General features: G+C 36.4%; 59 protein-coding genes and 1 riboswitch (1 of these 60 running past the window's edge). Of the genes, 38 read left to right on the plus strand and 21 right to left on the minus strand.

The window, feature by feature from the left end; translation table 11 throughout:
• Positions 1-319: 319 nt before the first annotated feature.
• From ABES03_RS12625 to ABES03_RS12665, 9 genes are all read left to right on the plus strand, one after another.
• The gene (locus tag ABES03_RS12625; RefSeq protein ID WP_430117625.1) at positions 320-1,318 is read left to right on the plus strand and encodes an ABC transporter substrate binding protein; all 999 of its coding nucleotides are present in this window, start codon (positions 320-322) and stop codon (positions 1,316-1,318) included.
• A 118-nt stretch (positions 1,319-1,436) separates the two neighbouring features.
• A complete protein-coding gene (locus tag ABES03_RS12630) occupies positions 1,437-2,468 on the plus strand; it encodes an ABC transporter permease (protein ID WP_430117680.1) in 1,032 nt (343 codons plus the stop codon).
• Positions 2,443-3,237: an ABC transporter ATP-binding protein gene (locus ABES03_RS12635; protein WP_430117626.1), complete on the plus strand. Its 795-nt coding sequence runs from the start codon at positions 2,443-2,445 to the stop codon at positions 3,235-3,237. Before ABES03_RS12630 ends, ABES03_RS12635 begins: the two co-directional genes overlap by 26 nt.
• A gap of 247 nt (positions 3,238-3,484) precedes the next feature.
• Positions 3,485-4,600 (plus strand): 4-hydroxyphenylpyruvate dioxygenase, encoded by a 1,116-nt coding sequence (hppD, locus tag ABES03_RS12640; RefSeq protein WP_430117627.1) that lies wholly within the window; start codon positions 3,485-3,487, stop codon positions 4,598-4,600.
• 74 nt (positions 4,601-4,674) lie between these two features.
• Positions 4,675-5,283: a flavin reductase family protein gene (locus ABES03_RS12645; RefSeq protein ID WP_430117628.1), complete on the plus strand. Its 609-nt coding sequence runs from the start codon at positions 4,675-4,677 to the stop codon at positions 5,281-5,283.
• 16 nt (positions 5,284-5,299) lie between these two features.
• Positions 5,300-6,232 (plus strand): fumarylacetoacetate hydrolase family protein, encoded by a 933-nt coding sequence (locus ABES03_RS12650; protein WP_430117629.1) that lies wholly within the window; start codon positions 5,300-5,302, stop codon positions 6,230-6,232.
• Positions 6,232-7,389, plus strand: a complete 1,158-nt coding sequence (locus ABES03_RS12655; protein ID WP_430117630.1) for a homogentisate 1,2-dioxygenase — start codon at positions 6,232-6,234, stop codon at positions 7,387-7,389. Before ABES03_RS12650 ends, ABES03_RS12655 begins: the two co-directional genes overlap by 1 nt.
• Positions 7,390-7,522: 133 nt before the next feature.
• Positions 7,523-8,137, plus strand: a complete 615-nt coding sequence (locus ABES03_RS12660) for an NUDIX hydrolase (RefSeq protein ID WP_430117631.1) — start codon at positions 7,523-7,525, stop codon at positions 8,135-8,137.
• Positions 8,138-8,313: 176 nt separating this feature from the next.
• Positions 8,314-9,675 (plus strand): aspartate kinase, encoded by a 1,362-nt coding sequence (locus ABES03_RS12665; RefSeq protein WP_430117632.1) that lies wholly within the window; start codon positions 8,314-8,316, stop codon positions 9,673-9,675.
• A gap of 33 nt (positions 9,676-9,708) precedes the next feature.
• Here ABES03_RS12665 and ABES03_RS12670 read toward each other — a convergent pair whose 3' ends face one another.
• Positions 9,709-10,299, minus strand: coding sequence for a hypothetical protein (locus tag ABES03_RS12670; protein ID WP_430117633.1), 591 nt, complete (start codon positions 10,297-10,299; stop codon positions 9,709-9,711).
• Positions 10,300-10,313: 14 nt separating this feature from the next.
• The gene (locus ABES03_RS12675; RefSeq protein WP_430117634.1) at positions 10,314-10,883 is read right to left on the minus strand and encodes a membrane-spanning protein; all 570 of its coding nucleotides are present in this window, start codon (positions 10,881-10,883) and stop codon (positions 10,314-10,316) included.
• Positions 10,884-11,034: 151 nt separating this feature from the next.
• On the opposite strand from ABES03_RS12675, the gene ABES03_RS12680 reads away from it, so the two are divergent.
• The gene (locus ABES03_RS12680) at positions 11,035-11,652 is read left to right on the plus strand and encodes a TrkA C-terminal domain-containing protein (RefSeq protein ID WP_430117635.1); all 618 of its coding nucleotides are present in this window, start codon (positions 11,035-11,037) and stop codon (positions 11,650-11,652) included.
• Positions 11,653-11,711: 59 nt separating this feature from the next.
• On the opposite strand, the gene ABES03_RS12685 is transcribed toward ABES03_RS12680, so the two are convergent.
• Positions 11,712-13,277, minus strand: coding sequence for a glycine betaine ABC transporter substrate-binding protein (locus ABES03_RS12685; protein ID WP_430117636.1), 1,566 nt, complete (start codon positions 13,275-13,277; stop codon positions 11,712-11,714).
• Positions 13,277-14,401: an ABC transporter ATP-binding protein gene (locus ABES03_RS12690; protein ID WP_430117637.1), complete on the minus strand. Its 1,125-nt coding sequence runs from the start codon at positions 14,399-14,401 to the stop codon at positions 13,277-13,279. Before ABES03_RS12690 ends, ABES03_RS12685 begins: the two co-directional genes overlap by 1 nt.
• A gap of 182 nt (positions 14,402-14,583) precedes the next feature.
• Between ABES03_RS12690 and ABES03_RS12695 the strand changes: the two genes are divergently transcribed.
• Complete coding sequence (locus tag ABES03_RS12695) at positions 14,584-15,267, plus strand: M50 family metallopeptidase (protein ID WP_430117638.1); 684 nt, start codon at positions 14,584-14,586, stop codon at positions 15,265-15,267.
• Between the two features lie 61 nt (positions 15,268-15,328).
• Here ABES03_RS12695 and ABES03_RS12700 read toward each other — a convergent pair whose 3' ends face one another.
• Together ABES03_RS12700 and ABES03_RS12705 are read right to left on the minus strand one after the other, a co-directional pair.
• The gene (locus tag ABES03_RS12700) at positions 15,329-15,454 is read right to left on the minus strand and encodes a hypothetical protein (RefSeq protein ID WP_430117639.1); all 126 of its coding nucleotides are present in this window, start codon (positions 15,452-15,454) and stop codon (positions 15,329-15,331) included.
• A gap of 127 nt (positions 15,455-15,581) precedes the next feature.
• Complete coding sequence (locus tag ABES03_RS12705; RefSeq protein ID WP_430117681.1) at positions 15,582-16,529, minus strand: NAD(P)H-dependent flavin oxidoreductase; 948 nt, start codon at positions 16,527-16,529, stop codon at positions 15,582-15,584.
• Between the two features lie 215 nt (positions 16,530-16,744).
• Here ABES03_RS12705 and ABES03_RS12710 point away from each other — a divergent pair, with 215 nt between their 5' ends.
• A complete protein-coding gene (locus ABES03_RS12710) occupies positions 16,745-17,998 on the plus strand; it encodes a DHH family phosphoesterase (RefSeq protein ID WP_430117640.1) in 1,254 nt (417 codons plus the stop codon).
• Positions 17,999-18,246: 248 nt separating this feature from the next.
• The gene (locus ABES03_RS12715) at positions 18,247-19,254 is read left to right on the plus strand and encodes an acyltransferase family protein (RefSeq protein ID WP_430117641.1); all 1,008 of its coding nucleotides are present in this window, start codon (positions 18,247-18,249) and stop codon (positions 19,252-19,254) included.
• Positions 19,255-19,310: 56 nt separating this feature from the next.
• Here the strand turns inward: ABES03_RS12715 and ABES03_RS12720 are convergent, their stop codons facing one another.
• Together ABES03_RS12720 and ABES03_RS12725 are read right to left on the minus strand one after the other, a co-directional pair.
• On the minus strand, positions 19,311-19,835 hold the full coding sequence (locus ABES03_RS12720) for a MerR family transcriptional regulator (RefSeq protein ID WP_430117642.1): 525 nt from the start codon (positions 19,833-19,835) through the stop codon (positions 19,311-19,313).
• A 102-nt stretch (positions 19,836-19,937) separates the two neighbouring features.
• Entirely contained in the window at positions 19,938-20,879 is a 942-nt protein-coding gene (locus tag ABES03_RS12725) for a MerR family transcriptional regulator (protein ID WP_430117643.1), read from the minus strand.
• Positions 20,880-21,119: 240 nt separating this feature from the next.
• Between ABES03_RS12725 and ABES03_RS12730 the strand changes: the two genes are divergently transcribed.
• Positions 21,120-21,956, plus strand: coding sequence for an EamA family transporter (locus tag ABES03_RS12730; protein WP_430117644.1), 837 nt, complete (start codon positions 21,120-21,122; stop codon positions 21,954-21,956).
• Between the two features lie 72 nt (positions 21,957-22,028).
• Here the strand turns inward: ABES03_RS12730 and ABES03_RS12735 are convergent, their stop codons facing one another.
• The gene (locus ABES03_RS12735) at positions 22,029-22,817 is read right to left on the minus strand and encodes an HAD family hydrolase (protein WP_430117645.1); all 789 of its coding nucleotides are present in this window, start codon (positions 22,815-22,817) and stop codon (positions 22,029-22,031) included.
• 256 nt (positions 22,818-23,073) lie between these two features.
• Between ABES03_RS12735 and queC the strand changes: the two genes are divergently transcribed.
• The 10 genes from queC (at position 23,074) to ABES03_RS12785 (ending at position 32,308) form a co-directional block, all read left to right on the plus strand.
• The gene (gene queC / locus ABES03_RS12740) at positions 23,074-23,733 is read left to right on the plus strand and encodes a 7-cyano-7-deazaguanine synthase QueC (protein ID WP_430117646.1); all 660 of its coding nucleotides are present in this window, start codon (positions 23,074-23,076) and stop codon (positions 23,731-23,733) included.
• Positions 23,734-23,737: 4 nt separating this feature from the next.
• Positions 23,738-24,220, plus strand: a complete 483-nt coding sequence (queD, locus tag ABES03_RS12745; RefSeq protein ID WP_430117647.1) for a 6-carboxytetrahydropterin synthase QueD — start codon at positions 23,738-23,740, stop codon at positions 24,218-24,220.
• Positions 24,213-24,941 (plus strand): 7-carboxy-7-deazaguanine synthase QueE, encoded by a 729-nt coding sequence (queE, locus tag ABES03_RS12750; protein ID WP_430117648.1) that lies wholly within the window; start codon positions 24,213-24,215, stop codon positions 24,939-24,941. Before queD ends, queE begins: the two co-directional genes overlap by 8 nt.
• Before the next feature lie 87 nt (positions 24,942-25,028).
• A complete protein-coding gene (locus ABES03_RS12755; RefSeq protein WP_430117649.1) occupies positions 25,029-25,757 on the plus strand; it encodes a polysaccharide deacetylase family protein in 729 nt (242 codons plus the stop codon).
• A gap of 53 nt (positions 25,758-25,810) precedes the next feature.
• A complete protein-coding gene (locus ABES03_RS12760; protein ID WP_430117650.1) occupies positions 25,811-26,632 on the plus strand; it encodes a DUF2935 domain-containing protein in 822 nt (273 codons plus the stop codon).
• A gap of 190 nt (positions 26,633-26,822) precedes the next feature.
• Positions 26,823-27,170 carry a hypothetical protein gene (locus ABES03_RS12765; RefSeq protein ID WP_413309629.1) on the plus strand — a complete coding sequence of 116 codons (348 nt, stop codon included), beginning with the start codon at positions 26,823-26,825 and terminating at the stop codon, positions 27,168-27,170.
• A 114-nt stretch (positions 27,171-27,284) separates the two neighbouring features.
• Positions 27,285-28,787 (plus strand): aminotransferase class V-fold PLP-dependent enzyme, encoded by a 1,503-nt coding sequence (locus tag ABES03_RS12770; RefSeq protein ID WP_430117651.1) that lies wholly within the window; start codon positions 27,285-27,287, stop codon positions 28,785-28,787.
• A gap of 131 nt (positions 28,788-28,918) precedes the next feature.
• Positions 28,919-31,387, plus strand: a complete 2,469-nt coding sequence (locus ABES03_RS12775) for a CoA-disulfide reductase (RefSeq protein ID WP_430117652.1) — start codon at positions 28,919-28,921, stop codon at positions 31,385-31,387.
• Positions 31,388-31,450: 63 nt separating this feature from the next.
• On the plus strand, positions 31,451-31,714 hold the full coding sequence (locus ABES03_RS12780) for a metal-sensitive transcriptional regulator (RefSeq protein ID WP_335531566.1): 264 nt from the start codon (positions 31,451-31,453) through the stop codon (positions 31,712-31,714).
• A 105-nt stretch (positions 31,715-31,819) separates the two neighbouring features.
• A complete protein-coding gene (locus ABES03_RS12785) occupies positions 31,820-32,308 on the plus strand; it encodes a L,D-transpeptidase family protein (RefSeq protein WP_430117653.1) in 489 nt (162 codons plus the stop codon).
• 29 nt (positions 32,309-32,337) lie between these two features.
• Here ABES03_RS12785 and ABES03_RS12790 read toward each other — a convergent pair whose 3' ends face one another.
• Positions 32,338-33,564 carry an MFS transporter gene (locus tag ABES03_RS12790; RefSeq protein ID WP_430117654.1) on the minus strand — a complete coding sequence of 409 codons (1,227 nt, stop codon included), beginning with the start codon at positions 33,562-33,564 and terminating at the stop codon, positions 32,338-32,340.
• 146 nt (positions 33,565-33,710) lie between these two features.
• Entirely contained in the window at positions 33,711-36,074 is a 2,364-nt protein-coding gene (locus ABES03_RS12795; protein ID WP_430117655.1) for an immune inhibitor A domain-containing protein, read from the minus strand.
• Between the two features lie 411 nt (positions 36,075-36,485).
• Between ABES03_RS12795 and ABES03_RS12800 the strand changes: the two genes are divergently transcribed.
• A complete protein-coding gene (locus ABES03_RS12800) occupies positions 36,486-37,412 on the plus strand; it encodes an ATP-grasp domain-containing protein (protein ID WP_430117656.1) in 927 nt (308 codons plus the stop codon).
• A 67-nt stretch (positions 37,413-37,479) separates the two neighbouring features.
• Here the strand turns inward: ABES03_RS12800 and ABES03_RS12805 are convergent, their stop codons facing one another.
• The gene (locus tag ABES03_RS12805) at positions 37,480-38,013 is read right to left on the minus strand and encodes a YceI family protein (protein ID WP_430117657.1); all 534 of its coding nucleotides are present in this window, start codon (positions 38,011-38,013) and stop codon (positions 37,480-37,482) included.
• Positions 38,014-39,222: 1,209 nt separating this feature from the next.
• Between ABES03_RS12805 and helD the strand changes: the two genes are divergently transcribed.
• The gene (helD, locus tag ABES03_RS12810) at positions 39,223-41,547 is read left to right on the plus strand and encodes an RNA polymerase recycling motor HelD (protein ID WP_430117658.1); all 2,325 of its coding nucleotides are present in this window, start codon (positions 39,223-39,225) and stop codon (positions 41,545-41,547) included.
• Between the two features lie 92 nt (positions 41,548-41,639).
• Entirely contained in the window at positions 41,640-42,254 is a 615-nt protein-coding gene (locus ABES03_RS12815) for a DUF2238 domain-containing protein (protein ID WP_430117659.1), read from the plus strand.
• A gap of 19 nt (positions 42,255-42,273) precedes the next feature.
• Here ABES03_RS12815 and ABES03_RS12820 read toward each other — a convergent pair whose 3' ends face one another.
• Positions 42,274-42,408 (minus strand): BA3454 family stress response protein, encoded by a 135-nt coding sequence (locus tag ABES03_RS12820; RefSeq protein ID WP_309861825.1) that lies wholly within the window; start codon positions 42,406-42,408, stop codon positions 42,274-42,276.
• Positions 42,409-42,574: 166 nt separating this feature from the next.
• On the opposite strand from ABES03_RS12820, the gene ABES03_RS12825 reads away from it, so the two are divergent.
• Positions 42,575-43,042, plus strand: a complete 468-nt coding sequence (locus tag ABES03_RS12825; protein ID WP_430117660.1) for a GNAT family N-acetyltransferase — start codon at positions 42,575-42,577, stop codon at positions 43,040-43,042.
• Positions 43,043-43,063: 21 nt separating this feature from the next.
• On the opposite strand, the gene ABES03_RS12830 is transcribed toward ABES03_RS12825, so the two are convergent.
• The gene (locus ABES03_RS12830) at positions 43,064-43,294 is read right to left on the minus strand and encodes a hypothetical protein (protein WP_430117661.1); all 231 of its coding nucleotides are present in this window, start codon (positions 43,292-43,294) and stop codon (positions 43,064-43,066) included.
• A gap of 230 nt (positions 43,295-43,524) precedes the next feature.
• Here ABES03_RS12830 and ABES03_RS12835 point away from each other — a divergent pair, with 230 nt between their 5' ends.
• From ABES03_RS12835 to asnS, 4 genes are all read left to right on the plus strand, one after another.
• Positions 43,525-44,253 (plus strand): SDR family oxidoreductase, encoded by a 729-nt coding sequence (locus ABES03_RS12835; protein ID WP_430117662.1) that lies wholly within the window; start codon positions 43,525-43,527, stop codon positions 44,251-44,253.
• Positions 44,254-44,255: 2 nt separating this feature from the next.
• Positions 44,256-45,284, plus strand: coding sequence for an S-adenosylmethionine:tRNA ribosyltransferase-isomerase (locus ABES03_RS12840; RefSeq protein WP_430117663.1), 1,029 nt, complete (start codon positions 44,256-44,258; stop codon positions 45,282-45,284).
• A 227-nt stretch (positions 45,285-45,511) separates the two neighbouring features.
• On the plus strand, positions 45,512-46,378 hold the full coding sequence (locus ABES03_RS12845; protein ID WP_430117664.1) for an alpha/beta hydrolase: 867 nt from the start codon (positions 45,512-45,514) through the stop codon (positions 46,376-46,378).
• A gap of 235 nt (positions 46,379-46,613) precedes the next feature.
• Positions 46,614-48,005 carry an asparagine--tRNA ligase gene (gene asnS / locus ABES03_RS12850; RefSeq protein WP_430117665.1) on the plus strand — a complete coding sequence of 464 codons (1,392 nt, stop codon included), beginning with the start codon at positions 46,614-46,616 and terminating at the stop codon, positions 48,003-48,005.
• Positions 48,006-48,064: 59 nt separating this feature from the next.
• Here asnS and ABES03_RS12855 read toward each other — a convergent pair whose 3' ends face one another.
• The gene (locus ABES03_RS12855; RefSeq protein ID WP_430117666.1) at positions 48,065-48,238 is read right to left on the minus strand and encodes a hypothetical protein; all 174 of its coding nucleotides are present in this window, start codon (positions 48,236-48,238) and stop codon (positions 48,065-48,067) included.
• A 163-nt stretch (positions 48,239-48,401) separates the two neighbouring features.
• Here ABES03_RS12855 and ABES03_RS12860 point away from each other — a divergent pair, with 163 nt between their 5' ends.
• Positions 48,402-48,620 carry a helix-turn-helix domain-containing protein gene (locus ABES03_RS12860; RefSeq protein ID WP_430117667.1) on the plus strand — a complete coding sequence of 73 codons (219 nt, stop codon included), beginning with the start codon at positions 48,402-48,404 and terminating at the stop codon, positions 48,618-48,620.
• 98 nt (positions 48,621-48,718) lie between these two features.
• Here the strand turns inward: ABES03_RS12860 and ABES03_RS12865 are convergent, their stop codons facing one another.
• Positions 48,719-50,200 (minus strand): amino acid permease, encoded by a 1,482-nt coding sequence (locus ABES03_RS12865; RefSeq protein WP_430117668.1) that lies wholly within the window; start codon positions 50,198-50,200, stop codon positions 48,719-48,721.
• 107 nt (positions 50,201-50,307) lie between these two features.
• Positions 50,308-50,497: riboswitch (Lysine riboswitch) on the minus strand.
• A 221-nt stretch (positions 50,498-50,718) separates the two neighbouring features.
• On the opposite strand from ABES03_RS12865, the gene ABES03_RS12870 reads away from it, so the two are divergent.
• Positions 50,719-51,534 (plus strand): YitT family protein, encoded by an 816-nt coding sequence (locus ABES03_RS12870; RefSeq protein WP_430117669.1) that lies wholly within the window; start codon positions 50,719-50,721, stop codon positions 51,532-51,534.
• Positions 51,535-51,579: 45 nt separating this feature from the next.
• On the opposite strand, the gene ABES03_RS12875 is transcribed toward ABES03_RS12870, so the two are convergent.
• Complete coding sequence (locus ABES03_RS12875; RefSeq protein ID WP_430117670.1) at positions 51,580-52,194, minus strand: PH domain-containing protein; 615 nt, start codon at positions 52,192-52,194, stop codon at positions 51,580-51,582.
• Positions 52,195-52,447: 253 nt separating this feature from the next.
• On the opposite strand from ABES03_RS12875, the gene ABES03_RS12880 reads away from it, so the two are divergent.
• On the plus strand, positions 52,448-53,677 hold the full coding sequence (locus tag ABES03_RS12880; RefSeq protein WP_430117671.1) for an MFS transporter: 1,230 nt from the start codon (positions 52,448-52,450) through the stop codon (positions 53,675-53,677).
• A 117-nt stretch (positions 53,678-53,794) separates the two neighbouring features.
• Entirely contained in the window at positions 53,795-54,763 is a 969-nt protein-coding gene (locus ABES03_RS12885; protein WP_430117672.1) for a DMT family transporter, read from the plus strand.
• 62 nt (positions 54,764-54,825) lie between these two features.
• On the opposite strand, the gene ABES03_RS12890 is transcribed toward ABES03_RS12885, so the two are convergent.
• From ABES03_RS12890 to ABES03_RS12900, 3 genes are all read right to left on the minus strand, one after another.
• A complete protein-coding gene (locus ABES03_RS12890) occupies positions 54,826-55,686 on the minus strand; it encodes a DUF421 domain-containing protein (protein ID WP_430117673.1) in 861 nt (286 codons plus the stop codon).
• 16 nt (positions 55,687-55,702) lie between these two features.
• Entirely contained in the window at positions 55,703-55,909 is a 207-nt protein-coding gene (locus ABES03_RS12895; RefSeq protein ID WP_430117674.1) for a DUF1657 domain-containing protein, read from the minus strand.
• Positions 55,910-55,977: 68 nt separating this feature from the next.
• Positions 55,978-56,181, minus strand: coding sequence for a DUF1657 domain-containing protein (locus ABES03_RS12900; protein ID WP_335531612.1), 204 nt, complete (start codon positions 56,179-56,181; stop codon positions 55,978-55,980).
• Between the two features lie 180 nt (positions 56,182-56,361).
• Here ABES03_RS12900 and ABES03_RS12905 point away from each other — a divergent pair, with 180 nt between their 5' ends.
• A complete protein-coding gene (locus tag ABES03_RS12905) occupies positions 56,362-56,700 on the plus strand; it encodes a YmaF family protein (RefSeq protein WP_430117675.1) in 339 nt (112 codons plus the stop codon).
• A 128-nt stretch (positions 56,701-56,828) separates the two neighbouring features.
• A complete protein-coding gene (locus ABES03_RS12910; protein ID WP_430117676.1) occupies positions 56,829-57,434 on the plus strand; it encodes a hypothetical protein in 606 nt (201 codons plus the stop codon).
• Between the two features lie 44 nt (positions 57,435-57,478).
• Here ABES03_RS12910 and ABES03_RS12915 read toward each other — a convergent pair whose 3' ends face one another.
• On the minus strand, positions 57,479-57,671 hold the final stretch of the coding sequence (locus tag ABES03_RS12915; protein WP_430117677.1) for an erythromycin esterase family protein. Its footprint extends 1,061 nt past the window's final position; only the last 193 of its 1,254 coding nucleotides appear in the window; its start codon lies beyond the right edge, outside the window — the gene reads right to left on this strand; the stop codon is at positions 57,479-57,481.

The following is a 57,671-nucleotide window of genomic DNA, read 5'->3' on the forward strand; positions in this document are numbered from 1 at the left end:
TTTCCGCTCCAGGCACTTCGCTTTCCGTGGGTGTTTCGGCGAGCCTCCTCGGCGCATGCGCCTGCGGGGTCTCCCCTGAACCATACTCCCACAGGAGTCTTCGTGCCTTCCGCTCCAATCAACAGGGTGTAAAAATCAAATCAACACTGTTCTTTAACACAGCCTTAAATTAAAATTTTCTACTAACTTGGTATGCCGCTTTAAAGTGAAAAAATATTTTTCGTATATCTATTGCTTTTGTCCAAAAAAAATACTAGAATAATTTCTAATATAAAAAATTTTTAGAAAATTAATTTTAATGATATTAAGGGGGATCTAAATGAAGAAAACAGCTCGAGCATTATCCTTTGCATTAGCAGGTATGCTGATGCTAGCAGGTTGTGGCAGTAAGGAATCTTCAGGAGAAACAGGAAAGGGTGGGGCAGAGAAAGAATTTAAAATTGGCATTACCCAATTTGCGCCTCATCCATCTTTAGATGCTGCGACAGAAGGCTTTAAAAAAGCATTAAAGGACAAGGGGATAAAAGCTACATTCGATGAACAAAATGCACAAGCAGATATGAATAACACCCAAACCATTGCCAATAACTTTGTTGGAGATAAAGTGGATTTAATTTTTGCAAATGCTACTCCAAGTGCGACAGCAGCATTGAATGCGACCAAGGAAATTCCTATCATTTTCACTTCTGTTACAGACCCTGTAGGAGCGGGATTAGTAGAAGCATTTGATAAACCGGGTAAAAATATTACCGGTACTACTGATAACCATCCTGATGCAACGAAAAAAACAATTAACTTTATTACAGAAGAAGTGAAAGCCAAAAAGGTAGGAGTCATCTACAACTCTGGAGAACAAAATTCTGTTGTTCAGGTTAAAGAAGTGAAGAAGCTGGCAGAAGAGAAGGGAGCAAAACTTGTAGAAGTTTCCGTGGCTACAACTGCAGAAGTAAAACAGGCAGCTGAATCTCTTGTAGGGCGAGTGGATGCAATCTACATACCAACAGATAATACAGTTGTTACTGCTCTTGATTCTGTTATATCGATTGCCAATAGTAAAAAGATTCCATTGTTCGTAGGTGAACTGGATTCGATGAAAAAAGGTGCGGTTGCTGCAAGTGGTTTTAGTTACTTTGATCTTGGCTATCAATCTGGTTTAATGGCCGCTGAAATTTTATCTGGAAAGAAAAAGCCATCAGAAATCCCAGTTGAACTTCCAAGCAGCTTAAAACTTGTCATTAATAAGTCTGCTGCAGAAGCGCAAGGATTAAAGGTTAATGATGATTGGAAGAAGCTAGGAGAGTTTTACGACGGAAAATAAGATTGAAACTAAATCAAGGAGGAGAACACTTGTGGTTCTCTCCTTGATTTATACATAGGATGGTTAAGAAATGGTGTTTTTTTATGTAAAAAAAGGCCATAAAGAAGGGATGATTTCAATGTTTACAGCCATATTTGGATCTTTTGAGGCAGGTATCATCTATGCGATTATGGCGCTGGGCGTCTATCTTTCCTTTCGCATTTTAGATTTTCCTGATTTAACAGTGGATGGAAGTTTTGTGACAGGAGCAGCCATTTCGGCTGTCATGATTGCAAATGGAACAAATCCTTTTTTAGCAACAATCATGGCTTTGTTTGCCGGATTTGCAGCAGGCTGTATGACAGGCCTGCTACATACCTTTGGAAGAATTAATAACCTGCTTTCAGGTATCCTTATGATGATCGCTCTTTACTCTATTAACCTTAGAATTATGGGTCGTTCAAATATACCTTTATTAAATACGGATACTGCCTTTACAAAAATAAGTAATTTATTTGAAAAAACAGGGATTGATTCTTTTTTTAATAGTATTCTTTCACTGATAGGTCTAGGTGACAGTCTTCCAGAAACATGGGGGATATTGATTTTTATGGTTATTGTTACCTTGTTGATTAAGTTCTTAACCGATGTATTCTTGCAAACAGAAATTGGGCTTGCTGTAAGGGCGACAGGTGATAATAAACGAATGATTCGCAGCCTTTCGGCCAATACCAACCTTCTTGTTGTTCTTGGATTAGGCTTATCGAATGCTTTAGTTGCATTTTCAGGTGCACTTATTGCGCAACAAGGAGGATTTGCGGATGTTGGAATGGGAATAGGAATGATTGTCATTGGATTGGCATCGGTAATAATCGGTGAAGCTTTGTTTGGTACAAAGACGATTGCGAGAACTACACTCGCAGTTATTGGGGGATCCATTATTTATCGTATTGTCGTTACATTAGCTTTACGAGTTGAATTCTTAGATCCTGGCGATATGAAACTAATTACTGCACTCATTGTTATTATTGCATTAACTACACCGAAAATCATTGATGGTTCTAGAGAGAGAAAGCGGAAAGCGAAGAGACGAAGCGAAAGAATAAACATGGTACAGGCTTCCGCAGTGGCAAAGGGGGAAAATCATGCTGCACTTAAGTCAGATTCATAAAATCTTTAATGAGGGTACACCAGATGAAAAAATTGCCATTGATCATATTAACCTTACTCTCGAACCTGGAGATTTTGTCACAGTGATTGGCAGTAATGGGGCAGGTAAGTCAACACTAATGAATATTATTTCGGGTGTACTTTTTCCGGATATCGGGGAAGTTCATATTGGTGGTAAAAATGTGACACATATGTCTGAATTCAATCGTTCAAAAATGATTGGTCGAGTTTTTCAGGACCCTATGGCCGGAACAGCTCCTAGTATGACCATTGAAGAAAACTTGGCTATGGCTTATTCAAGAAATAAAACTAGAACACTTAAGTGGGGCGTAACCAAAAAAAGACGTGAATATTTCCGTGACGTCCTGGAATCTTTGCACCTAGGCTTAGAAAATCGTCTCAATGCAAAGGTGGGTTTATTGTCGGGTGGGGAACGGCAGGCTTTATCCTTATTGATGGCCACATTTACAGAGCCTTCAATCCTGTTATTAGATGAACATACAGCAGCTCTTGACCCATCTAGGGCAGAGCTTATAACCGAACTGACAAAGGAAATTGTTGATAAATACAAACTAACCACACTTATGGTCACGCATAATATGCAGCAAGCTATTGACCTGGGAAACCGTTTAATCATGATGGATAAGGGTCAAGTTATCCTTGAGGTCAACGAAGAAAATAAGAAGCATCTTACAATCGAAAGCTTATTAAGTGAGTTTAAGAGAATTCGTGGGTCACAAATGGCAAATGATCGGGCTATTTTGTCATAGAAAAAATTTTAAAAAATTAAATTTAGATAGACTTCCTCAAATATAAATATTTCCAATATTTATATATTGCAAACTACCTGTATATTCAGGTAGTTTCTTTGTTTTTCTTAGGGAAATATCTGATTCCAATGAATTTTCTTTAATGCCCAAAAGCGGTATTGCTTTACTTTCCACTCTTGAGAGGACAAGAGAACTTCATTTAAAATTAATTCAGAATATTACTACATTATTAAATGGAGGTTTCTCGATGAAAGAAAATAGATTAACTGCAGAACAACTGGTAGATGATTTTTTTCCTGTAAGAGATGTGGATTATATTGAAATCTACACTGGAAATGCTAAGCAGGCTTGTCACTTTTTTTGCACGGCTTTTGGTTTTCAACCTGTTGCCTATTCTGGTCTTGAAACGGGAAATCGTGAAAACGTTTCTTATTGTTTGAAACAACGAAATATTCGTCTTGTTATTACTGGCACCTATAAAGAGGACAGCAGGGTTGCACAGTTTGTGAAGAAACATGGTGATGGTGTGAAAGACGTAGCATTATTGGTTGATAATGTAGAAAAAGCATTCGAAGAAGCTGTAAATAGAGGGGCAATTGCTATAGCACCCCCATTTGAAATGAAAGACGGTCAAGGGACTATTAAGAAAGCCGTTCTTGGTACATATGGTGACACTATCCATACGTTAATTGAACGGAAAAACTACCAAGGTACTTTTTTACCAGGATTTGAACCTTATTCAGTTGCATTGCCAATTGAGGATGCAGGATTAATCGGTATTGATCACGTGGTCGGCAACGTTGAAAGCATGGAGGAGTGGGTGGAGTACTACTCAAAAGTAATGGGCTTCAAAGAAATGAAGCATTTCTCTGACAAGGACATTACTACGGAATATTCTGCACTAATGTCAAAGGTTATGCACAATGGTGGTCGGATTAAGTTTCCTATCAACGAACCTGCTGAGGGTAAGCGAAAATCACAAATTCAAGAGTATCTAGAATTCTATAATGGACCAGGAGTACAGCACTTAGCGATTTTAACGGAAGATATCGTTTCAACAGTAACCACCTTAAAGAAGAATGGTGTGGAGTTCCTCAAGACACCTGCTACTTATTATGAATCATTAAGTGAGCGGATTGGAAAAATTGATGAGGAGATAGAAAAGCTTAGGGAATTAAATATCTTAGTAGACCGTGATGATGAGGGATATTTACTGCAGATTTTTACGAAGCCAATCGTCGATCGCCCTACATTATTTATTGAAATCATTCAACGAAAAGGAGCCAGAGGCTTTGGCGAAGGAAACTTCAAGGCACTATTTGAATCGATTGAGCGTGAACAGGAACTACGTGGCAATCTATAACAATAGAAATAGCAAGGGAGATGTGCTCTCCCTTGCGAAACTATCTGGTTATTTGAAAGAGTGGTGGACAGGAATTGGAAATCTCACCAGAAACACTTGAATGGAAAGATGCTTATAAACTTTTAGTCGGATCGATTTTGCCCCGTCCTATTGCCTTTGTATCAACAATAGATGCAAACGGCATTGCAAATGCAGCACCCTTTAGTTTTTTCACGGCTGTTTGTGCGGACCCCATGCTCATCTGTTTTTCTCCCATGAGGAAGGGAACGGATGGAGCGAAGAAAGATACATTAGTCAATATTGAAAGTACAGGTCAGTTTGTGATTAATATTGTTAGTGAAAGTATGGCAGCACAAATGAACGATTGTGCCATTGAGTTTTCTTCTTCTGTAGATGAAATAGAGGAAGTGAATCTCACAAAGGAACTAAGTATTAAAGTGAAAGTACCGCGAATCAAAGAATCACTCGTTCACTTAGAATGTGAGCTCTATCAAGTACTACATTTTGGCGACAAGCCTGGTGCAGGCAGCCTGGTAATCGGAAAAGTAATACACGTCCATGTTAACGATGCACTTTATGATAAAGGGAGAATTGATACTTCAAAATTACAGCCTATAGGCCGAATGGCTGGTAACACCTTTACTAACCCATTGGCAAAAACATTTGATATGATTCGAAAATAGATAATAGGTGAGTGCCATGAAATTTGTAACCTTTGAAAAAACAGACCGAACAATTAGATCTGGGTGGCTGGATGGTGACTTTGTGGTGGATATGTACGAAGTATCTGAAGGCAAACTGCCAGAAACCCTGCTCGAGTTTTTAGATAATAGCGAAGAAAATATGAAAATGGTGATGAATCTCGCTCCAGTAACTAGTGAACAAAAAGGAAGGTATCCATTAAGTGAAATACGGTTAAAAGCACCTCTTCCTATGCCTAGGAGCTTTCGTGATTTTTATGCGTTTGAACAGCATGTTAAAACAGCAAGGGAAAACCGGGGGCTTGAAATGATACCAGAATGGTACGAAATCCCTGTTTTTTATTTTTCTAATCATCTAGCAATTAAAGGTCCAGATGATGAAATCATAAAGCCGAATGAATGTGATTGGCTAGATTACGAGTTGGAAATTGGCTGTATCATTGGAAAAAAAGGTAAAAATATTCAAGCTGAAGACGCTGATAAGTATATTTTTGGATATTGCATATTAAATGATTGGAGCGCAAGGGACCTTCAAAGGAAAGAAATGAAGGTGGGGCTTGGTCCGGCAAAAGGGAAGGATTTTTCAACTTCTATTGGTCCATGGATTGTTACGAAAGAAGAGTTGGAGTTGATTAGGTCCGGCAAGGGTTATGATCTATCGATGAGGGCACGGGTGAATGGTACATTGCTTTCGAATGGAAATATGAAGGAACTTCATTATTCTTTTGGAGAGATGATTGAGAGAGCTTCAGCTGGTGTTACACTTTACCCTGGAGAGATTATTGGTTCAGGAACAGTTGGTACGGGATGTATTCTTGAACTTGGTCAAAAGGTACACAGATGGCTTTTACCAGGTGACATAGTAGAATTAGAAGTTGAGCATCTCGGTATCCTTTGTAATAAAATTACGGATGGAAATGAGGTGAAATAATGTATTATCGTCAAATGGGAAAAATCCCGCATAAACGACATACGATGTTTAAAAAAGACGATGGGAGCCTGTATCGTGAACAGGTAATGGGTACGAGAGGTTTTTCAGGAACCCAATCTATCCTTTACCACCAGTACATGCCAACGGAAGTATTAAAGTCAGAACTAATCGGTACGTATTTGCCTGAATATGAGGAACAGCAATCTTTGAAGCATCGGCACTTTTTTACTAGTAAGGCGGATAAGCAAGGGGATGGTCTGACTGCTCGAAATTATCTTTTAGGAAATCAGGACTTACTAATTGGGACAGCACAAGTGACTAAACCAATGAAAAGCTTCTATCGAAATGGTGATGGGGATGAAATGCTGTTTATTCATCATGGTACAGGAAAGTTGGAGACAATGTTTGGGACCATTTCTTATCGACCAGGGGATTACCTTATTGTACCCATTGGAACGATCTACCGAGTAGTTCCTAATGAAAATGAAAAAACACAAATGTTATTTGTGGAATCCTTTAGCCAAATTACTACCCCCCGACGTTATCGGAATGAATATGGTCAGCTTCTCGAACATAGCCCGTTCTGTGAACGTGACATTCGCGGACCTGAAACGCTGGTTTCTTATGATAAAAAAGGAGAATTTGAAGTATTAACAAAATCAAGAGGGATCATTTCTTCCCATATTATTGGGCATCATCCGCTTGACGTTGTTGGCTGGGACGGGTATTTATATCCTTGGGCATTTAATATAGAAGATTTTGAGCCTATTACAGGGAGGGTTCATCAGCCTCCACCAGTACATCAGACATTTGAAGGAAATAATTTTGTTGTTTGTTCGTTCGTGCCACGTCTGTATGACTATCATCCTGAAGCCATTCCAGCACCGTATTATCACAGTAATGTAAATAGTGATGAGCTCCTGTATTATGTGGAAGGAAATTTCATGAGTCGTAAGGGAGTTCAGGAGGGTTCAATCACACTCCATCCAGGTGGTATCCCCCATGGTCCACACCCCGGTAAAACGGAGGCAAGTATAGGAAAAAAAGAAACGCTAGAACTAGCTGTTATGATCGACACCTTCCACCCTCTGAAAATTGTAAAAACGGCACAAGAGTTAGAAGATCCCGGCTATATGTTTACTTGGAATGAGAATTAATGATGAGGCGGACTCAGTGTTTTTGAGTTGGCCTTATTTTTTTTGTTCTGTATACGCAAATTAAAAGCGCTTATACTTATAAAAATGGTATGGTAGAAATATCTAAATAGTACAAACGAATAGAGGTGAACTCATGGAGCTTGAAAAAATTATAAACAAACTAACGAGCCATACTCCAACTATTTTAGGCAGTGAGAAGTTTTCGAAATATGCAGTCATGCTGCCGCTCCTACAAAAAGAAGATGATATTCATGTATTATTTGAAGTGCGTTCCCTTGAATTAAGAAGGCAGCCTGGGGAGATATGTTTCCCAGGAGGAAGGATTGATTTACAGGATATAGATGAAAAGGAGGCAGCCCTTCGAGAGACAGTTGAAGAATTAGGAATTAGTAGTTCAGAAATCACAGACATTTTTCCGCTAGATTATATGATTTCACCTTTTGGAATGATTGTTTATCCGTTTGTTGGACTGATTACTAATCCTGAAAACATTCAACCAAATCCGTCAGAGGTTGGGGAGGTCTTTACAGTCCCAATATCCTTTTTTCTACATCATTCTCCAACTATTTACCACATTAACTTTAAAGCAGAGCCTGAAAAGAATTTTCCATATGAGCTAATAACAGGTGGAGAGAACTATAATTGGCGGACGAGAGACATGGAAGAATATTTCTATCTTTATCAAGATAAAGTAATTTGGGGGTTAACCGCCAGAATCCTCGCCCATTTTATTGAAATGGTTCGCTAGGCAATTAATATAATAAAAAACAGTGAGACTAGTTTAGTTTGCTATTCTCACTGTTTTTTTTTTGCTTGTTTGTCTAGCGTGGACAAGTGTGCGTGTAGAAAGGAAAAAAACACTTGATTATTTTCAGAATTGGAATAAAATTAAGATTATATTTTCAGAGGATAGGGAGATGTAACATGAAAGTAGTTAAGTTTGGAGGCTCCTCATTGGCTTCCGGAAAACAAATGGAGAAAGTATACCAAATTGTAATATCAGACCGTGAGCGAAAAATTGTAGTTGTTTCTGCACCTGGGAAAAGATATACAAACGATGAAAAGGTCACAGACTTATTGATACAGTGTGCTGAGGCAGCTTTACAGAACCATAACATAAAGGAAAAGGTGGATGCAGTGATTGGGCGTTATGCTTCTATTGCGGACGAGCTCTCCCTATCGGATACTGTTATTGAAGAGATTCGTGATGATTTAATGGGAAGACTACAAGCCGATAAAGATAAACCTGATCGGTTTATGGACCGTGTAAAGGCAAGTGGGGAAGATAACCAAGCTAAACTAACAGCCGCCTATTTTCGGAAACGGGGACTGGAAGCCCATTATGTAGACCCTCTTGAGGCGGGGCTGCTTGTTAGTGATGAACCAGGGAATGCTCAAGTATTACCAGAGGCTTATGAGAACTTGTACTTGCTCAGAAAACGGTCTGGGATATTGATCTTTCCAGGTTTTTTTGGTTACAGCAAGGAGGGGGAAGTGTTCACATTTTCTCGCAGTGGATCTGATATTACAGGCTCTATCCTAGCAAATGCAGTAAAAGCCGACCTATATGAAAATTTTACTGATGTGGATGCAGTCTATTCCGTAAACCCAAATATTGTGAGTAAGCCAAGAGAAATTAAGGAATTAACCTACCGTGAAATGAGAGAACTATCATATGCAGGGTTTACCGTATTGCATGATGAAGCACTGGTACCAGCCTTTCGAGCTGAAATACCTGTTCAGATTAAAAATACTAATAATCCAGCAGCCCCTGGAACAAGGATTGTTAATGAGCGGCACAACACAAATGGTCCTGTAATCGGGATAGCGAGTGACAAAGGATTCTGCAGCATTTACGTAAGCAAGTATTTAATGAACAGAGAAATTGGCTTTGGGAGGAAGCTATTGGGTGTGTTGGAGGACTTTGGGCTTTCTTACGAACACACACCTTCGGGGATAGATGATATTTCTGTTATTATGAGAGAGAATCAATTAAATTCTAGCCTAGAAGAAAAGATTATTCACCGTATTAAGACAGAATTGCAGGCTGACGAGGTGCAAGTTGTACATAGCTTAGCACTCATTATGGTTGTTGGTGAGGGGATGCGTCATAATGTCGGTACGATGGCGAGAGCATCTAAGGCATTAGCGAGGTATAGTGTTAATATCGAAATGATTAATCAAGGCTCATCAGAGGTTAGCATGATGTTTGGAGTTAAGGAAGTGGATGAAAAACGAGCAGTTCAAGCACTTTATGAAGAGTTTTTTGTTCCAGTAACAGTTTAATGGAAATGAAAAGTAGAGGCTGACTCTTTTGAGTCAGCCTTCTTGTATATTTTTCTTCTTCAACTTCGATCGAGTTCTAATTCCCGCCACGATCGCTATTACAAGACCACCAATAGTATCTGCAATCAAATCTGTCATGGTGTCTTTGTTACCTCCACCCTGTAGGGTCATATCGAAAAATTGATCGGAGCTAAATTCATATACTTCCCATAAAACTCCTCCAAGGGCTGCAAATGATAAAGTAAATAAAAAAACAAACCAAGGGGATATCTCATCTCCTGCATTTCTATGGATTAAGCGTTCGTATAAGGCAATTCCTGAAAAAGCAAGAATGGCTCCACTTACAAAATGCATAAATGTATCCCACCAGCCTAGCCCATACCAGCCTAATATCGAACCAAAATATTGAGATCCTACCAAAAAAATCAAATAAGAAATAACGATTGGCAAATTAAATTGAAGTTTGGTAAACAAGGCTAAAAATAGTGGTACCGCACCACAAACAACTCCGCCAATTGCGACTGTCCCTTTAAAGCTCACATCATTTGTAAAATAATATACAGCTAAGGCAGCCATAAATAGAACATACAGTAAACTAAAAATAATTACCAGCTTTCGGTTCATTTTTTTACCTCACATTATACATTTTGTTTTCTCACAAAGGAATAAATGGCCATTATTAGACCCCCTGCTAATCCATAGAGCAAGTCTAGCATTGTATCCGTATTTCCTCCACGCTGCATGGTGTGTGTTATAGGAGTTAAGTCTCCTAAAAATTCATAAACCTCCCAAATTACACTTGCTAAAACAGCAAGGGAAAGTACAAACAAAAAAAGTATCCATTTCGATAGATCATTCCGTACTTTCACGGGTACGCATAGTTTATACAAGGTTATGCCTGCTAGAGCAACATATACCCCTTTATAGAAGTGAAGGGTAGAGTCCCACCACTTATAATGAAGATAAAAACTAGATATCGATCCGAGAAACAAGGAACAAAAAATGAAGAGATAATATCCTACTATAAGGGGGATATTGAAAGGAATATTTTTTTTGAATAGCAATAGAAGTGGAAGGGCACTTACGAAGATGCCCCCAAGTGCGACCTGCCATCTGGATGAATCCCCTTTAACTAAGTAGAATATCAACAGAGATATCATAAAAATAATAAAAACCATACTTAACAATAGGATGAATTTTCGTTTCATGGCTTCACCTCATAATAAAAACACTCTTTACAATTATGTCCAATTAATAAATTTGAAATCATCGATTTTGTCCTCGCATCCAAACGTAGAAAGAGGTATATTGGATGAGACGATAGAATCAAGTGTATAGAATGAATAGGTGGAGGTTTCTATGCAGAAAGCACAAATACCAACATACGAGCGAATTGCAATTGATTTGGCCAATAGAATATATGATGGAAAGTTTAAAGTAGGAGAAAAAATTCATGGGAGGTCTACTTTAGCAAGTGAATATAAAGTGTCTCCCGAAACTGTACGAAGGGCGATTAAGATCTTGGAGGATGTGGAGATCGTGCATTCCACAAAGGGCAGTGGAATTGTGATCTCATCAAGGGAGAATGCCTATAAATATATTCATCGTTTTTCAAATCTTGAGAGTATTAACGACCTTGAGAAACAAATGAACTCATTAATAAATGAAAGAGATAAACTGGATGAGCAGTTATTTGAAACATTAAGAAAAATTATGGATTACTCAGGAAAACTTCGTCATACGAATCCATTAGCCCCTATAGAGGTAGAGGTTTTTCCAGGTTGTACTCATATTGGTCAAACAATTTCTGAGACAAAGTTTTGGCAAAATACGGGTGGTACTGTCATTGGTATGAAACGAAAAGGTGAATTGATTATTTCACCAGGGCCCTACGCATTAATTATGGAGGGGGATATACTTCTAATAATAGGTGATGATCAAACATACGACAGGGTGCTTCATTTTTTACACGACTGAATCACAAAGAAGAGGCAGCCTCATAAGGGTCTGCCTCTTCTACGTAGATGGATAAATTCTTATTCAAGTAATCCTTCTTCTTTCAGGAATTCTTTGGCTACTTTTGCAGGTGACTGTTTGAGACTGTCAACCTTGTAATTTAATTCACGCATTTTTTCGTCTGTAAGTTTCCCTGAGAGAGAGTTCAAGACCTTTTTAAGCTCTGGGTGTTCCTTTAAGGTTTCTTCCTTAATAATAGGTACTGCGTAATATGGAGGGAAGAAATTTTTATCATCTTCTAATACTTTTAATTTGAAGGCTTCAAGTAAGCCATCTGTAGAGAACGCATCTATTACATCACTCTTATGGTTCTTGAGGGCGGTATAGCGTAGTCCACCGTCTACTGCTTTCACATCTTTAAATGTCATATTATAGGTCTTAGAAAGACCGATTAACCCATCTTCTCGATTTGGAAATTCTATCGTTGGTCCCATTATCAGTCCGTTGCTTACTCTAGCAAGGTCGGAAATGGTCTTTAAATTATATTGTTTAGCTGTGTCCTGTCTCACTGCCAAAGCATAGGTATTATTAAATCCAATCGGTTTTAGTAATTCTATATCATACTTCTTCTTAAATTCTTTCTGAACATAATTATAGACTTGATCCGGATTACTCTGAGGAGGCTGGTTTAAAATATTAACCAAGCCTGTTCCTGTATATTCCACATACAAATCAATATCTCCGTTTTTAAGCGCGCTAAAGGCTACCTGACTACCGCCAAGATTCAGCTTTCTCTCAACTTGGATATCTGTCTTATTTTCGATCAAATCGGCAAGCATGTTTCCTAAAATTAATTGTTCACTAAAGTTTTTTGAACCAATGACAATCTTTTCTTCTGCATTTGCTGTTGAATAAACTTTAATGGTGCCTGCAGCTATCAATAGAAAAGACGCAATGGCAATCATAACTTTTTTTGCCTTTTTACCATTTTTAACAGAATTCGAGGACCTGCTTTTCTTGCTAGTATAAGAAAGTGAAGCCTCAAGTTTTCCGACAACAAAGTCAATTAAGAGAGCTAGGATACACGCTGGAATTGCTCCAGCTAAAATCATGTTGTTATCAACAGTTTGTACTCCAGAGAATACTAAATAACCAAGCCCACCTGCACCTACGAAGGCTGCAATTGTCATTAAACCAACAGCAGTAACTGCTGAAATTCTGATTCCCGCCATAATCATCGGGAAGGCAAGTGGTAGTTGAACCTTTCTCATCGTTTGACTCTTGGTCAGACCGATGCCTTTGGCGGCTTCCAGAATGTCTCCATCAATATTTGTTAATCCTGTATACGTATTCTTTACAATTGGGAGGAGAGAATATAGTACGACCATTACAATTGCTGGTTTACTTCCGATTCCAATAAATGGTATGAGGAAGCCGAGTAAAGCTAAGCTTGGAACAGCTTGAATAACATTTGTAGTTCCAATTATAGGTTTTGAAAGCTTTGGTTCATTTGAAATTAAGATTCCAAGTGGAATACCGATAATAATAGCAATTAGTACAGAAATGACGCTTAAATAAAGATGCTGTCCTAGTAAGTCAGCAATTTGTTCATGGTTTGAAGTTACATAGTTCCAAAAATTGCTCATTAAAATGCCACCTCCAAGTCAATTAGTTGGCTGCTTAATGCGGATAATATACTGCTTCTCGTAATCAGTCCAGTTAACTGGTTAAAAGAATTTACCACCGGTAAATAGCCAATTTTATGTTCATTCATCATCGCTAAAACGGAGATTAAATTGACATCTTGTGATACGGATAGAACATTTTTTTCCATGACAAGCTCGATTGCAGTGTTTCGATTGAGTAACTGAATGCTTTTTAAAGTAACTAGACCCTGAAGGTTATTATTTTTATCAGTAACCATTAAACTGTCAACTTTATTTTCCTTCATAATCTCAATCGCCTGCAATACGTTTCGCATTGGATTAATTTTGATTGGATGCTGAATCATAATATCCTCTGCCAATAATAATTCAGGATTGTTCCAAACCCTTCTTTTTCCAATAAAATCTTCTACAAAGTCATTAGCAGGATTTTTAAGAATATTTTCCGGTGTGTCATATTGTAGAATGTCTCCATCTTTTAATATACAAATTTTGTCTGCTATTTTAATAGCTTCATCCATGTCATGTGTAACAAAGATAATAGTTTTATTAAGTTCCTTTTGCATTTGGAAAAGTTCATCCTGCAGAGAGCTTCTTGTAACTGGGTCTAGTGCGCTGAAGGGTTCATCCATTAAGATAATATCGGAGTTTGTTGAGAAGGCTCTTGCTACACCGACTCTTTGCTGTTGACCACCACTTAACTCTTTTGGGAAACGGTGTAAGTATTCTTTTGGTTCTAAACCAACCAAAGAAAGCAAGTCCTTTGTTTTTTTCACAATTTCCTCAGGCTTTTCTCCTTTAAGTTTTGGAATTAATTCTAAGTTCTCTTCAATAGTCATATGAGGAAACAGCCCGGTGTTTTGAATGACATATCCAATATTCCTCCGAAGTTCTATTGGATTCATGGTTGAAATATCTGTTCCATTGACAAATATACTTCCAGAGGTTGGTTGTATTAATTTATTGATCATTTTAAGCAATGTTGTTTTCCCACAGCCGCTCGGTCCAATAAAAACAACTAATTGACCAGCCTCTATTTCCAATGAGAAAGGATTAATAATAGTTTTGTTGCGGTATTTTTTTACAATGTCCTTAAACTCTATCAAGCTCATTCCCCCTAAATAATAATTACTTACCTGACAAACTAACAACTTAATTATATCACAAAAGTTGTTAGTTTGTCGAACCGAGTTGTGCAATGCCTATTTGTTAGAGTTTAAGTTTAGTTGTTATAACAAGGAAATGTTAAAATGAAACTAATATTATTATGATGATGAGGGGGTTTGTTATGGCCATTATTCGCGATAGGTTGAGTACAAAGTTTTTTCTTTTTCTCTTGTTAGCTTTTTTATTGATTCATGTACCGCTTTTTGGAAATTATATAAGAATAATCAATACCCTCATCCATGAATCAGGACACGCATTGATTGCTTTATTCGGTGGGAAAGTAGAGCGGATTTCTTTATTTATGAACTCTGAAGGAGTTACGTATAGCAGCCAGTCGACATGGATCGGTAGTTTCGTGACAAGTCTTGCAGGGTATATATTCGCTTCATTTATGGCTTTTTTATCTTTTTTATTGATCGGTAAGAATAAACAAATAATTTTAATTGATATTTTGTTAGGGTTTATCTTTTTAAATCTAATTTTTTGGGTACGAAATCCCTATGGGATATTTTGGCTTTGTTCATTCGCAGTGGGTTTTCTTTTTTTACTTATTAAAGGAAGTCAAAATGTAAGAGATTATTCTTTATTGTTAATAGCATCTATTTTACTTATTGACTCGGTCAAAAGTGCTTTTGAAATACTGTATATCAGCTTTCTTCAACCTCAGGGTGCAGGGGATGCTGCAAATCTGGCACGTTTAACGGTGACCATCCCTGCACAAGTCTGGGGAATCTTCTTCTTTCTTCAAGCTATTTGGTTTTGTTCTTTTGGATTAAAAAGAGGCTATTATAGAGTAGGTAAATAAGGGGGATGCTGACTCAAAAGCTATGAAGGTACTGGCCTTATGAGTCAGCTAATTACCGAAATTATTTCCCTAAGTCTTTTTTGGTCATCTCACTTCGAATACTAGTTTCTTTAGAGAATTCGGTATCTTGTTTCTTATTATTTGGATATTTATTTTTACGTTCACGGTTATTGTTACGATTTGTCATGATTGTTACCTCCTTTCAACGTCTTCTGAAATTATTTTTTGCATCGTGTGGTTTTTTACTCCCGATTTTTATTTTGTACCTTAAAAGAAAAGCTCGACCGTATCTAAATGATATGGTCGAGCTTTTGTTATGATAGTGATATTATTGAATCCACTTTTGCCGAACGAAACTCTTCTGTAAGATTTTCAATAATTTTTTGGACCGGAAGGATATCTTTGATTTCATCCACTCGGGCTCCAGCAAATACAAGTCCATTTTCAACATCACCTGAAACGGATGTAAGTAATGAATCTAATGTGCAAAACCGGTAAGAACAATTTTTTAAACAATCATGGCACTTCGCGATTTTTAGTTTATTTGAACCACTAATTAATTTAGTAAAGTTGTTATTTATTGCTCTGCCTTGTAAACCCACGGTAGTTTTCACTAGGACCAAATCTTCTTTCTTTGCTTTTACATACTTTTCCTTAAATGCTAATGGAGCATCACATTCCTCACTCGCTACGAACCTGGTCCCCATTTGTACGCCCGACGCTCCCATGGATAGTGCTTTTGCAATATCAAATCCATTCATGATTCCTCCAGCTGCGATAACTGGTATGGATACAGCATCAACAATTTCTGGTAAGATTTCGAACATTGGACGATCTGTTCCAAGATGTCCTCCAGCCTCAAAACCTTCAACGACAACTGCCGCTGCTCCGAGCCGTTCAGAAATTTTTGCAAGTTTTGCTGAAGATACAATGGAGATTACAGGTATTCCAGCTTGTTTTCCCCAGGAATACATATCTCTAGAGATTCCAGCGCCGGAAATAATAAAATCAACCTTCTCTTCTAAAGCGGCTTTCATTTTTTCAGCAAAGTCATTCATAGCAAAAAGGACATTTACACCTATATACCCTACACCCTTAATACACTCCTTGGCTTTTCGGATATGTGTTCGCATCTCATCAACGGTTATTCCAGTACCAGAAATAATCCCAATACCTCCTGCGTTTGCGACAGCCGAAGCTAACTTACTTAATGAAATACCTACACCCATGCCACCTTGTATAATCGGAACACTTGGCATCATATGCCCAATTTTTAATTGTGGAAAATTCAATTCATTACCTCATTTCAATGTTTAGTTACTTCTCCTGAATCATAACATTCGAATTTATTCATGTCTGTGATTACTATCACCTGGTCATATAAGTAGGTTTTATACTTTGAAATTTTATATGGATAAGAGTAATCTTAAGGTAACAAACTACTAAACGTTATGGATAGAGAATGGAAGGTGTAGGTATGGTCAAGCTTTTTACAGATATTGATTTAGATGGACTTGGGTGTGGACTGATTGCAAAAATGGCTTTTGGAGATAAGGTCAATGTATACTATTGTTCATATCGAAATCTCAATCAGAGAGTTGAGTCAGTCATCACAAATCCAGAGAATGCTGGGGAAGAAATCTATATTACGGATTTAGCAGTAAATCAGCTTATCGAGAAGAAACTTGAAGCACGTTATCAGCAGGGGAAACATGTTCAAATGATTGATCATCATGTAACCGCCATGCATTTCAACCAATATAAATGGGGTTTCGTAAAAACAGAATATGAAACAGGAAATCTAACTTGTGCAACATCTTTGTTTTATGATTACTTAATTGAGAATCAAATAATAGAGCGAAATAAAGCTTTAGAGGAGTTTATTGAATTAGTTCGACAGTATGATACTTGGGAATGGGATCAAAACAATAATGTTACAGCAAAACGGTTAAATGATTTGTTTTATATTTTGAATCGGGAAAAGTTCGAAGAAGAAATGCTAAAAAGGTTAACTGAAAATAAAGAATCATTTTTGTTAAATGAGACAGAAAATTTGCTTCTCGATATTGAAGAACAGAAAATTAGTCGCTATATTCATTCTAAAAGCAGGCAAATGGTTCAGACCTTTGTTGATGATTACTGCGTAGGAGTTGTCCATGCGGAGCAGTATTTGTCAGAGCTCGGGAATGCCTTAAACAATCTTTATCCCCATTTGGATATGATAATCCTATTAAATGTTGGTGGTAAGAAATTGGGTTTCCGAACCATTCATGATGATGTCAATGTGGCTGAATTTGCAAAGAGATTTGGAGGAGGAGGACATCCTAAAGCATCTGGTTCGGAAATGACATTGGAGGCTTTTCACTTATTTATTGTGAATGTTTTTGAATTCATACCACTTAAACCAGATTCAGATCGCAATGAATACAACGTGAAAAATTCAACATTCATTACTAGTTATCAAAACCAACTGGGCGAAAATTTTTATGTCCTGCCATTAGCAGAGGATAACCATTTTAGCATTATACATAATGGAAAGAATTTGGAGGGAAGTTTTAACTCATTTGCGGAGGCAGAAAGGTTTCTTAAACGAAATAATTCATGCTGGCTTCGTCCAGATCATGACTATCTTAAATTTCTCTCGAACGTTCTTGGGGAACCACTTGAAGAGATAAAGGAAAATTACGATGAGATAATAAGTAGCCGAATAATGGATGTTATTGATCAATGAGGAAGAGAGCTTAGTTTATAAAGCTCTCTTTTATTTTGGTAAATTTATCGTAGGTATTTCGGATTATTATTTCAGAATTGTAATTGATATGCAATAAAAAGTTAATTGAACAACATAATTCTGTAATCTTAGGAGGGTAGAATAATAATTATACTATAATGCGTAAGAAATTAAGGGGTATGTTTAGAAGGTAACAAAAATATTTGTATACCTTTTTTTTGTTCAATTATACACAACGGGGTGATAAAATGGCTTCCACTTCAAAAAGGAGTAAATATTTTGATAACGCAAAATTTATTTTGATATTTCTCGTGGTTTTTGGACATCTCATTAGTCCTTTAAAAGAACAGGATGGTTTTCTTTTTACCTTATATACAGTTATATTTCTTTTCCATATGCCAGCTTTTATCATGATTTCAGGGTATTTTGCGAAAGGATTTAATAAGAAAGGCTATTTATCCAAATCAGTAAAAAAAATACTAATACCTTACTTTATTTTCCAAATTATTTATTCCATTTATTATTACTTTAATGGCCAAGAAGAAAGCCTTAGTTTTGATTTTTTACATCCACATTGGACGCTTTGGTTTTTGTTAAGTTTATTTTTCTGGAATTTACTGTTATATCTATTTGCAAAATTAAAATGGATGGGATTTGCCTTGGCCGTTGTCATAGGAATTTGTATAGGTTATGTGGATCAAGCCGGAAGTTTTTTAAGCTTATCTAGAACTTTTGTATTTTTTCCGTATTTCTTATTTGGTTATTTGCTAAAAGAAAATCATCTAAAACGCCTTATTCGAACAAGGTATTCTCTTCCAATTGGGTTAATAATAATTGCTGGGACTCTTCTATACTTTGGGGTAGCTTTTCCGAAAGATGCTGTCCCATGGCTGTTAGGAGATACTTCCTATGCAAACATGGGTGGAAAAGAGATTACAGATGGGTTTATTAGAGGTATCCAATATACACTTACATTTATCGTTATATTCGGATTTATGATGTTAATTCCGTCTGGCCATTTCAAAGTAACGAAAATAGGTGAAAGAACAATCTATGTTTATTTATTCCATGGATTTATCATTAAATCCATTCAATCCATTATTCCTGAAGAGGTTGTAAATCCAATCATAGGTAATTATTTTCTTCTCATCTTCATCTCATTGATTATCTGTTTAATACTAGGGAGTTTTTTAATAAAGAAATATACGCGACCTTTGGTTGAACTTGAATTTCCCCTTAGTAACAGGGGGGGATAAAATAAAATGAGGCTGACTCAATAGTAATGAGTTCAGCCTCATTTTATTCAAGCAGCTTATAAGCCAAAAAGGGAACTGATCATATTTTTTCTTTTTTTTCTCCCTTTAGACGAAGAATCAATAACCAATGTTTTTTCCTTTTTGGATTGGCTTCTCTGCTCAGCCAATTGCTCTTGAAGTAGTCTAAGCTGACTAGTTAATTCACTTACCTGACTCTGTAATTCTTCAATGTCGCTGCGATGTTGAAGAAGCTGATAAGAGGCAACAGAATCGGCCTTAGAATTTATGCTAAGTTCTAATTCGTTTACTTTCTTCCAAACTTTACCAATAACCTCATCGTTCTCAACTGCTTGCACTACTCCCTTTCGAATACTCTTCTTTGTTCGAACTGGTGTAATATCATGCAGGAGAGTACCACATTGAAGTTCTTCATGAATTTTTTTTAGCAGATTAATATCATCGTTAGAAAAATAATAATGTCCCCGATCATTTTTTTCCATCGGAAGCTCGAGTTGTTTCACCCACCTTTGAATTGTACTAGCAGATACCCCTAATGATTTTGCTACTTCACTTGTATTCATGTCAAAACCTCCTAGTGATTAAATAATCCCAAACCACGAGTGACGTAAGGCTAAGTAAAACGATTATGAATAAAAGGAGCTTTTAACATTATTGAATGTTCATTAATTAGCCCAAAATTTCCACCATTTCTTTTCTTTAGCAGCAGCTACATCTCTGAAACTTGTAAGCATTTGTTGGAAAGCTAATTCTCTTTGGGTAACTTCATTACGGTATTGATTGCGCTCCTCAATGAAAAATTTCCGGTCTTCTGTAATAGCTTCAGTGAGACTTAAAATTTCGGTATTCGTTACATCAACATAATGTGCTAATTCCTCGGTTGTCTCAGATAATTGTTTTGAAAGTGTAAAAATTTCTTCTGAAGCATCTATGGAAACGTTAGCAATGCTTTTGGAGAGATATTGTAATGATTGTGAGGTATTCTCTGATGTTTTTTCAAGTGACTCCGATAATTCTTGTATGTCAGCTTTTGTCGTTGCTGAGGATTTATAGATGGAGTCAGAAATGGACTTAACCGTATGATAAGTTCCTTTATAAATCTCTTTTTTTACTTCTTCAACGACTTCCTTCCGAACCACATTCCGAATTTCTTCTTTTACTTCATTTAAGAAATTTTTCTTATAGTTCTCCATGGCTTCAAAAAATAGTTCTGTATTATTAAAAACGTCATCATGAACAGCAACAGGTGCTAGGGAATCAGCTATTACTTCTAATGGTACTTCGGTAACAATAGTTTCATTTTCAGGTTCATGTTCTTGCACTTGCTCTAATTGTTTTTCACTTAGCGGTACCTCGGCTGTAATTTCCTCGATTTCCGCTTCCGGTCCTTTCAGCAATTGTTCACGGATTAAAACCTTGCTTAATTTTTTTGAAGCCATTTGTTTTATTTCTAGTAGGAAATCAATCTCTACTTCAGTGTAAATTCTAGCGCCTTGTTTTGAACGGGGAATTTCTAATAAATCTTCAAATTCCTTTTCCCATTGGCGTAAGATTCCAGGTGCGACATTTATTTTTTTTGACACTTCTTTTAGGGTATAGGTTTTCATTAAAATCTTTCCTTTCTTTTTTTATCTAGGAAATATTTCTTCATAGATTAACTATTCACCATTAGGCATCCAATTTTCCTGCTACCTGACAAAAGCTATCAAAACAAGACTGAAAACTTGAAAAACTAACATATTTTTGCAAAAGGTGCACTTTGTTGTGAAAATACTAAAAAAGTGGTTGAGCAAAGAAAAAAAGAGGTTTAATATGGGAGTGTAAATGATGAAGAGAGAAGGATTTACATGTGGATTGCAGCTGCGTTTGTGACAATGGTTAGCTTCGGAGCTAATAATACTATTTTTAAATGGAGTACTGGTCGGGGACTTTCAAAAGTACATATTCAATTCTTTTTCTATTTTGTCGCATTTATATTAACTCTTGCTTTTGGAATAGTTAATGACTCCGTACATATGAATCTAATAACCATATTACTTGGCTCTATGATAGGGATATTAAATGCAAACGGAAATATCCAAATGTCAAAAGCATTTGAAAAGGGACCGGCAAGTTTAACGTCTCCCTTAATTGGTATAAATGCCATATTTCCGATACTTTGTGCTGGTCTTATTTTTCATGAGCATATCACCGTTATCCAGTGGATAGGAATAATTATTATGCTTGGGTCTGCTATGATTATCCAGTATTCATCTGATAAAAATAGAAATATAAATTATCTTCCATGGATTTTGCGAGTGGGGCTAGCGATTGCATCTTTTGGTTTACTAGGAATCTTAATGAAAACGACATCTTATTTACATATTCAGTCGTTGGCAATCTTAATCTCCATGTATGGTGGGGGAAGTATATATTTAGCAATAAGTAGTATTACAATGAAGGAAAAATGGAATGGTTTAGAAGTAAATGTGGGTGCAGTCGTTGGCCTGATAAGTATTTTGGGCTACAGCAGTTATTTTTTTGCATTAAGAACTGGTACGGCCAGTATTGTATTCCCTATTGTAAGTTTAAATTGCTTAGTGGTCGTCCTTGCAGGCTATTTAATTTATAAAGAAAAATTAAAAAGTTACCAGATCATAGGAGTATTTTCAGCATTACTTGGAATTATTTTTACGAAATTGTAATACAAACTGTTAAAAGAGGTTGACCCCTTAGTTTTGAGTCAACCTCTTTTAATTTATAACGGTTCGGCACATCTAATTTATTAGGTTAAGCTTTTTTAACCCATTATATATACCAGAATTGGTCACATCAGTGGTTTTATGTTTTGCATATTGAAATAGCTCTGGATGACCATTCCCCATAGCAAAACTCTCTCCAACATTTTGAAGCATTTCTTTATCATTCATTCCATCACCAAAGGCAATAGAACTTTCTTTATTCATACCAAGACGCTTTAAAACCATTTGAACCCCATAGCCTTTGTTAACTTTGTCTCTAATCACATCATAGCAATGCCTCATGCCCTCTACATTGACTTGGGATAAATGGATTCCATCCTCACTGTTATAAAGAGATGCCTCATTTTCTTGTAGATTGACTAATGTCATCCCTAATACACTGCTGATAATAGAGGGAGTATAGAATTCATTCTTATGTAAATGGAACTTTTTAATAAACTCATTCATATGTTGTGAGTTTAAATCTGTAAAGTAGTTTTTTTCATGCGTGTACAAAACTGCTTTATGATGGTTTGCTGCTGCAATGTCTAGAAAATGTCTAACAGATTCGCTGTTCATCGGTTCTTGAAAGATATCTTGTCCTTGATATATTGCGTATGCTCCGTTGTAGCCAATAAAAGATTTAATATTCAATTCCTTCGCAAGGTCATCAATTTCGTGAAGCGGACGGCCAGTTGCCAGAAAAACCTCTATTCCTTTTTCCTGAATTTGAGAAACAGCCTCTTTGGTCGATTCTTCGATTGTGTCCTCTGGTGTAACTAGTGTTCCATCGATATCTAAAAATAAGATTTTGTAATCGGTCATAAATGGTCTCCTTTTTGTAACATACAATTAGTTTACCACTTATTTCATAGATATTTCATTCAACTGTGGATGAAAGATAGTTAGAAAAATTTTTCTCTTTGAAAATTTTTATTTTATGGTATAGTTAGTATCGGAAAATAAAAATAAAATTCGCTTTTTGCGAAAGAGGTTCTAGCACCCCTCTCAAAAAAAACTAAGAGAAACAGCACTGCTTTCTTAGTAGTGCTGTTTTTCCTATTTAAGGAGAATGAAGGATATGAAAAACAGCAAAGCTTTGGTTGTCTTTAGCGGTGGGCAGGATAGTACCACTTGTTTATTTTGGGCATTAAAGAACTTTAATGAAGTTGAGGTAGTGACTTTTGATTATAACCAGCGTCATAGCCTAGAAATCGAGTGTGCAAAAAGTATTGCAAATGAGCTTGGTGTCAGGCACCATATTTTAGATATGGCTCTTTTAAATCAATTAGCTCCTAGTGCGTTGACACGGGATGATATAGATGTAAAGGATGGAGAAGAGGGTGGATTGCCATCTTCATTTGTCCCTGGAAGAAATTTGGTGTTTCTAACGTTTGCTGGTATTTTAGCGAGTCAAATTGGCGCTAAACATATTGTCACTGGTGTATGTGAAACGGACTTTAGCGGTTATCCAGACTGTCGAGATATTTTTGTTAAATCGTTAAATGTAACACTTAACTTATCAATGGATTCACAATTTGTCATTCATACTCCACTTATGTGGATCGATAAAGCAGAAACTTGGAAATTAGCAGATGAGCTTGGAGCGTTAGAGTTCGTCAGAGAAAAGACACTTACTTGTTACAACGGCGTAATTGCTGATGGTTGCGGGGAATGTCCTGCCTGTAAGCTAAGAAAAAGAGGCTTGGACGAATACCTTAAAGTAAGAAAGGAGTTTTAACCACATGTATGGCTTTCGAATTGTTGATAAACTCCAAAAGATTGATGAAGATATTAAAAAAGAACAGTTGAAATATCATCATAAGCGAGTGTTAGTAAGTAAGGAATTTACTTTTGATTCTGCACATCATTTACATTACTATGAGGGAAAATGTAAGAATTTGCACGGTCACACTTATAAAGTAGTCTTCGGATTAAGCGGATTTGTCGATGAACGTGGTTTAATGATGGACTTTGGAGATATAAAAGAGATTTGGAAAAATGAAATTGAAATTTACCTTGACCATAAATATTTAAATGAAACGCTGCCACCGATGAATACTACAGCAGAGAACATCGTTGTATGGATCTATGAAAAAATGGCTGATGCGCTACTAAAGGGAGATAGACAGCAGCAATACCTTGGTGCAAGAGTAGAATTTGTTCGCTTATTTGAAACACCTACTAGCTACGCTGAAGCTAGAAGGGAGTGGATGGAAGTTGAGTAAAATACCTGTAATGGAAATCTTCGGTCCAACCATTCAAGGGGAAGGAATGGTTATCGGTCAGAAAACAATGTTTGTGAGAACGGCAGGCTGTGATTATTCTTGCAGCTGGTGTGATTCCTCTTTTACATGGGATGGGACCGGTAAAGATGATACAAAGATGATGATGCCAGAAGAAATATGGGAAGAGCTAAGAAATCTTGGTGGAGCTGGATTTTCCCATGTTACTATTTCTGGGGGTAATCCTGCTTTATTAAAGAATTTAGCTAACTTCATCACTCTTTTAAAGAAAAAAGATATCAAAATCTGTCTTGAAACCCAGGGGAGTAAATGGCAGGATTGGTTTTTAGAAATTGATGAATTAACTATTTCTCCAAAGCCACCAAGTTCAACAATGATTACAGACTTCACGATTCTAGACTCTATTATAAAGAAATTGGAAGAGAAGGATTCGTCAAATCGTGTTAGCTTAAAAGTAGTCATATTCGATGAACATGATTATGAGTATGCTAAAGGTGTGTACCTCCGATATCCGACGATTCCTTTTTATCTACAGGTTGGTAATGATGATATAACAACAGCGGATAATCAGGAACTGATAAGCCGTCTATTAAGCAAATATGATTGGTTAATTAACAAGGTGATGGAGGATCAAGAATTTACCAATGTAAGAGTGCTTCCACAATTGCATACCTATTTATGGGGGAACAAAAGAGGAGTATAGTAATTGAAAGCTGCTACATGCAGCTTTTTTTTTATAGGATTTTTTCACATGAGGAATACTATCACAAAAGAAAAAGTGAGGAAATTTATGAAAAAGTTACTATTCCTGTTCCTATGTTTTTATGTTTTCGGACACGAGGAAACCGCGTGTGCAGAGAAAAAAGTGCCTATCTTAGTTTATCATTCTATTGCAGAATACAATGGACATGGTTCTAAGGAACTGTATGTAACCCCTGGAAATTTTGAGGAACAAATGGTGTTTTTACGAGACCATGGGTACACTCTCTTAACATTTGAACGGTGGCAAGACATCGACCATGTACCTAAACCCATTTTTATTACCTTTGATGATGGATACAAAAATATCTTAAATGCCTATGCTATTTTTCAAAAATTAAGAACTCAGCACTTTAAACCGATGGGAACTATTTTTGTTATCTCTGATTTTATCGGCAGGTCCAACCGTCTTTCAAACTCAGACTTAAAAATGATGGCGAATTCCGGATTGTTTTCAATTCAATCACATACAGTTACACACCCTGATTTAACGAAGGCAGAGAATGTTGGTTATGAATTAAAGAATTCTAAGGAGCAAGTCCAGAAAATTACCGGAAAACCGGTTATTGTCCTTTCTTATCCTTATGGAAATACGAACGACAAAGTAATTTCAGAGGCAAAGAAATATTATAGATTTGCTCTTACCACCACACCAGAAGTATTTTCTCCGTCTGGAGTTAAAAATGAGCTATATTTATTACCAAGAATATATGTTAAGTATTCAACTACACTAGACGAACTCATTAATTTAGTAAAGTAATATGATATAGTCGAAGATCCTCTTGAATATGATTTTTGAGAGGGGGGAAAGTAATGACTGCAATTAGTGTGTGGGAAGAGCATTTATTTTGGTTGGAGATATTACAGGATCATGCGATTTTTGTTCGTGATCATTTGTCTGTTGAAGAACAAAAGGAAATTTCAATTGCTGAAAGGTTTATTCAATCATTTGGGATAGTGCTTAATAACCTTAGACAAATTCATCCTGGAATTGAATTTTCGTCTAAAGAACAGATTGAATTGGCAAAGCAAGCATATTCAGTAGCATATGAGTATTACCGATTTGAAGGCCATTTGCAAAATCTAAGAATCCAAAATCAAATTAACCTAAACTTGTCTCCAACGTATTTAAATGGGACATTGAATGAAAATCAAGAATATTTACGTTTATTATCCTACTTCGTAAATGGTCAAAATCCGGAGCCGCTAAGGCTTGACCAGCTCTTAGATTTATGGCTGGAGGATCAGTTAGGGCATATCATATTATTAAGGAATGTACTAGACCCTATAGAAATAGCGATAGAAAGACAATCGGAGGCATTCGCACAGAAGTTCCAAATGTTTATCTTGCAAAATCACCATATAAAAGGGTATTTACGATTTACCGAACAGGGTTTCCCACGACAAAAAGAACTTGCATTAGAGGTAGGAAGAGCTGTTATTGAAATGAATTTGTTTGTTAGGTCTTCCGTAGAAAAATACAAAGGCGAACGAATTTTAAATAAAACGACTTTACGGTTTATTGAACATCACTTTCCTGAAACTTGTTATTTCATAAAAAAACTGGCCGATTTTGCCTCAGAACTTCATTCAGAAGGTTCTCAGTGTTCGTTAAGAAAACCATCTTTTATCTAAAAAATTGGAACGATGCACCTGAAAAATGGTGCATTTTTTTTTACTAGTGCATCTAACACTACTTAATCTATTAAATCCTAATAATTTGAAGTTATTGATAAAATCTTGTAAACTGCCCGACATCTCTATGTAACCAAATATTATTATAATAGTGTAAACGTTATGTAGACTTTAGAAGGCAGGTGTCAATATGGAAGAGACCATAGCAAAATCATATTTGCAAAAGTCACTGGACGAGTGGAAGGATGATATTTCATTAGTCTTAAATGAGATAGCTAATGAATATGATGAAGTTGCGCAGGAACTGAAGGTTTATTCATATAAATATGGAATTACGAAGCAAGTAATACAATCAACGGTTAATGAAGAAATAATAGAAAATATTCGTCAAATGTACCATAAACCATTTGAAGAAAGTTATAATCAGCTGAAAGAATACATAAAAGATTTAGAGGAAAAAAGAAGAGTTTTTCAAATGTTTATTCAAAAAATTGAAGAAGTTACAAGAAAAGAAACAGCTAAAATTACTACATTTTAATTAAAGAGTAAAATAAAAAAAGTCGCCAACCATTTGGCGGCTTTTTTTATGAACAAGTGGTTTAGTGTCATGCATATATTGAATAACAGAATTTTTTTGTGAGGTGTGAAACAAATGATCACAGCATCTATTGGAAGTAAAACCTATAGAATACCGGATAACCTCGAAAAGTATTTTCAAATGTTTCGCTCACATGTCGTAGGGATGGATTGGGAGTTTGAAGCTCCCTATGGAAAAAAGAAGATCATTTATGCAGATTGGACGGCGAGTGGAAGACTATATCGTCCCATTGAACAAAAAATCTCTGAGGTATTCGGACCTTATATGGCTAATACACATACTGAATCAAATATAACCAGTTTGATGATGACCGGAATCTATAAGCATTCGAGGGAAATCATTAAGGAACATGTAAATGGGGACCAGCATGATGCTGTTCTCTTGGATGGCTTTGGAATGACATCAGTAATCAATAAGTTGCAGCGTTTGTTAGGTATTCGAGTACATGAGAAATGGAAGCATCGATTGAACCTAACCGAAAAAGAGAGACCAGTTATTTTTCTAACCCATATGGAGCATCATTCTAATCAAACATCCTGGCTTGAAACAGTGGGAGATGTGGTTTTGTTAAGTCCTGATAGAGATGGTGGGGTGGATATTAAACAGCTCATACAGCTGCTTGATCAGTATAAGGACCGGCCGATGAAGATTGGATCGTTTACGGCATGTTCCAATGTTACAGGAATTCAAACTCCTTATCATCAATTAGCAAAAATCATGCATCAACATGGAGGTGTTTGTTTTGTTGATTTCGCTGCTTCTGCGCCTTATGTAAGGATTGATATGCATCCGAAGGATCCATTAGAGAAGCTTGATGCTGTATTTTTCTCACCTCATAAATTTTTAGGGGGACCTGGAACGAGTGGTGTGTTAGTTTTTGATTCAAGATTATATTTCAATCAAGTTCCCGATCATCCTGGTGGCGGGACAGTAACCTGGACAAATCCATGGGGGAAACATCAGTATTATAAAGATATTGAACTGCGTGAGGACGGAGGGACGCCTGGAATATTACAAGCAATCCGAACGGCCCTATGTATTAACTTGAAAAATCAAATGGGGATAACCAATATACTCAACAGAGAAAAAGAACAGCTTGATATTTTATTACCTCGATTAGCAGAAATTCCTGGACTACATGTTTTAGATGGTCGCATAACAAGCCGTTTGGGGATAGTTTCATTCTACATTGATGATATTCATTATAATTTAATCGTTCGCTTACTGAACGATCGCTTTGGAATTCAAGTACGGGGCGGGTGTTCTTGTGCAGGAACATATGGTCATTACCTTTTTGATATTGATCAAGAAGCCTCAAAGCAAATTACTGAAAAAATTAGTCTTGGAGATTTATCGAGTAAACCAGGTTGGGTACGTTTTTCCTTACATCCTATCATGACAAATGATGAAATTATAATGTTTGTAAAAGCCGTGAAGGAAATTACAATAAACATAAATGAATGGAAAAAAGATTATATCTACGATTTATCCAGCAATGATTACTTTTTTATTAACCACAAGAGAGAAGATATGGGAAATTACTTTCGAATGGAATGATTTGATTAAAAAATGGTCAATTTATGACCATTTTTTGAACCTTTACCTATACCCCTATGCGTACTAAAAGTTTGTGCTATAATTCACATATAGTAGTAATTAACCACTCATTCGAAAGAAGGTAATCATAGATGTCTAAGAAAATTGTTATTGTCGGTGGGGTAGCAGGTGGAGCAACAACAGCTGCAAGATTGAGAAGATTAGATGAGAATGCTGAAATTGTTATGTTTGAAAGAGGAGAATACATTTCCTTCGCAAACTGCGGTTTACCATATTATATTGGTGGAACGATTTCAGAACGAGACAAGCTGCTAGTTCAAACAGTAGAGGGTATGTCCAAGAAATTTAACCTAGATATTCGCAACCTAAGTGAAGTAATAAAAATTAATCGAGAAAGAAAGACTGTCGAAGTCAAACGTGTAGGGTCAGGTGATACCTATGAAGAATCCTATGACGTGCTTGTTTTATCACCAGGTGCAAGTCCTATTAAACCACCAATCACTGGAATTGAAAAAGCGGAATCTCTGTTTACATTAAGAAATATTCCAGATACAGATAAAATTAAATCGTATGTAGATACACACAAACCGAAAAAAGCTACAGTTGTTGGTGGAGGATTCATTGGTATTGAAATGGCAGAGAACCTTTGGGATTTGGGAATGGAGGTAACTCTAATTGAAATGTCTAACCAAATCATGGCTCCAATTGATTTTGAAATGGCATCGATTTTACACGGTCACCTTCGTGAAAAAGGAGTGAATTTAATCCTTGAAGATGGTGTAGAAGCATTCGAGCAAAATGGAAAAATCGTAAAGTTAACGAGCGGTCAAAAAATTGATACGGACATGATTATTCTTGCAATAGGTGTTAAGCCAGAAAATCAATTAGCAATTGGAGCAGGTCTAAAGGTAGGTGGGCGTGGTGGGATCCAAGTAAATGAATACCTTCAAACCGAAGACCCAAGTATATATGCTATTGGGGACGCCATTGAAGTGAAGGATTATATCAACGGTCAACCTACTCAAATTCCATTAGCATGGCCGGCAAACCGCCAGGGAAGGATTGTGGCGGACCATATCAATGGCATTGCTGCTCGCTACAAAGGTACACTAGGTACATCCATTGCAAAGGTTTTTGATATGGCTGTTGCCTCTACAGGTAATAATGAAAAAACGTTAAAACGCTTAGGGATTCCTTATGAAGTCGTACACGTGCACCCAGGATCACATGCCGGCTACTACCCAGGAGCTTTTCCAATCGCACTTAAGTTAATTTTTGAAAAAGAAACTGGAAAAATATATGGTGCTCAAGCTGTTTCCTATGATGGGGCGGATAAGAGGATTGATGTCATTGCAACAGCAATTAAAGGCGGGTTAACCATTTTTGATTTGCCAGACTTAGAACTTGCCTACGCACCACCATTCTCATCTGCTAAAGACCCAGTTAATATGGCTGGCTATGCAGCAAGCAATATTGCTGAAGGAAGGGTTGAAACCGTTCAATGGCATGAAATAGATGAAATTGTACAAAACGGTGGGTTATTAATTGACGTTCGTGAACCGATTGAAAGGGAAATGGGCTTTATTGAAGGATCAATTAATATTCCACTTGGAGACTTAAGGGATCGATTAGAAGAACTATCTAAGGATCAAACAATCTATTTAACTTGTCAAGTTGGTTTACGCGGTTATTTAGGTGCCCGTATCCTTTCACAAAATGGGTTTAAAGTAAAGAATCTTGACGGCGGATTTAAGACTTATTCAAGTGTATTTGAAAATAGGCAAAAAAATAATGAGGCCAAAATAAATGATTCTGGCATGATCGAGGGGATAAAAGTGAATCAGACAAATGTTGAACCTGTTGATACCATATTAATTGATGCTTGTGGTTTACAATGCCCTGGACCAATCATGAAGGTATACCAAGCAATTGAAGGTATGAATGATGGTGAGATTTTGGAAGTTCATGCTACTGACCCTGGGTTTGCAAAAGATATTCAATCTTGGTCCAGTAAAACAGGAAATACATTGTTAAATAGTAAGTATGAGGATAAGAAATTTAAAGCATATATTCAAAAAGGATCGAAGGAAGCGGAGAACAACGTTCAGGGTACCTCTGTCCCAACAACAAAAGATGGAACGACCATGGTTGTATTTAGTGGTGATCTTGATAAAACAATTGCCTCCTTTATCATTGCCTGCGGTGCTGCTGCCATGGGTAAAAAAGTAACCATGTTCTTTACCTTCTGGGGGCTAAATGTTCTTAGACGTAAAGATGCACCACCTGTACAAAAAGATTTAGTGGAGAAAATGTTTGGTATGATGATGCCTAAGGGTGTAAGTGAGCTGCCTCTTTCCAAGATGAATATGGGCGGTATGGGTGCCAAAATGATAAATCATGCAATGGAAAGAAAGAATGTTGATAGCTTAGATACATTAATGAAAAATGCAATGGGTGCAGGAGTTAAACTTGTAGCTTGCTCCATGTCAATGGATATTATGGGGATTAAACAAGAAGAATTAATAGACGGCGTTGATATTGGCGGGGTGGCTTCTTACCTGGGTGATGCCGAGGATTCTGGTTTGAACTTGTTTATTTAATAAGTATTTCGATAGACATCTGTGGTATTATCGCTTAAAATCTATACAACAGAGGTGAGTATATTGATCTACGATGATAAGGCAATCAATCGTTTGAAACGGGCTGAAGGACAAATAAAAGGCATCTTGAGAATGATAGAGGAAGGTAAGGAATGCAAAGAAGTGATTACCCAACTGTCTGCTGCAAGATCTGCAATTGACAGGACAATCGCTGTTATTGTTAGTTCCAATCTCGAACATTGCATTCGTGAGTCCATTGAAGCCGGCAATGAAGATTCTTCTAAGATTGTGGAAGAGGCAGTTAATATGCTAGTTAAAAGTAGGTAAATAGGGAAACGTCTATCAATAATTGATAGGCGTTTTTCTTTTTAAAACAAGGCAGGCAACCAGTAACTGTCATGGGCATATGCTATCAGAGAAAGGTGGGATAGCATGATTCATATTGTTAAGCCCGGTGAAACGCTGAGCATTATTTCAGCTAATTACCGAGTAAGTCTCCGCCGCCTTTATGCTGCAAATCCAGGGGTGGGGCATTTGCAGGTGGGGCAGCATATCCAGATTCCTGGTTTGCCAGAGCCAAGCACCATTCCCTATTCCATTCAAATATCTGTAGGGAAACGAAGACTTACATTATTCAACAACGGAAGGCTTGTTAAGATTTTTCCGATTGCCGTTGGGAAAATGTTAACACAGACTCCATCGGGTGATTACGTAATTGTTAATCGTCAGTATAATCCAGGGGGGCCATTCGGAGTATTGTGGATGTCATTATCCAAACAGGGGTACGGGATTCACGGAACCAATGATCCAAGTTCTATTGGAAAAGCTGTTTCACATGGCTGTGTAAGAATGTATAATCGCGATGTAATGCAACTCGCTGAAATGGTCCCCAATGGTACGCGGGTAATGATTCGTCCATAAGATAAGACGGCTGAATATAATCAGCCGTTTTAATTATCAACAACAGTGACAAGCTTCCTTTTTTCATTATAAAGATTCATTCTCAGTGTCCAAAGGAAGTAAACTATACCCAGGCTACTATAGAAAATCCCTCCAATTAGACCCATCATTTGCGGGGAGATAAACTCCAGTAATACACCGGTCGTGAACATCGAAATACCGATACAAGTATTAGCAATAGTTGCAGATAGTCCAAAATAAACTCCATGGTATTTAGAAGGAATCGTTTGCATTACGGCAGTGTCCAAAAGGGTATTTCCTACTCCGCTAAAAATAGTTAATATTCCAAACAAAACTACTACTAAAACAAAGGAGTTGGCTTGGCTGATGCCGGAAAGGACTACTCCTTCCATAAAAAGACACATAAAGGCAATGGAAAGATAACTTCCTGTAATCCATTTTGTTAATATCGGACTTATTAGAAAACCTGTTCCAAGAACACTATAAAAAATTCCCACACCGAGATCCCCTGCATGGAAGGTCTTAACAGCGTACACACTCAACAATATATTTTCAATACCATTTACCAAGGGAACAAGGACATCAAATGTTAAAAGCATGAATAAAAAAGAGGATGCCATGACAAGGGGAAGAATCTTCCCGGATGGCTCTGTCTTTTTTCCCACATTAATACTTGTTCTTGAAGATTCGAGATTAGGAATCGTACGAATGATAGAACCTGCTAGAATGAAAGAAAAGATGTTTACGATAAAAGCAGCTTTTGCTCCAAAGAGGAAGGAGACAATCCCTCCACTAAGTGCTCCAACAATCAATACAAACCCAAGTGAAACTTGTTCCCAGGAGTTGATTTCTTTCATATGGTCTGATTGGACAATGGCAGGAATACTAGCTTTTCGTGTAGGTCCGTACAAAGCTTCTCCGCTTGCAAGGAGGAAGGAGCCAATATAGACGATCCATAAATCATCTGACGATTGAACAAATAAGAAGGAAAGTGCAATAAATGCTCTTGATAAGTCTGTGAAAACCAGTACGGTTTTTCGAGTCCACTTTTCCGCAACCTTACTGCTAAGTGGGCCAAATAGAAGGAAGGGGAGCATTCGTAAAGCCATTGTAATCCCAACGGACAAGCCTGAGCCGGTTAAGTGTAAAAGTAATGCAAGTAACGCCACCTGACTAAAGCGGTCTCCCACACCATTTATTATCCCGGCAAAAAATAATTTTCGATAGGATTTTTCTATTTTTATAATTTGAAACATCTCTCCATCCTCCAAAATAAGTTTATCATCTAATTAGATATAATTCTAATTAGATGATAATCGAAGTTATTAAAAAAGGAAAGGTATTTTTGGTAAAATTACAAAAAAATCCCACCTTCTGAATTAAGAAGGCGGGACTTAATCAATTATTTATAGATTACAATTGAACCAACGGATTTGTCTTTGGAATGGCCATTTACACGAACTTTTAGGCCGTAACTAGTAAGATTTCTTCCGGCATCTAACATAAATGTATTTACAAAGGAATTACTGTCGTCAAACAATGATACAGCAGGTTGACTTGGGAACAAAATAGAATAGGTAGGGTAACTAATATCCAATCCTGTTGTTGGTTCCAGTCCAAATGCAGCATCTGCTACATGGAAACGGGTACTAGCCTCTGTTCCATTACTTAACTTGATATCCTTTCCAAGGTGAGCATCAACAACACCTAAGAATCCATCCCCAGGGTGAATTCCTGTCCAGTTGTCTGTATAGCTATCATCCACATACCATACTACAAGACCACCATCATAGCTCATTAAAGAGTTTCCACGTTTAATATTAGCTAGACCATTGTCTAGACCTTGATGGTTCCGCCATTCAAGCAGGTAGTAATGATCAGCATACACATTACCATCGAACTTATTAAAGCCATTATGAGTAAAAGCAGAAGTAGCACCTTCGCCATTTTCATTCAATACAGTTGAACCGTCAGCAGTAACTTTTACATTATCAACGAAGAAGCCAGTGTCGTTGTAACCCCAGTCAGTAATATAACGGAACTTCAATTGAATCTTTTTACCTGCATATGCAGATAAATCAAAGGATTGTTTTGTCCAACCGTTAGAGTCACCTGTGAAACCTGGCAGGTTTGCAGGAATAGTTGGGTATACGCCACTTACAGTATCAGATCTCGTATTACCATTTCCAAGAGATTTCCAAGTTGCACCATTATCTTCTGAAACTTGAACGAATGCGAAATCCCATTGTTCTTCGATTTTATACCAAGCATCAAAATCGAGTGTTGCAGAAGACTTGCCTGTCAAATCAACAGAAGTTACCATGTTGTTGTCAGATTCATCCCCAGTACCGCCCCAGAAAGAGTAATTGCCATCAAAAGGAGGTAATAATGGTTTTTTCTTTTGTGGTAGGTTTACGCGAATTGCTTGATTATTCTTGCCAAGTGGTGAATTTGCTTGGTCAAGTAAGAATTGTGTTCCTTTTGTTGTGAGGTCTTCTAAATTTACAACAGTAGGAGCAGTCCATTTACCACCAAGTGTAGCTTGGAAATATTGCTTTGCCCAAGGAGAGAATCCAGTCGGTTCAGCACCAGGAACTTTTCCTGCCCAAGAACCACTTGCCATAATTGACCAATAACCAATTGCTTCTCCTGTACCAGAATATTGTGTATCATATTCGTCAGGAAGGCCTAAGTCGTGGCCATATTCGTGGGCAAACACACCAGTTGCTCCGTCTTCTGGCATCATAGTGTAGTCGTAGAAACCTGGTAATCCTTGGCCAAGTCCATCAGGATCATAAAAAACTGCTGAACGGTGTGACCAAATAGCATCATTTCCTTGCTTTCCGCCACCAGCTTCCTGGCCCATTCCTGCGTGGATGATTTGCAGGTGATCGATTAAACCATCGGGTTCCCAAAGATTACCGTCTCCATCTAAATCATGTGGGTCTTCCAAATCATAGTCTTGTAAAGGAATTTTAGCAGCAAGTGCAGCTTGGTAGGTATCTTTTACTAATTGTTTTGAACCACCTGGAGAAACATTATCATGGCCATTTTTACTATCTGCCCCATAAAATTTTGCGGTACCAGGGACTTTTAACCATCCATATGCTTTTCCATTAATAGTATACGTACCGCCAGATTGTTGCTCATAAAATTGCTTTTGAGAAATAAAGTCTTCACCGTTAGGTCCCTTTACTCCGTTATTCCCAAAAATCATTTCCTCATAATGCTGAAGTGTATAATCAGGGTAATAGTTGTCAGTTTCACCCTTGGTGATACTGTTATGTGGCAAATCTGAGAATTCAACTACTAATGTTAAGAGCTTTCCCTGTTTTTGTACTCCGGGGGATTTTCCTTCCTTTACATTTTGTCCGTATTTGTTACCATTACCTTTCATCATTCCATTGTTATATTCCTTGAATTGTTTATGCTTTTTTGCATCACCAGCTTTTACTTTAGCAGCTAATGGATCATTTGTTTTTACATTATCTTCTTTACCTTTTTGAACTAGATAATTGTGTAATGCTTTTTCTTTCTCTGCTTGAGTAGCATCCTTAGAGATTACACCATCCCTAATTAGTAATTCTATTATCTTGTCCTCATTTACAACAGCTAAATCTAGTGATCCAAAAGAATGAGAGATAGAACTTGGATTCTTATGTAGCATTTCTCCGCTAGTAGTACTTACATAATTGCCAGGAAAACCAGCAAACAATGTCCCAGCCATTACAGCAGTGGACAGTCCTGTTTTTAATATTTTCTTCATGAAACTCCCCCTAAAAAATATTGGCTTGCTTTTCAATAATATTTTGAAAATTAGGACAAGACAATAGGATTTTTTCCTTAAATTTCTGTAAATTCTAACAATTTATAGTTAAATTGACTTATTTATCGACGACAATTCCATTTTTTTTGCAAAAATTTAGCAAATCAACAGGAACAAAAATTAATTTACAATAGTTAAATCTGTATAAATAATGTTTAAACAAGGACTGTAAAGCGTTACACTGACAAAGGATAGCAATTTACAAATTGTGTGAATCGAAAAAGAAATATTATTCAATTACCGATTTCTCCACTTCACAAATCGACAATAGAAATCTAAAATAAAAATAGGATATAGGAAAATTTAAGGATAAAATACATATAGGGTTCAGCACGAGGGGAGACTTTCTTTTTGAAAAAAGTTCATATTATCCATGAGAATAGTGAATGGACACAGCATTTAACAAAGCGCCTTGATGAAATAGGGGTGCCTTACGAGGAGTGGCATTTAGACAGCGGACGTCTCGACCTTTCAAAAGAACCTCCAGAAGGAGTGTTTTATAATCGAATGAGTGCGTCTTCCCATACGAGGGGACACCGTTTTGCACCGGAATTTACAGCGCAAGTACTTGCTTGGCTAGAAGCGCACGGTAGGAAGGTTATAAATGGTACACGTGCTCTGCAGCTCGAGATCAGCAAAATAATTCAATATTTAGAGCTAAACAAATTTGAAATCCAAACACCCCGAACAATAGCTGCAGTGGGGAAGGAGCAAATCCTAGAGGCCGCTGTAGAATTCTTAGATACCCCTTTTATTACGAAACATAACCGTGCAGGGAAGGGGTTAGGTGTACAACTATTTCAAACTTATGATGGCCTGAAGAGTTATATCGAAAGCCCAGTGTTTGAGGAGCCAGTTGATGGTATTACTTTAATTCAAGAGTACATACAAGCACCAGAAAGCTATATTACGCGCTGTGAATTTGTAGGTGGGAAATTCGTTTATGCAGTAAGGGTAGATACTTCGGAAGGCTTTCAATTATGTCCAGCGGATGCTTGTCAAATAGGTGATTTATTCTGTCCTGTAGGGGAAGAAAAAGAAGAGAAACCGAAGTTTGAAATTATTGAATGTTTTTCAGATTCTATTATTAATAAGTATGAGAAGGTACTAGCTGCCAATCATATTCAGGTAGCCGGTATTGAATTTATTCGCAATGCAGCGGGTGAAATCTATACGTATGATATTAATACAAATACAAACTACAATTCAGAGGCAGAAGCTAAGGCTCAGAAATTTGGTATGCTAGAGCTTGCCAAATTTTTGAAAGCACAACTTTAAATTGTTGTAATATAATTCATATGGAAAAAGAGGCTGCCCAATAGGGAAGCCTCTTTGTTGCATTATCTTATTCAGCTTTAGCTGCTTGGATTTGTAGATTGATTTTAACCTTATCTCCAACTAAAACCCCACCAGTTTCAAGTGCTGCATTCCAAACTAAGCCGTAATCAGAACGATTGATTGACCCTGATGCGCTGAAACCTACTTTTTCATTGCCCCATGGATCTTTTCCTTGCCCTTCAAATGAAACAGCGAATGTTTCTGGCTTTGTTACTCCGCGAAGTGTTAAATCACCAGTTACATTGTATTCGCCATCGTCAGTTTTCTCAATCTTTGTTGCACGGAAGTTCATTGTTGGATGATTTTCAACATCAAAGAAATCTGCAGATACTAAGTGACCATCACGATCTTGATTGCGAGTATCTACACTCCCAGTCTCAATTGAGAATTCGATTGTCGCATTTGTTAAATCTGTTGGATCTGCTTCAATTGTTGCGTTAAAGTTATTAAAGCTTCCTTTTACGTTTGCAATCATCATATGACGAACTGAAAAATCTACGCTACTGTGTGCAGTATCAAGTGCCCATTTTGTTTTTGTCATTAGTAAATCTCTCCCTTTTGTTTTGAAGTCATTTATCTTGAAATTGAAATAACTTAATTCAAGATAAATTATATGATGGGTTTGATTCGATTGTCAATTGTTTTTTATAATGTTTTTTCAATTTTATCGAATACTACTTGTATACCTAATATTGGGGGAATGAAATTGAATGAGGAAAATAAAAGGAATGAACCTTCCATTTTTGATGTTATTCGTGCTTCATTCTTGTCTTCTTGGATTAACCTTTTATAAAAACAAAAATAGAAAAAATATATTTATTTTGCTGGTATCCAATATGGGACTTGCGTACCTGTTTGAGTACTTTGTATTTAATATATTTAAGTTATATAAATATAAACCGAATATTATTAGGAATAATTTTTTTGATAATGTTTTTGGAGCTGTCTTATCCCAAGCAGTTTTTGTCCCTTTTACATCTGTTTTTTTGACGTATTCAAATTCAGGATGGTTAAAGAAGATATCTGCTAGTCTGTATTTTTCGATTATAGAAATGTTATTTTTACGTTTGGGAGTATACAAACACACCGGATGGAAAACTGTTTATACCTTTGTATTAATCCCTTTTTACTTTAAATGGAGTGATATTTGGTATTACCTGCTTGAAAAGAAGAATGAAATAGTACGATTTATTTCCTTCTTTTTAATGATCGTGGTTACAGAGACAAATTTATTTTTACTTTTGGCTCTATTTCGAAAGGTAAGATTTGGGGTTGGAAGACACCACTCATGGAAGGAACATTTTATTATCTCACCGATATATTCTATTTCAGTGTCTTTATTCACTGCATTTTCTTTGAAAAGTCATAATACTCTTGATGCCAAGCTAAGGGTCGTCATATTTTGTACTCTTCTTAAGCAATACTTTATAAAAATTAAGCTCTTAAAAAATAATCTGAAGTTTTACCAATATGTATTAAAACGGATTATAATGGTTTCAATATACGGACAATACAGGAAATGGGTGTATGGAGATTTGGAAAGGAAGTCTTAATGAATAAAAAAAAACGCCTAAACAGGCGTTTGCTTTTTGTATGAAAATCCTTGAAAATTATGTAGAGTGATGATATGATGACTATTGGCACACAAAAATTTCATTTTAAGGAAAGTAAAATAACTCACTATAACAATATCACGTATGCTATTGGTTGTCAAGTAAGTAGAATAAAATATTATCTGGAGTGTGATTAAATGAGCGATTTACAAAATAAGGACTGGCAACTAGAACAAGAAAGAGTTTGTGCAGTCGTTGAGGAAATCGACCAAAAGGTAGCGAACCTATTGTCAAATACCAGTAAGGTTAGCTCAGACGTTCTAGAGCTTCGTAAGACTTTTTGGGAAGATGTAACTGTAAATTTCGAAGAACCAGATGATATTATCGAGACCGCAGCTAGTATTAAGCAACAGGCTGAATTGCTGTCGGAACGAGAACGAACACATAAACAATTGGATCAACAACTTAAAATCTTAGCTAAATTAAAATATTCCCCGTACTTTGGGCGAATTGATTTTTATGAAGAAGGAGAAAAGTCCGCTGATCAAGTGTATTTAGGGATTGCTTCATTAATGGACCAACATGACGAAAACTTTATAATTTATGACTGGCGTGCTCCAATCTCTAGCCTTTATTATGATTATGCTCCAGGACCTGCTGAATATAAAACCCCTGAAGGAGACATTAAAGGGGAAATGTTATTGAAGAGACAATTCATTATAAGGGCATCTAAAATTAAAGGAATGTTTGATACAGGTGTAACAATTGGTGATGAAATACTTCAAGAAGTTCTAGGCAACAATGCAAGCACTCAAATGAAAAGTATCGTAGCAACCATTCAACGAGAGCAGAATGAAATTATTCGAAACGAGAGAAGTAAGATTCTTATCGTTCAAGGGGCCGCAGGAAGTGGTAAAACATCAGCCGCAATGCAGCGGATTGCATACTTGTTATATCGGTACCGTGGAATTTTAAATGCCGAAAATATTATGCTTTTTTCACCTAATCCGTTATTTAATAGTTATGTGTCAACGGTATTACCAGAGCTTGGTGAAGAAAACATGCAACAATCTACGTTTCAGGAATACTTAACTCATAGGTTAGGGAAGGAATTCGAGGTAGAAGATCCTTTTTCGCAAATGGAATTTTTACTTCGTGCCTCAGGAAATCTTGAATATGAAACAAGAGTCCTAGGAATTCGTTATAAAGCAAGTATCGAGTTTAAGCAGAAAATTGATGAGTACGCAAAAGAGCTATCGAAGAAGGGCTTAATTTTTAAGGATTTGAGTTTTAGAGGAGATGTTTTGATTTCCAAAGATGAAATTCATAATTATTTTTATTCATTGCCAGATAGTTATTCCATTCCAAATCGAATTCAGGTTGTAAAGGATTGGGTATTGAGAGAATTAAAACGTGCAATGAAACGTGAGCGTACTAGAAGTTGGGTAGAGGATGAATTGCAATATCTTGAGAAAGAAGATTTTATGGAGGCATTCAAAAAGCTGCAGGAGAAAGATCGTTTTTCAGAAAATACATTTGATGATTTTGAACGGGAGCAAAAATTATTAGCAGAAATGGTTGTCAAAGAAAAATTCAAACCCTTATTTTCACGGGTGAAGAGTTTAAAATTTATTAATATGCCTGAAATTTATCTTCAATTATTTAAGGGATTGGAAATGGAAAATGAAACAATCCCACCAAATTGGGAACAGATTTGCAATCTTACAATAAATAAATTAAATCATATGGAAATTGCCTATGAAGATTCCACACCCTATGTTTACCTTCAGGATCTAATCGAAGGAAGAAAGTCAAATACTGCTATTCGTCATATTTTTATTGATGAAGCGCAGGATTATACACCTTTCCAGTTTGCTTTTATTCAAAGACTTTTTCCTTATAGTAAAATGACACTTCTTGGTGATTTCAATCAGGCTATCTTCTCAGGAGCGACGGGTTCTAAAACGGTGTTAACTGAATTGGACATCAAAGGAGAGGAAATTGAAAGGTTTGTATTAACAAAAACGTATCGTTCTACAAGAGAAATTGTTCAATTTACAAGTGGTTTGCTTACAGATGGAGAAAAAATCATCCCCTTTAATCGTAAAGGGAGGAAACCTGTTATTGAAATGGTTAATCACGAAAAAATTAATCATTTAGTTCTTGAAAAAATCAAAGAATGGAAAGCAGATGGCCATCGAACGATTGCAGTAATTTGTAGGACAGCAGAAGAAAGTAAAAATGTTTTTGAAGCACTTAAACAAGAAGTCTCACTGCACTTAATCGAGAAGGGGACAGTTTCTTATGAGCGCGGAAACCTTGTCATTCCATCGTATTTAGCTAAAGGTATAGAATTTGATGCGGTAATTCTATATGATTGTTCCCCATACATTGAAGAAAGTGAACGAAAACTATTCTACACTGTCTGTACTCGGGCTATGCATGAACTGCATATATTTGCTACGAGACAGGTTACGCCTCTTTTAGACGTTGTACCAAGGGATGCTTACGAGTTAGTTTAAACCCTTAAAGAAAAGCTGTAAGGTGCTTTAGTGGATCTTGCAGCTTTTTACATATACTAAATGCTAATAATGACAGAAAATGGGGAGTCTCAATGTTAAAGGAACATCGATCTTTGATTGTTTTTTTGCTGCTATTTTCAACAGTTTTAATTTGGTCATCCATACACCCCTTTGATCGGTTTACCTGGTGGTTGGAGGTCATCCCAGCATTAATAGGTGTTTTAATTTTGCTCTTCACTTATCGCTTCTTCGCCTTTACAACACTGGTCTATTTTTTAGTCCTTATCCATTCGTCGATTTTATTTATTGGTGGACATTATACTTATGCAGAAATGCCATTGTTTAATTGGTTTAAGGAAATTTGGGGATTAGACCGTAATTATTATGATCGACTAGGTCACTTTGCTCAAGGGTTTATTCCAGCCATCATTATTCGAGAATTACTAATACGAACCTCTCCATTAAAAAATTCTAAATGGCTACCTATTACAGTGGTGTCCATGTGTTTAGCGATAAGTGCAGTTTATGAATTAGTTGAATTTTTTGTTGCTGTTTTAACTGGTGAAGCTGCCGAAGCGTTTCTTGGTACGCAAGGAGATGTATGGGATACTCAGTGGGATATGCTATTAGCGTTAATTGGATCCATTATTTCCTATGTAACACTGTGTAAAACTCATTCACAACAGCTAATGAAAATGAAAAAATAAAAACAGCCGCCGGCTGTTTTTATTTTTTCCATTGCTTTTGTACTTGTTCATACGCAAGGCGGAGTACCTCTTCATTAGATGTTTCAGGATTTGTAATGACGTTTGTTAAATAGCTTCTTCCTTCGAATGTAATGGTTACTTCAATTTGTACCATATTTTATCACCTTTCTTTGTTCAAATAGTTATTGGTATATTTGTTGGATTAAAGATAGACAACATTTCAGTGTATGATTGTTGCCCTATGCGTATGACAATAAGTGTAAGCAGGACATGGAATTTGTTATAATTGTTCCATAAAGTGATTTGTAGGGAGAGTAATCATGTCAATGTATTTTGAAGAAATAACAAAAGAAACACTGTATATTGCTTTAGAGACAGTTAATTCAAATCCAGAATATAATGTATTTGAGAATGGAAACGAGGTAAGGACACTAGTAGAAGTAGAGGAGGAGTTCTTAAATCCTCATTCAACGAGCGTATTTATTAAGCTTGATGATACGTATATAGGAGTCATTGATTACTTGATGGAAAATCCAAAAGATCATTATCCATGGTTAGGACTATTAATGATTCATGGCGATTATCAGGGTTATGGCTTTGGCGTTCAGGCCTATTCATTATATGAAAATGAGATGCTAAAACGAGGTGTCAATAAAGTACGTATTGGTGTTTTGATTGAAAATAAGAAAGCAATTCGCTTTTGGGAATCATTAGGATTTGACTATTATAATACAGTCATTGCACAAAATGGAAGTGGGATTTTTTGTTATCAAAAACGATTGGGTTAAAAAAACTTCCAAATGGACGCTCTAAACTTCAATTACCATAAATTCCTCTGCAAACAATTGAACATCATTTTTATTTATTTTATTCTTCTTCATTAAAGATTCTGCCAAAACTATGTGGGCTTGAATTGAAATATTTCTTTTTAAATCACGAATAGATACCTCGCCATTCAATAATTGAATGGCTTTTTCTTTGATGTCTTGATTCTTAGATGATTTGTAAAGAAGATAAGCAATACAAGTAACCTTGTCCACAAAGTAACCTCCTATCAAGAATCGAGTATCTTTTGTTTTGTACTTATTCGACGAGAAACCAACTTTTTCCTTCTACGAGTCAAAGGATTATTGAAAATTCCAACAAAAAATAAAAGAGATATATCGGACCAAAGTTGTAGAAATAATCAAGCTTCTATACGAGGAGAAAAAAACAAAGATTTCTTAAGATAGAAGCATAGAACATAAATTAATCTTAAGGAGTTTTGAAAATGGAATACAAACCAGTTGTCATGATTACAGGAGCATCAAAGGGGCTTGGCAGGGAGTTGACTCTAGCTTTCGCACAAAAAGGAGCAAACTTAGCTATATGTGCTAGAGGTGAAAAGAACTTACAAGAAGTAAAAAAAGAAGCAGAAATTAATGGAGCCTCTTATGTGCTTGCGGTGACAGCAGATGTAGCTAAATCTAGGGATGTAGAGAGATTTGTTGCTATGACAGAAGAATTATTCGGGAAAGTAGATGTTTTAATAAACAATGCGTCAATTCTCGGTCCTAGTCCAATGCCACTTTTACTAGATTATCCTGAAGAAGATTTTTTGGAGGTATTAAAAGTAAATGCAGTGAGCCCGTTTTTAGTTACGAGGAGGATTCTACCAGGAATGATCCTAAACAATAAAGGTTCAATCATTAATGTCACATCAGAGGCCGGGAACACTGGCTACGCTGGATGGGGGGCATACGGGATATCAAAATTTGCACTTGAAGGATTAACAGAAACATGGGCAGATGAGCTTAAGGAAACAGGAGTTAGAGTAAATATGGTAGATCCAGGTGAGATGGATACAGAAATGCATCAGTTAGCAGTTCCAGACTGCGATTATGAACTGGCAAATCCAAAAGATGTAATTAATGTTTTTCTTTACCTAGCTTCCGATTCTTCCAAGCATGTCAATGGTCAGAGATTTCAGGCACAGGAATTTATGGGAAGGGAGCAATAAGTATGCATGTAGAGACACTTAACTTTGAAATCCCGCCTTTCTTAAATGCCAAAATGCCACCTGAAAGAAGGGGTGTACGAAGAGACCATGTTAAGTTAATGATTCAGGATCGACAAACAGGGCAAACAAATCATGATATATTTTTCAATATTGATCGTTATTTATCAAGGGGAGATGTAGTTGTATTAAACAGTAGTAGAACTGTTCCCGCTATATTAATAGCAGACTTATATCGTGAAAAAAATTGTATCCAAAAAGGTATAGAAGTCCGCTTAGCAAGAAGGAAAAGTAGTCATACTTGGGAAGCGTTAGCAGGTTATGATGGAATAAAGAATGGAGATCTTCTGGTCCTATCTTCAACTCTTTACGGGGTTGTGTCATGCGCTTCAATGAATATCCCTTTTATTACCATTCAATTCTCAAAGCAAGGTATAGCTTTGTATGATGAAATTTACTCTCTTGGAGAACCAATTCGGTATGAATATATTACTAATCCTTGGGAACTAAACTATTATCAGACTGTCTTTGCTACCCAGCCTGGTTCTGTAGAAATGCCATCCGCAGGCAGGGCCTTCAGTTGGGAGCTATTATTTAAGCTCCAAAAAAAGGGGATTGATCTTGTATTTATTCAACTTCATACGGGCCTTAGCTATTTATTGGATGACAAGTGGGACCACTCTCCAACAGAAAACTACGAGGAATATAACATTCCAGAGGAGGCTTGGGATACAATTTTACGGGCAAAAGTTGAGGGGAGAAGAGTGATTGCGGTGGGAACAACAGTGGTACGTGCAATGGAAACAGCCGCTTTGGATGGCGGTCTATTAGGATGGACCAATCTTTATATAAAGCCAACATACAACCTAAAGATTGCAGATGGGATTATTACGGGAATGCATGAACCAGAAGCTAGTCATCTAGACATGCTGTCGGCCTTTATTGAGAAAGGTCTTTTATGCAAAGCCTATCAAGAGGCGCTAAAAGAAGGGTATTTATGGCATGAGTTTGGTGATATGAATCTCATTTTATAACATGCTAGAATTTCTTGAGCCTTGACTCTACGGTCAAGGTTTTTAATTCGTCTACCACCATGGTAAAATAAGTGGGAAGTTGGTTTTAATAGGTTTAATTTTATTAGTAGTTTGTACCGCTCACATGGAATGCAATCTAAAAAAATTAAAATCTTTACTATGATAGTCTATTTTACAGAAAATTCAAATAAATTAATTTTAAGGATTCTTCTTGGAGGCGGTGTAAAATGTTTCTTTTCAAAGAAGAACATTTAACAGGTTTTGAAGTTAGGAAGTCAATTATAAAAGAGGGATATTCTATTAGAAAGTTATATTATGAAAACCCTTACAAAAGAGGCGTGCAAGCCTATCTATTTGTGCCTAATCAAACAACTTCTCATCCAGCTGTTATTTTTATGCATCCTTGGCAGGACGATCGAAAAAGTTTCTATAAGGAAGCGCAATTGCTTGCTGAAAAGGGGTTTGTTTCTCTAATTATTGAATCTTCATTTTTAGGGGGATGTCATCAAGAAGGGAAACAGTATAAAAAATTCATTCAATCAATAGAGTCGTTAGCGGATATTCAAAATTACACTCGAATGATAATGGATATAAGACGGGGAATTACTCTTCTTACTAAACAAAAATTTGTAGATGCAAATCGAATGGCCTATGTCGGACACGGCTTCGGTGCCGCTTGGGGAGGAGTACTTGCCGGCATTGAAAACCGTATTAAGACTTTTGTTCTAATAGCAGGTGCCTCCAAAACCTCAGCCTGGCATATGACGAGTGAACATCCTCTGGCTGTTTTAATTCGGAGTTTTTTACCACCAGAACGGTTTGATTTTTTTATTTCGGATTTACGTAAATTCGATGCCACTCATTATATAAAAAATACAGCACCCGCATCAATTTATTTTCAATTTGCAAAAAATGATGAGTATGTTGATTATGACCAGGCAAGCTCCTTTTATTCTGCAGCCAGCTCTCCGAAAAAAATAAGTTGGTATCAAACAGACCATGGATTTTCACAGTGTGAAGAAGCTTTTTTAGATCGCCATAATTGGCTTCTTGAAAAGATTGGGCTACCCAATGACATCTATGTAACGGAATAAACAGTAAACTAAAATTAATTCGCTTACAAACGGGAATTTTGTTGAAAATTGCTTCATTGAATGGTATTTTATATAATATTGAAGGGATAAAAGAAAACCGAGGATAGTCAGTGAATTTTACCTTTCGTCCCAATGGGGATGGGAGGTTTTTTATTTCATCACCTATGGGCGAAGGTGGAGTACAGTTACACTGGCCAATAATGAACGTTATACATATGATTTAGGAGGAACCACAATGAAACAGACCTTAATCAAGGATTTGTACAGAAACACAGAAAGTTATGTGGAACAAAAGGTGAAATTATCAGGATGGATTCGTACTATCCGTGATTCCAAAACTTTTGGTTTTATTGAATTAAATGATGGTAGTTTCTTTAAAGGAGTTCAAATCGTTTTTGACGAGAAATTAAATAATTTTAAAGAAATAACAAAGCTTCCTATAAGTTCAACAATAAAAGTAGAAGGAGACTTTATTTATACTCCTCAAGCAAAGCAGCCCTTTGAGATTAAAGCAACGGAGATCACTATTGAAGGTACATCAAATGTAGATTATCCGTTACAAAAGAAAAGACATACATTTGAATACCTTAGAACGATTGCCCATTTAAGACCAAGAACTAATACATTCGCGGCTGTGTTTCGGGTGAGATCATTAGCAGCATATGCCATCCATAAATTCTTCCAAGATAAAGGATTTGTATATGTCCACTCACCAATTATCACTGGAAGTGATACGGAGGGTGCTGGAGAAATGTTCCGTGTGACGACATTGGACTTGGAAAATCTTCCGAAAAATGAAGAAGGAAAAACGGATACATCAAAGGATTTCTTCGGTAAAGAGTCTAACTTAACTGTAAGTGGACAGCTTTCAGCAGAAGCATTTGCCTTAGCTTTCCGTAATGTTTATACCTTTGGACCGACCTTTAGAGCTGAGAACTCTAACACCGCTCGACACGCAGCTGAGTTTTGGATGATTGAACCAGAAATCGCTTTTGGGGAGCTTCCTGATATTATGGATCTTGCCGAAGAAATGGTTAAGTATGTTATTGGTTATGTAATTGAACAAGCGCCAGAAGAAATGAACTTCTTCAATAGCTTCGTTGAAAAAGGCCTATTAGATCGCTTAAATAATGCCTTTACGGCAGATTTCGGCAGAGTAACATATACAGAAGCCATTAATCTGTTAAAAGAATCAGGTGAAAATTTTGATTATCCGGTTGAATGGGGAGCAGACCTACAAACAGAGCACGAGCGATATCTGTGCGAAAAAGTGTTCCAAAAGCCAGTATTTGTTACTGATTATCCAAAAGAAATTAAAGCCTTCTATATGAGACTGAACGAAGATCATAAAACAGTTGCTGCAACTGACTTACTAGTTCCAGGAATTGGAGAGTTAATTGGAGGCAGCCAGCGTGAAGAACGTGAAGATATTTTAGCTGGGAAAATTAATGAACTTGGTATGAATGAGGAAGATTACTGGTGGTACTTAGAGTTAAGAAAATACGGCGGAACTAAACATTCTGGTTATGGCCTTGGATTTGAACGATTAATTATGTACTTAACTGGTATGACAAACATCAGAGATGTCATTCCATTCCCAAGAACTCCAGGAAATGCAGAATTTTAAGCCAAAAAAGACCAATTCATTCAGTGGATTGGTCTTTTTTGTAAATCTTGTTTGTGTTTTTAAAAAACTTGTAATTCTTCTTCAAAATAAAATGTTCCTGGGTGCTCTTTAACGGTATAGGAATATCTCTTCATATTTTTTACATATTGCCATTTTAAAATGGTGACCATTTCACCAGTTTCTTTAATGTTTACCGTTTGGCCGCTACTATATCGGTTATTTGAATTCTTCATTTAAATACACCCCTTCTATATTACAACTTAAGTATAACACAAATTAATTTATTCTATTTGTCATTCATTTAGGTTATACTATAAAGTTAAAAATTGGAAGTTATGCCTTTTCCTTTCATTTTTAAAGCTACTATGGTATGATAAGTAAAAGTGAGGTGTCATTTTGACAAATTATAAAGCAAAAAAGAGTAACCTCAAGGCCTTATTATCCAAAAACGGCATGAACTTGGATAATTTAGAAAAGAATACTAATATACCTAGAAGTCAACTTAATGACTATTTATCCAAGAAAGTAATGAGTTTAAATTCTGCAATGACCATTTCCAAAGAATTGAATTGCAAGATTGAAGATTTATATGTATGGACTGCTGAAGAAGCATAAACTTAAAGAAAAAAACAGACTCATGTATGAGTCTGTTTTTTTGCTTTTAGATAAATACACATAAAAAAACACGCGAAACGCGTGTTTTTTCACCAGTTCTAGTTGGATAAATCACATTTATCTAAAGGAATCACTTTAGTTTTCTTTGTGAATTTGTATCCCAACCATAAGATAAGGAAAAGCGGTAACCCAATATAAGAAACCAACACACCATTCCAATCGATATGGCTTCCAATAAAGGCGGAATAGTTTTGTCCTAAAACAACGAATCCGCAGACAGCAAAGGCAAAAATAGGACCGAAGGGGAAGAATTTTGATTTATATGGTAATAAACTTAAATCCTTTCCTTGCGCTATAAAAGCTTTTCTGAATCGATAGTGACAAACTGCAATTCCAAGCCAAGCAATAAAGCCGGACATACCAGAAGCATTTAATAACCAAACATAAACCGTGCCATCGCCGAAGAAAGAAGCAAGAAAGGCCAAGGTACCGACTAGTGTTGTTGCGAATAGAGCATTAACAGGTACACCATTTTTATTTAGTCGCCCTAGAAACTTTGGTGCTTTGCCTTCACGTGCTAAGTCCCAGAGCATTCGAGTAGAAGCGTACATACCGGAATTACCCGCTGATAACACAGCTGTTAAAATAACAGCATTCATGACAGAAGCGGCAAAAGCAATTCCTGCCTTTTGAAAAACAAGGGTAAATGGACTTACAGTAACATCCCCATTTGCTAAATTTTCATTTGTATAAGGAATTAGAAGTCCTATTACAAAAATAGCTAGTACATAAAATAAAAGAATCCGCCAAAATACTTGTTTGACTGCTCGTGGAATAGCTTTCTTTGGATCCTCCGTCTCACCAGCGGCAACACCTAAAAGCTCCGTTCCTTGGAAAGAGAACCCAGCTGCCATAAAGATTCCGAGCATTGCCATAAAACCACCGTGGAAAGGTGCATCACCAACTGTGAAATTTTTGAAGCCGATTGCTTCATCACCCATAATACCGAAAATCATTAGTGTACCAGTTATGATAAAGATAATAACCGTTACCACCTTTACTAATGAAAACCAGTATTCAGCTTCACCAAATCCTTTAACAGAAAGATAATTTAATAGAAACATAATGATTAAAAAGATCCCACTCCAAATGAAGGATGGTGTTTGTGGGAACCAAAATTTCATGATCATCGTAACAGCTGCTAACTCGGCTGCAATGGTGATGGCCCAGTTATACCAGTAATTCCAACCTAATGCAAAACCTAGGGAAGGATCGACGAATTTAGTTGCATACGTACTAAAGCTTCCAGCAACAGGCATATAGGCTCCCATTTCTGCTAACCCTTGCATTAAAAAATAGACCATTATACCAATAATTAGATAGGAGAGAATGGCACCACCAGGTCCTGCAGAATGTATTGCACCGCCACTAGCAAGGAATAAACCTGTACCAATTGTCCCACCAAGTGAAATCATGGTAAGGTGACGAGATTTAAGGCTTCGTCTTAACCCAGATGATTCTTCATTTGATGATAAATCACCATTATATTCATTTTCTTTTAATACTCTTGCTGTTTGCATAATCTTTACTCCTTTTTTGTTTTTTTCTTTTTTCGAGAAGGAGTTTGGAATAAAAAATGCCATCGAAGTAGAATCGATGGCATTATCAATACCCCGCATCATACCTTCCGAAAGATAGCTCAACACGAATGGCTGGTAGGTCCATTCGTGACAGTTCTGTTCCTATTTGGAGACAGCCCCAGCATGCTTTGTCAGAGAGAAAAGCACACTTCGGCAGTTTTTCCTTTCAAACGGAGTCAAAAATGTCTCTGCATCTCATCCGCTTTACTAATAAAAACCGCGACCTCTACCTCATCGGTTTGATGAGGATTTAACATATAAAATTAATATATTTCTAAAGTATAAATATTATTGTATATTTGTCAATATATTTTTCTTGAATAACTTTTTACATTCAACCAAACATTAATTGACAGATAATTAAATCTTTTGGAAAAAAACTATTAAATTTACTTTAAAAATGATAATCGGTATTATTTTTAAGTATAAATGATGGCAGGTATTCGGAGGTATTTTCCATGCGGATTTTTGGAATTATTACGGGATCACTAATTATTGTACTGGCATTTAACCTTTTTTTAATACCTCACGAAGTGTTAAGCAGTGGACTGAGTGGTATTTCCATGATATTAGGGATGGTTACGCCACTTAATACAGGGTTAGCAAATTTCCTTTTGAATTTTCCGTTACTGGTTATTGGGTACAAAATGTTAGGCAAAAAATTTATTATGAATTCGATCTTTTCAGTTCTCATCATATCTGTTGGACTTTATGTAGTACCTGTCTATGAAATTGCAAATGATAGGATATTGTCCTCCATTTTTGGTGGTGCTTTAACAGGTCTTGGGGTGGGGATTGTCTTCCGAAGTTCTGGTTCTACAGGTGGCTTTGATATTATTGGTATGATTGTTTCGAGAAAAAAGGACTTTCCAATCGGTGCACTACTATCAGGTATGAATGCAGTTGTTATTTTGATAAGTGGATTTCTGTTCAATTGGGATGCTGCACTGTATACGTTAGTATCTATTTTTGTAACTGGTAAAGTAGTTGATGCCATCTATACCGACCATGCTAAATTAACGATAATGATTATTACAGATAAGGGTGAAGAGATGAGGTCACATCTGTTAACCAATCTGTACCGAGGATTAACAATTATGGATGGAGTTGGCGGCTACTCAAATAATAAAAGAAATGTATTAATAACAGTGATATCACGGTACGAACTGAATGAGATTAAAAACCTCATTGTTGAAGTAGATCCTACCGCATTCGTCAATATTACTGAAACGATAGAAGTAATGGGACTGTTTCATCGTCCAAGTCCTTCATAATAAAAAATGGGCCTGCACTAATCTAATAGTGAGGCCCTTTTTTAATCAATTATTAATGTATCTTTCAAATACAAAACCAAAATCTTTCACACAATATTGTTTTTTACTATCTTCTAACCATTGAAAAGCTGCTTGGTTCAGCATTTTAAATTGAACAACTAAATTGCTATCGGGACTTGTTATTCGACCTAGAGTAGTAGAGGCAACATCAAGGCTTTGTTTGGCAAATTGAAGGCTAATTTCATTTTCATGTGATATTTCGGCAATTTTTATCAACGCTTTATATAAATCTTTCACTTCCTCGATATGCTTCTTATGTACATCAATCGAGAAAGGCTGTGAGCCAATTTTGAACTTAATTTCAACATCAAGGTCTACGGTCCCAGCTGTTTCAAGTTTAACATCAGAAATCCGATTGGTTGCAAAGCTGTATCGGTGCAGCATGCGCTTCTTGCTTGTAGCACTTGTACCATCAAGGTGAATTAGGGCATTGTTTGTAAAACAATATTCATCGGATTTTGATTTGATTAAAAAATAAATTTTTTCATTATCTTCGTGCATGACATAATCATCAGCATCAACCTTATCATAATTCTCTGGTTTAATGACACTACCAACATCACTTAATCCTAAAATATCTGCAGCTACTTTTCCAAACATTCTCTCAACCTCACTTTTTAAGAATCTTAACATTCATATGTACGAACGAAGCGGCATAAAGTTTCACAACTATTTATTTAGATTTCAAACCACAAAACACTTTATGATCATAGTGGTAATTGTATGTTAATAGTTTTACAGATAATTCAAAAATTTGTTAAAATTAGTCATGAACCTAATGTGAATGGAGGTAGTCCAATGTAAGCACCTTAACTTTTTTTATAAAAATTCAATAAAAAGTGAGGGTGTTAATATGTCTATTTTTGTTAGAAAAGAGACTTCTTTTCGGTTTCTTTGGTGTGGGCAAATATTTGCTAACCTTGGGGATATTTTGTATGTAGTTTGTTTAATTAAGTTAATTTTTGACGCGACTGGATCAGTTACATATATGTCGCTAGTCCCGTTTTTCAATACCATTTCTGCCTTAATTAGCGGGCTATTAGCTCCGTTAATAATAAATAAATTCAAGCTTAAATCAATCTTGTCATACTCACAAACCGGTAAGACGGTGCTTCTGCTTTTGTTATTTTTTGGTGGGGCAACTATTGGAGAGGAAAGGTTGGTTTTGATTTATATTCTGATATGCCTAATATCTTTTTTAGATGGGTGGGCGTCCCCAGCTCGGAACGCGCTAATTCCTAATCTTGTTGATGAGAGTAAACTGGTGAAAACTAATAGCTTACTTTCTATATCTGATCAAATAGTCCAGCTAATTGCTTGGCCAATTGGGAGTATTTTGTTGGTTTTAGCTGGTTCGATAAATATACTTTGGTTAGCCTTCTTACTGTTTCTTCTTTCAACCGTTTTTATGTGGCTGATTAGTGATGGTAGCAAACAATTACCTTACGGAAACGAATTGCATATGGATGTGTTAAAAGAAGGCTGGGCAATTATTTGGAAGTCGAAACAGCTTCGAATCATCAGTTTGATGAACATTCTTGAAACATTTGCTAATGGTGTATGGATTGCTGCTATCTTGTTTGTATACGTATCGGAGGCTTTAAATAAAGGGGAGAGCTGGTGGGGATTTATTAATGGCTCTTTCTTTGGAGGCATGCTCTTTGGAGGGCTACTTATTTATCGTTTTTCTTCACTAATTGAAAGGAATCTTGGAAAGACCATTTTCTGGTCAACCTTCATTTTAATTGTGCTAACCTTTTTATTCGGCACTACCTCTATTCCGTGGTTTGCCCTAGTTGTCTCTTTTTTATTTGGTTTACCACAAATGGCACGTGATATTGCAGAAACAACCATTATCCAAAAAAGCGCTCGAGAGCAACTTTTAGCAAAGGTCTATTCAGCTCGTGGAACCTTAATATTTGCAGCATTCGGATTTTCATCCCTTGTAATGGGCTGGATTACTGAAAAATTTGGGGTGAGAGTCACATTTTTGGTGGCAACCATGTTTTTTCTAGTTTCTTTTATCGTTGCATTCATTAATAAATCGGCCCTATTTGTTGAAATAGAAAAGAAAAGAGTTTAACTTCAGTTAAAAAACGGAAATCACTTGATGGTTTCCGTTTTTTATTGGAGAATACACTATATACTCTTATAATACATAGTTTATTTTATATTTTCAGTAAAAGGGGGTATTGGAGCATTGCGGCCTATCATTTTAGGAGTTTTTGCAGCTTTCTTTTTTGCATTTACATTTATATTAAACAGATCAATGGACTTGGCAGGAGGAAGCTGGATTTGGAGTGCATCACTCAGGTATTTTTTTATGGTACCCTTTCTTTTCTTGATTGTACTAAGTAGAAAGAACCTTAAACCATTGCTTGTAGAGATGAGAAGTCGTCCAACTTCATGGATAATTTGGAGTACAGTGGGGTTTGGATTGTTCTATGGACCTATTTGTTTTTCAGCTGCCTATGCACCAGGTTGGTTAATCGCAGCTACTTGGCAAGTAACCATTATATCTGGTTCCCTACTAGCCCCGCTTTTTTATGAAACAATCCTAACTAAAAAAGGACCTTTAAAAATTAGGGGGAAAATTCCTTATAAAGGCTTACTCATGTCAATGATTATATTACTTGGAATCATTCTCATCCAGCTTGAACAAGCAAATCATTTATCATTTCTTACTGTAAGCCTTGGTGTTGTTCCTGTTTTAATTGCCTCGTTTGCCTATCCATTAGGAAATAGGAAAATGATGGAGGTATGTGGTGGTCGTCTTGATGTTTTTCAACGCGTGTTAGGAATGACAATAGCCAGTCTACCTTTATGGATTATCTTATCCATTTATGGAGTGATAGAAGGTGGATTACCAAGTATGGGGCAAACGATTCAGTCTGGGCTTGTTGCTATTACCTCTGGAGTCATTGCAACGATCCTATTCTTTCAAGCAACAGACCTAGTGAGAGGTAATATGCAAAGACTTGCCGCTGTTGAAGCCACACAATCTATGGAGGTTTTATTTGCACTCCTTGGAGAGATGTACATACTAAATTCAGAACTTCCAACTATGTTATCGTGGATTGGTATTCTGTTAGTCATGGGTGGAATGTTACTTCACAGCTATGTGTCACATAGACGAGAATTATCTAAAGACCAAACTGTTAGTGCATAAGTTAGATATGACTCCTAAAAATCCTTATCAAATGATTGATAAGGATTTTTGTGTTTCTGCTATTAACCGTTAAGATAGGGGGTGAGTTTTTCAATTGTCTCTTGTAAGAGAGCTGCATTTTTTTTGTACATCGCTTTTGATTTTGTACAATTAGTTTCAAGTGAAAAGATTTCTAAATCTGCCTGTGCTTTTTTTAAGGTTGCCAGTAATAAAGGACGCTGGGCAGGTTCTGGCACTTGTATCTTATCATCATATAGATCAACAGTCAGTTCACCATAGGAATCCACCTGTCCAAGAAAAACATTATCAAGAGTCACACCTAGTTTTTCTAACTCGGTATATAACCAGCCTCTGCCTTTCCCTGCACATCTTAAAGGTTCATCAACAATGTTCCCGTCCATAATGACTGTTTGTGGTTCTTTTTCATTTGGCATTTTCATTTGTAAATCTCTAGGTGTCAAAGGTCGGTTTTCTCGTTTTAATAAGGTGCTTAAATTTCCTCGGGGTTCTAGAACGGCAAATTCAACATCAGCAATTTTAAAAATATCCTTTTGTCGAAGTAGGGCAGATAATTCATCAATAGTGTATTTCTCTTTTTTTAAATTTTCCTCTAAGATTTTTCCGTCTTTAATTACGACAGTGCCTTTACCTTCTGCGAAATCACTAAATTTTTTCCTTTTTATTGCTAAATAATTCACTAAAAAGGTAACAAATCCAAAAACAATGAGTGCCAATACACCATGAAACATGTTACTTTCAAGTCCAGTAACTACTTCACCGGCAATACTTCCTATTGTAATACCAGCAACATACTCAAAGAACGAAAGCTCAGATATTTGCTTCTTTCCAAGTACTTTTGTAGTAATAAATAAAAGCAACAAGAAGAATAATGAACGCCCTATAATAAAAAGCCCATCTGGCATAATTTATCACCTCATTTTAGGATCCGCTGTACTGAGGCTCATTTCGTTCAAGCTCCAAAACTCGATACTGAAGATCCTTCCTTATTTCTTCAATAGTTATCGTAGCTTCATGAAAAATAACTTGTGCTTCTTTATCAAGTGAATTTAACGCCATGGAAGATAATTGTGCCTCAATTCCTTTCATGGTTGAAAGACATTGTTTAACGTTTGAAGCAATTGTCACATGAACAACTTCCTTTCAGAAATCAAAAAATGAAAAAGGGGTTGGCAGATATGCCAACCTATTCTACCTTATTGATTATATTGCGGCTCTTCACTAAGAATCTCTTGAAGACGTGGTTCTAGGCTGTCTAGGACTGATTGTGTTTGTTGAGCGGCTTGTTGATATAGCTGCTTTGCATTTTGGTTATCTGTTGCTAAAGCAAAGGTTTCAAAGCTTGCCTGAGCACTTTTTAACCCTGCCAATGCCTGTTTTACTTGTGTTCCAACTGTCATGTTTAATCCTTCTTTCTTGGTAGTAATAATTGAATTACAAAACTAGTATGTGAATTTTCTCTTTGCTTATGTAATCTAACTTAGAAACATTGTACTTAAAAATTTTCCAATAGATGAAAAGTGCTTTTGACTCCTGCATATAGTTGTAACATTAATAAAATTAATTTAGGGGTGAATTGAGTGAGGCAAAATAGCAAAGATGATTTTGTCCAGGGATTTGTGCCAAATCATAATCACGGTTCTGTGGATTATACAGGAGTCAGTTCTGGCCATGTACATCAATGTTTAGATATTACATCACCACCTATCATGACCCAAGACGGTGGGCACGTGCATTTTACTGAGGGATATGTATTATTTGAAAATGGTCATACACATCACTATCGCGCATATTCAGGTCCAGCCATTCCAGTAGGAAATGGAATGCATGTCCATTACTATGATTTTCATACAACAGAAGATAATGGTCATAGCCATCATGTAAAAGGAGTCGACCAGCCTGCTCCAGGATCGAAATGAATTTAAAAAACCAATCTTTCATTTAGGTTGGTTTTTTTGAGATTTTTTCTAAAAAATGTAAGAATAGGATACAAATAGTAAGAATTTTGAGGTAAAATTACAGTAAACTTTATTTTTGGAGGGATTTGGTGTTTTTATCAAGAAAGAAAAAGGATGATGAACAAAGTCAAGCAAAACTGGTTGCGTACACAATTATATTATACATTTGTAGTTTCATCGCACCATTTGTTATTGTTTCTTCTTATCAAAGTATGGCTTATTTTTCGCGTACATATTGGTTTTTTTCAACACCTTTCTCGGCTTACATAACTTTTATGGGTGGGATGCTTTACATAGCAGTTGTTATCACACTTTATCTGATTTTTAGGCAGAAGTGGGAGGGTGTAAAGTTTAAATGGTTTACTGGATTCGTACTTCTTGTCAGTATTCCTGCCTTTATATTCAGTTTAACCAATTATTATTATTTGGATGATGCAGGTATTCATTACAATGCTTTGAATGGAATAGAGGAAAAGGAGTACAGTTGGGGAAAAATAGAAAAGGTTCATATTGTATACAGGAATCATTCAGGAACAACAGGACTGTATCAATATAAATTTGAAATGTCAGACGGAACAATGGTCACGATTCCTTTTAATGATAAGCTTGCGGAATATAAATTTAAAATAGAGGAAATAATTAAAAATAATAAAATCACTGTGGTAGATAATTTTAAGAATCCAATAATAGATTAAAGAAAAAGTCATCTCACTTGGACTGTAGGATGACCTTTTTCTTTTTATATTTTAGTTGGTTCGAGGACCAGTGGATGCAAGGCGTTCGTTTGGTCAATAAAAATAAATGAATCGTATCTCTGTCCCATATTCGAGGGAACATAATTTCCGAAATGCTCATACTCAGGTCGGTAAACAACACCAATTGCTCTATGACCGATAGTGGTAGTGAATTCATGGCGATTCTCGTCTGTAAAT

This window comes from Neobacillus rhizosphaerae (assembly GCF_050477885.1).
GTDB classification, from domain to species: domain Bacteria; phylum Bacillota; class Bacilli; order Bacillales; family Cytobacillaceae; genus Neobacillus; species Neobacillus rhizosphaerae_A.

Coding starts and splice junctions, on each gene's coding strand:
- helD (WP_430117658.1), top strand. CDS start 39,223: ATGAGCGATTTACAAAATAAGGACTGGCAACTAGAACAAGAAAGAGTT.
- queC (WP_430117646.1), top strand. CDS start 23,074: ATGAAAAACAGCAAAGCTTTGGTTGTCTTTAGCGGTGGGCAGGATAGT.
- asnS (WP_430117665.1), top strand. CDS start 46,614: ATGAAACAGACCTTAATCAAGGATTTGTACAGAAACACAGAAAGTTAT.
- ABES03_RS12880 (WP_430117671.1), top strand. CDS start 52,448: ATGTCTATTTTTGTTAGAAAAGAGACTTCTTTTCGGTTTCTTTGGTGT.
- ABES03_RS12755 (WP_430117649.1), top strand. CDS start 25,029: ATGAAAAAGTTACTATTCCTGTTCCTATGTTTTTATGTTTTCGGACAC.
- ABES03_RS12820 (WP_309861825.1), bottom strand. CDS start 42,408: ATGGTACAAATTGAAGTAACCATTACATTCGAAGGAAGAAGCTATTTA.
- ABES03_RS12650 (WP_430117629.1), top strand. CDS start 5,300: ATGAAATTTGTAACCTTTGAAAAAACAGACCGAACAATTAGATCTGGG.
- ABES03_RS12665 (WP_430117632.1), top strand. CDS start 8,314: ATGAAAGTAGTTAAGTTTGGAGGCTCCTCATTGGCTTCCGGAAAACAA.
- ABES03_RS12630 (WP_430117680.1), top strand. CDS start 1,437: ATGTTTACAGCCATATTTGGATCTTTTGAGGCAGGTATCATCTATGCG.
- ABES03_RS12695 (WP_430117638.1), top strand. CDS start 14,584: ATGGCCATTATTCGCGATAGGTTGAGTACAAAGTTTTTTCTTTTTCTC.
- ABES03_RS12855 (WP_430117666.1), bottom strand. CDS start 48,238: ATGAAGAATTCAAATAACCGATATAGTAGCGGCCAAACGGTAAACATT.
- ABES03_RS12890 (WP_430117673.1), bottom strand. CDS start 55,686: ATGCCAGATGGGCTTTTTATTATAGGGCGTTCATTATTCTTCTTGTTG.
- ABES03_RS12875 (WP_430117670.1), bottom strand. CDS start 52,194: ATGTTTGGAAAAGTAGCTGCAGATATTTTAGGATTAAGTGATGTTGGT.
- ABES03_RS12825 (WP_430117660.1), top strand. CDS start 42,575: ATGTCAATGTATTTTGAAGAAATAACAAAAGAAACACTGTATATTGCT.
- ABES03_RS12635 (WP_430117626.1), top strand. CDS start 2,443: ATGCTGCACTTAAGTCAGATTCATAAAATCTTTAATGAGGGTACACCA.
- queD (WP_430117647.1), top strand. CDS start 23,738: ATGTATGGCTTTCGAATTGTTGATAAACTCCAAAAGATTGATGAAGAT.
- ABES03_RS12720 (WP_430117642.1), bottom strand. CDS start 19,835: ATGAATACAAGTGAAGTAGCAAAATCATTAGGGGTATCTGCTAGTACA.
- ABES03_RS12900 (WP_335531612.1), bottom strand. CDS start 56,181: ATGACAGTTGGAACACAAGTAAAACAGGCATTGGCAGGGTTAAAAAGT.
- ABES03_RS12725 (WP_430117643.1), bottom strand. CDS start 20,879: ATGAAAACCTATACCCTAAAAGAAGTGTCAAAAAAAATAAATGTCGCA.
- ABES03_RS12660 (WP_430117631.1), top strand. CDS start 7,523: ATGGAGCTTGAAAAAATTATAAACAAACTAACGAGCCATACTCCAACT.
- ABES03_RS12730 (WP_430117644.1), top strand. CDS start 21,120: ATGTGGATTGCAGCTGCGTTTGTGACAATGGTTAGCTTCGGAGCTAAT.
- ABES03_RS12735 (WP_430117645.1), bottom strand. CDS start 22,817: ATGACCGATTACAAAATCTTATTTTTAGATATCGATGGAACACTAGTT.
- ABES03_RS12870 (WP_430117669.1), top strand. CDS start 50,719: ATGCGGATTTTTGGAATTATTACGGGATCACTAATTATTGTACTGGCA.
- ABES03_RS12705 (WP_430117681.1), bottom strand. CDS start 16,529: ATGATGCCAAGTGTTCCGATTATACAAGGTGGCATGGGTGTAGGTATT.
- ABES03_RS12770 (WP_430117651.1), top strand. CDS start 27,285: ATGATCACAGCATCTATTGGAAGTAAAACCTATAGAATACCGGATAAC.
- ABES03_RS12715 (WP_430117641.1), top strand. CDS start 18,247: ATGGCTTCCACTTCAAAAAGGAGTAAATATTTTGATAACGCAAAATTT.
- ABES03_RS12625 (WP_430117625.1), top strand. CDS start 320: ATGAAGAAAACAGCTCGAGCATTATCCTTTGCATTAGCAGGTATGCTG.
- ABES03_RS12675 (WP_430117634.1), bottom strand. CDS start 10,883: ATGAAACGAAAATTCATCCTATTGTTAAGTATGGTTTTTATTATTTTT.
- ABES03_RS12775 (WP_430117652.1), top strand. CDS start 28,919: ATGTCTAAGAAAATTGTTATTGTCGGTGGGGTAGCAGGTGGAGCAACA.
- ABES03_RS12865 (WP_430117668.1), bottom strand. CDS start 50,200: ATGCAAACAGCAAGAGTATTAAAAGAAAATGAATATAATGGTGATTTA.
- ABES03_RS12835 (WP_430117662.1), top strand. CDS start 43,525: ATGGAATACAAACCAGTTGTCATGATTACAGGAGCATCAAAGGGGCTT.
- ABES03_RS12765 (WP_413309629.1), top strand. CDS start 26,823: ATGGAAGAGACCATAGCAAAATCATATTTGCAAAAGTCACTGGACGAG.
- ABES03_RS12685 (WP_430117636.1), bottom strand. CDS start 13,277: ATGAGCAATTTTTGGAACTATGTAACTTCAAACCATGAACAAATTGCT.
- ABES03_RS12815 (WP_430117659.1), top strand. CDS start 41,640: ATGTTAAAGGAACATCGATCTTTGATTGTTTTTTTGCTGCTATTTTCA.
- ABES03_RS12655 (WP_430117630.1), top strand. CDS start 6,232: ATGTATTATCGTCAAATGGGAAAAATCCCGCATAAACGACATACGATG.
- ABES03_RS12710 (WP_430117640.1), top strand. CDS start 16,745: ATGGTCAAGCTTTTTACAGATATTGATTTAGATGGACTTGGGTGTGGA.
- ABES03_RS12670 (WP_430117633.1), bottom strand. CDS start 10,299: ATGAACCGAAAGCTGGTAATTATTTTTAGTTTACTGTATGTTCTATTT.
- ABES03_RS12805 (WP_430117657.1), bottom strand. CDS start 38,013: ATGACAAAAACAAAATGGGCACTTGATACTGCACACAGTAGCGTAGAT.
- hppD (WP_430117627.1), top strand. CDS start 3,485: ATGAAAGAAAATAGATTAACTGCAGAACAACTGGTAGATGATTTTTTT.
- ABES03_RS12840 (WP_430117663.1), top strand. CDS start 44,256: ATGCATGTAGAGACACTTAACTTTGAAATCCCGCCTTTCTTAAATGCC.
- ABES03_RS12845 (WP_430117664.1), top strand. CDS start 45,512: ATGTTTCTTTTCAAAGAAGAACATTTAACAGGTTTTGAAGTTAGGAAG.
- ABES03_RS12795 (WP_430117655.1), bottom strand. CDS start 36,074: ATGAAGAAAATATTAAAAACAGGACTGTCCACTGCTGTAATGGCTGGG.
- ABES03_RS12760 (WP_430117650.1), top strand. CDS start 25,811: ATGACTGCAATTAGTGTGTGGGAAGAGCATTTATTTTGGTTGGAGATA.
- ABES03_RS12790 (WP_430117654.1), bottom strand. CDS start 33,564: ATGTTTCAAATTATAAAAATAGAAAAATCCTATCGAAAATTATTTTTT.
- ABES03_RS12785 (WP_430117653.1), top strand. CDS start 31,820: ATGATTCATATTGTTAAGCCCGGTGAAACGCTGAGCATTATTTCAGCT.
- ABES03_RS12700 (WP_430117639.1), bottom strand. CDS start 15,454: ATGACAAATCGTAACAATAACCGTGAACGTAAAAATAAATATCCAAAT.
- ABES03_RS12680 (WP_430117635.1), top strand. CDS start 11,035: ATGCAGAAAGCACAAATACCAACATACGAGCGAATTGCAATTGATTTG.